Below are 57,671 nucleotides of genomic sequence, written 5' to 3' on the forward strand. Positions count from 1 at the left end.
TATATGTGAATTTTATTATGAATTCATATAAAAAAAGCCGTCCGTTTTGGACTGCTTTCTATTTAATGGTTATCCTGCTTCCACACCCGCAGATGATACTATGCTTAAGCGTTTTTATCTGGCCTTGGCACTTAGTACATAAACTCTTTTTAGGTATCACGCCTTTTCCTTCTTTCTATTGCTAAATTTTATCATCATTCATATATCTGACTTCTCTTTAAAAAGAATTGGTATTCGTCCAAAGAGAACGAATACCAAATATGATTAGTATCTAGTTAGCGCCTCCCGAGAGAGACGCATATCAAAGTGGCCAGCATCAGCTGTTAGTTGAGGTCAAAGCGATCGGCATTCATTACTTTTACCCAAGCATCTACAAAGTCATGTACAAACTTTTCTTTGTTATCATCTTGAGCATACACTTCTGCAATCGCACGCAGGACGGAGTTTGAACCCAATACGAGGTCAACTCTGGTCGCCGTCCGAACAACTTCACCTGTCTTGCGGTCACGCCCTTCATATATGCTGCCATCTACAGGCTTCCACTCTACTCCTATGTCAAGCAAGTTAACAAAGAAGTCGTTGGTAAGTGACCCTGCATTTTCAGTGAAAACACCGTGCTGGCTGCCGCCGTGGTTCGCACCAAGGACACGCATACCGCCAACAAGGACCGTCATCTGCGGTGCAGTAAGATTCAGTAATTGCGCTTTGTCTACCAGTAGTTCTTCCGGGCTTACGCTATACTGTTTCTTTTGATAGTTTCGGAAACCATCAGCCATCGGCTCCAAAGGTTCAAAGCCTTCTGCATCTGTCTGTTCTTCTGTTGCATCGCCACGTCCAGGAGTAAATGGAACACTTACATCAAAGCCTGCGTCTTGAGCTGCTTTTTCGACTGCAGCACTTCCGCCCAGCACAATCAAGTCCGCCATGCTGACGTTCTTATCCAGATGACTTTGAATTTCCTCCAGTACAGAGAGAACTTTTGAAAGTTGTTCCGGCTGATTCACTTCCCAATCCTTCTGCGGGGCAAGGCGGATACGGGATCCATTCGCACCGCCGCGATTATCCGAACCGCGGAAAGTACTCGCTGATGCCCAGGCCGTTGTCACAAGCTCGCTGATTGTAAGCTCTGAGTCCAGGATCATCACCTTGATTTTTTCTACTTCGTCGTCAGTTAATTCATAATCAACAGCCGGAATAGGATCTTGCCAAATAAGCTCTTCTTCCGGAACTTCCGGACCTAAATATCTTGAAACCGGCCCCATGTCACGGTGTAATAACTTAAACCAAGCACGGGCAAAGGCATCTGCAAACTCTTCCGGGTTCTCGTGGAAGCGGCGTGAAATCTTTTCATAGGTTGGATCCATACGCATCGCCATATCTGCCGTCGTCATCATTGTTGGAACTCGTTGTGATGAATCCTCTGCATCAGGAGCAAGATCTTCATCCTTAGGATTTACTGGAGCCCATTGATTTGCGCCGGCAGGACTCTTTGTAAGTTCCCACTCATATCCGAACAGCAAATCAAAGTACCCATTATCCCATTGTGTCGGGTTAGCCGTCCAAGCTCCTTCAATACCGCTTGTGATGGTGTCGCGGCCTTTTCCGGATCCATGAGTGCTTGCCCAGCCAAAGCCTTGTGCTTCAATAAGGCCGGCTTCCGGATCAGGACCAACATGAGCAGCATCCCCCGCACCGTGTGCCTTGCCGAAAGTATGGCCGCCAGCCGTCAGGGCAACTGTTTCTTCATCGTTCATCCCCATACGCGCAAACGTTTCGCGGATGTCGCGGGCACTTGCAAGCGGATCAGGATTGCCATTTGGTCCTTCAGGGTTAACGTAGATCAGACCCATCTGAACGGCAGCAAGCGGATTTTCCAGCTCGCGGTCACCTGTATAACGGTTATCGCCAAGCATTTCTTTTTCAGAACCCCAGTAAATGTCTTCTTCCGGGTGCCAGATATCTGCGCGTCCGCCTCCAAAACCGAAAGTCTTGCCGCCCATTGATTCAATCGCGACATTACCTGTCAGCAGCAATAAGTCTGCCCAGGAGATCTTGTTTCCGTATTTCTGCTTGATTGGCCATAACAGGCGACGGGCTTTATCAAGGTTGCCGTTATCAGCCCAGCTGTTCAGCGGAGCAAAACGCTGTGAACCGGTTCCGCCACCGCCGCGGCCGTCGGCTGTACGATACGTACCTGCAGCATGCCAGGACATACGGATGAAAAATGGTCCATAATGGCCGTAGTCAGCAGGCCACCAATCCTGGCTGTCTGTCATTAGCTCTTTAAGATCCTGCTTAAGCGCATCGTAGTCCAATTTCTTAAATTCTTCTTTATAGTCAAAGTCCTCTCCCATTGGGTTGGTCTTTTTATCATGTTGATGAAGGATGTTCAAGTTTAACTGATTCGGCCACCAGTCTTTATTTGTTGTGCCGACCGATTTATGGCTGGTCATGCTTCCGTGATGAAACGGGCATCCGCCAGTGTTTGTACCGTTATTTTTAGTGTCCATATTCGCTTCCCCTTTTCATATAAATTATAGTAGTCAAAAAGTTGACCAACTTATTCATGAGTTAATAAAAGGTAAAATTAAGTACAAATAAATGATAACACATATCAGTTAAAAATCAATACTAATTTATAATAATTATTAATAAATAAACTTTATCGATAAAATGATAGTATTAATACACCTTGAGGACGGACGTTCCGCACTTCTTTAAGAACGAAAATAATACAAGTTACCTTCACCTTATTCCATATTACTATCACTATACGGTTAATATTCGTTTTTTCAGAGTTTCCAAGAGACAAGGACACACTCCGACACACAAAAAAAGGGACAAGGTGCTGCCCTTGTCCCTTTTCCAAATCTCTGAATTTAGTATGTATTTTTCCTTCACTATAAATCCAGGCAGCCTAATAGCCGGACTTTACGGAGATACCACCTCTGATTTTCCTGTAACCCGTTCGTTTTAAAGTGAGAGCAGCATATTAGTTTTTTTAGCAGGCAATGGCTGGTGAAGTTATAATTGAAAGAAGAAGTGTAAAGAGTGGCTGCAAGCAATGTTACAGCCACTCTTTATTTTGCGTTTTTCCATTAGCCCACCTATAAGAAACATCTTTTTAACTATAAAGACTCGGAATCCAGCTTCTTCCCTGTTTAACATTTTTTATGAAAATCCTATGCTATAATTGTACTATATGAAGGAACATTAGGAGCTTACCTATATGAACATACATAACATTAAGTATCTCATGATTTTCTCTTTTATTCTGTTGGCTACACTGATTGGTACAGCACCTGCATTCGCTGAATCTGATGCTGCAGTCATACCTTCAAGTTTCGAAGAATTAGATCTATCCAATAGATTAGAAGTCATTGTAGATCAAAATCAAATGAAAGATGAGCAAATTCTGGATCAGTTTAATGAGTTTGCACCTATATCAACCGTACCTGCATCAGGTGATATATCTGATGCAACCTATTGGTTGAAAGTAAATTTGGCTAACCCACATAAAAACCCAAGGGATCTCCTGCTTGAAATTAAGAAACCTCATCTAAGTTCAGTCACTTTGTATAGTGTGGAGAATGATCAACTCATCAAAGAAGAAACGATGGGATACCAACTTCCTTTTAACACCCGAAATTACAAACACCGCAATATGGTCTTTAAGCTTCATTTGCAACCTGCAGCATCTACTATCTATTTATTAAAAATTCAAACGGATAGTTTCTTTCAGGCCCCTGTGTCTCTTTGGGACCCGGTTGCATTTTCAGAAGCTAACTATTTAAAACAATCTTTCTTCGGCATTTTTTACGGCATAATGATTGCAATGATTATTTACAATAGCTTCTTATTCATCTCTCTTAAAGAAAAAAGTTATTTATACTACATATTATTCATTTCTGGTTTTACAATCATGCAGTCCATTTGGGATGGCTTTGCGTTTCAGTGGCTATGGGGAGATTTTCCTTGGTGGGCTCTGAGGTCAAATTCCTTTTTCATCTTATGGTCTTCATTTTTTGCTTTACAGTTTGCAAAGCATTTTCTTCAACTTAGAGAAATTGCTCCTTCACTGAATAGAATAGTTACGATATTCAATATTTTTTGTGGAGCGTCTTTATTCCTTCCGTTTTTCATTAATGTTGGCATAATGACAATGTTAAGCTCGGTTATTGCTACCATCTTCCTGGCACTGATTATTACCATTGCTTTAAAAGTCAGGCTCGCTACAAGAGAAGCAAAGTATTTCATCGCAGCATGGTCACTTCTATTTATAGGAGTTCTACTTAATTTATTAGCTGCTTACCAGCTTATCCCTTTATCAAACCTTACTTTATTCGCTCCAAAGATTGGAGCTGTAGTGGAAGTGTTAGTGCTATCATTAGGATTGGCTGATAAAATCAAAAGGATTACCAAAGAGAAGGAGCAGGAAACCAGGAGGTATTATATCCATACTCTACTCCAAAATTCATTTAAACAAATGTCTGCCTTGAAAGAGGTTAAGCCATTAACAGAAAGTGGTTTAAAGTGTTTAATGGATATAACGAATCTTGAGAAGGGGTTGTACCTTATAAAAGACGGTGAAGACTGGAAGGTTCTTTCAAAGGTTGGAAACATAGAGTTAACTAGTCCTGTGACAATTGAAAAAAGATACCTGGAGAGGATTTTTCACTTTCCAAATTGCCATGAAGCTGCAAACTTATTTGATATAAGTCATTTCACAGGTACTGCTATATCCATTCCAATCTCTTGTAAATCCCATACTGGCTTGTCCATTGTTGGAAGTGATAAAAAGGTTTCGGTAGAACCCTCAGTAATTGACAGCCTCCTCCCTTCTTTCATGGAACAGTTCGCAACATTGATAGAGAACATTCACAGCTATCAGACTCTTAAACACTCGGCAATGTTCGATCATTTAACCAATGTTTTTAACCGTAAATACTTTTTGGAGAATGCGACTGCGCTATATAGAAATGCAGCCAAAATGAATCAACCAGTGTCACTTCTCTTAATTGATATAGATTATTTCAAAAGAATAAATGATACATACGGACATTCAGCAGGAGACAAGGCGATTGCCTTTGTAGCAGACCAAATAGATGGTATGTTCAAGGAAAAGGGAATTGTTGGCCGGTATGGTGGAGAAGAGTTCATTGTGTTTTTACCAAATTGTGATAGAGATCATGCACTCGAGGCTGCAAATTTATTACTAGAGACATTTCGTTTTAAAGGCTTAAAAACAGAAGACGGCAACTCACTATTTTTGACGGTTAGTATCGGACTTTGCAGTGATGAGTCTCAAAACTATCATACTATTGATGAGATGATTCAACATGCAGATAAACATCTCTATCAAGCAAAGAACAATGGCAGAGATCAAGTTTCCATTTGTGAGATCAATCCTGTTCTATAACGATAAAGTTGAATTACGAATACCCCAAAGACAGAAATAAGTATTATTAACAGCAAGTGCAAAGGACAAAGAGATGCTTTACCGTGTGTTTGTTGGTGAAAAACATAGACTTCTTTCAAGGACTTCAGAACCTGAAAAAGAAAACCATCCTGTTCCCAACACTTGGAACGGGATGGTTTTTCTTTTTATAAGTGCCCCTTTCTTGAATAAAGGGGATTAGACTGTTCTGTAAAGTCCCTTTACTATCTTACGCTGTGAATTTAGGCCTTTTTGGGAAATAAGTAAGAATCCAAAATTAAGACGAGACCAAGCGTAAACCCTGCCCAAGTAATAATATTTATCGTACTATAAGATAAATCTTGAGCTATTCCCGTTACCGATAGTAATGTTCGTGTCATGGGAGTAAGTATGACTATTACAAATGCAAACCACTGGATAATGTTACGAATCCTTTTATCTTTATATTTAATCAGAAACATCCTTGCTAGAACTCATTCAATAATCCAAAATCCGAAAGTACAAGTTTTAGTTTGTTCAATTAACGCCCCAGATGGCTGAATAGTTGAGCATCAGATCCACCGTTCACCTTTTGCATTCTTAAAAAAATGAAATCAGGTTCTCTGCTAGTTGAGATTTATAAAGGGAAAAATTCCCCTTATTTAGCAAATTGTGCTGAAAACAGCTTAAATAGCGGGAGAAATTCCTCTTATTTGAATCAAAAATTGTAAAAATAGGTACCTTTGACTGAAATAGAGGTAAAAATTCCCCTTATTTTATCAAAAACTACTTCTAATCTGCATTTAACGGGAAAATTTCCCTTTATTTAAGCTAACAGCATTTTTAGCCAACTCGTGAGTTTCTTCAAGTAACCTGCCCGTTAACTTAATACCAATTATTTCAAAATCGAGCAGCTTACTCAAGGAAAACTTTCATTAGAAAGGGCTACCACGTTTTGGTTAAGCCCCCTATACAAGAAGAAAGAGCCTCATACCCAATGAGGGGCAAGGCTCCGATAATTCAAAAATATTTACAATAGAAGTCTTGGCGCAGCTTCCCACTTAGTTGTGCATAGATCTTTGTCGTCTCACTTTTCTCATGTCCCAAAAGGCTTTGAATCACTTCCAGAGGTGCACCGTTATTAATTAGGTGAGTGGCATAGCTATGTCTTAATTGATGCGGGTGAATGCTCTTCTTTATACCTGCTCGTTTAGAAACCCGTTTTATAATGTATCGAATCATATCAATACTCATTCGGTGTTTGGGTTTCCTCTCTGTTATGAAAAGGCAAACCTCTTGATCAACCCGTTCATCCAAGTAACGTTTCAACCAAAGGGAACAGCGAGTATTAAAATACACTTCCCTCTCTTTGTCTCCTTTTCCATGCACAATAACAGAGTTAGCTGAGAAGTTTATGTCTTCTCGGTTAAGCTTTACAATTTCGCCTATCCGGCAACCTGTCGAATAAAAAAATTCAAACAAGGCATTTTCCAACGAGCTCTCGCAAGCTTCTCTTAAGTGTTCGATTTCAAGATCAGTAAGGAACTTAGGGATTCTTTTTCCTATCTTCGGTTCTTTTAACTTAGCAGCTGGGTTGTACGGAAGATGTCCCTCATCATATATCCACTTAAAAAGAGATCGGATGCATCGGACACGATGCCCCAGGCTCGCCGGTTTTAAATGGTCTCCTGAATTGATCAGGTAACTCTTCAATTCATCGGTTGTGAAGTCCTTAATGCTGATATCACCAAAGTGCTTTAACAGAAGAGTGTATTGAAAACAATAAGCTTTCAGCGTTAACGGAGAATACCCTTCAATCTTCTTATCTAACTGATACTTTCCCCAGGCTTCGGATAGTCTCATCTCGTTATCATCTCCTACAAGGCTATCAACCAAGTAAACTTTGGTTCTAGTATGCCCAATTGGAAGATGGTTTATACAAAGCTATTAAAAAGGTGCTCCTTTTTGCAGGAACACATTAATGGCCATTGATCTTACATTAGCTCCCTCGTTCAACGAAGAGTGTAACGATATTATTCGAGGTCAAAACATTTCTCACAGATAAATTCACCTTCATTATTCTAGTAAGCTTTTATCTCGGTCATTCCCTTTTTCTCTGGATACCTCATCTGTATGTAGACTAAATCATTCCCTTTTATTTCTTTCCCGCAAATAGAACACTGGGGTGTAACTCCGAACATTGTATCCCTCCTCAAATCTAATATAGTAATTAGCAATACGATTAAAGATAATAAAAAGCTTCTAAAATTAACTAAAAAGCAGTACCACTTTATGAGAGGACATACTTATTTTCTTTACCTGCCCATTAGTGGAACGATTATCCCTTCCAAAAACTATTCCCAGTAATAAGCTCAAAAAATGCCTCTGCTCCTTCGTAAATTGGAATATACGCCCTTTCCACTTCTCCATCGTTTGAGTACCTAAATACCCAGATTGATTTGTCCCTCTGATGAATTAGAACCTCGTAATTATATTCTTCTAATTTAAATCTATAATCTGGACCTAAATAATCTGTTTGAGTGTCCGGGTTTTGTTTTCTCCAAGTCTCGTTATCGATAATTGTTTTGAGTAGCTCTACATCCTGTGGGTTCTTAAGTGTGTAAACCTCTTTCGTCCCTTGTTCCACACTAATTTATTGAATTTCATTTGTGTTATCGCAACCATATAAAACAATAAAAGTTATTAAAATGGATGCTAGAGATTTTATAGTGATAATCATTCCCCCTTCAATAAACCTAGATTAAATAATCGACTATAGTTATTAGACGAATTCATAATGAATACATCACACCTTCAGAGAAATTTTTTCTTCGATTAACCTCCCTTTAATGGAATAAGAACTATAGCCGGATCAATCAACTGTTCTGCCAGCAATCAAAGGACTGGAGCTTATCCTGCGAATACTTCGGCTTAACAGAAAGTCTAAAATTTCACTTCTTTAAGCAATTCTTCTGTACCATCCGTTAATATCACTTTAATTTCTTCGTTGTCACTTTCACTTAAATGATACCAAACCCGTTCTATGCTGCCTTCCACTTCAATTATATTAGCTTCAGCATCGCCAACATAAACTTTATCATGTGCTGGCTCCGTTAAGGTTCCACACCAAATATATGGCTTATCTCCTAAATAAGCTGACCACTCATCATAACAAGCAGCGGCTTTATCCAATACCCATCCATTGTTTCCTTTGCTGAAATAACCAATAATTAGTTGTTCGTTGTTATGCTCGTCACCTTCAATGTACGTATTAAAAAGAATTACATTGTCCTTCTCCACTTTCTTAATCAAGTTGTAATCATCAACATCTTCAAGCCGGTTCATTTCTTTATAAAATGCCTCTTCCATCGTCTTAGGATCATTACACCCTATAAGCAGTGCGACTAACACAAGTATACCTACTGCTTTTAGCAAATCCTCACCCCTTACTATATTAAACCCCCAAAAAAGCGATACAAAATGCTCTGCAAATTGTACCGCAAATTACCTTGAAATTTATTGGTTTCTCCCTCTCAACCGAACGGGTTATTTTTAAGACAGCCAAGGGGGTTCTTCACTATGTATACTGCAAAGCAGTAAGCAAATTCAATTCACCTAAAAATGACGACAGTTCGTCAGCTGACTGGAACTTAAAAGAATAGCCATAAGCAATCGGAGTTTCCCCGGTATTCTTCCTTTTAGGATAGTTCTTCAATGCCGTGCTGTGGGTCAGCCCCTTTGCCATGTTTCTCAGCAAAATGGAATTCTCGACAGTCGAAGGGTTCAATGCCAAAGAAATTTCCTTATAAGGCAGCAAATACACCAATTCCTTTGTATGCGGGTTTTCAAATTCAACCGCTTTGGCCGTTTCATGTTTCACGACGAAATTATGTAGTTTAAAAACTTCAATTAACTCTTCCATGGAATCATCTCCTCAACTCTAATTTTTTTGCTTGCAGTTTTCACAACGAACCTCTTCTGCAAGCTTAGCTAAAGACACATCCAGCATCCCATATGGCATTTTACTCGATCCGGGCATTTTTAAGACAATGGCTATTTCTTCATCTTTCTCGATTGGTTTACTGCAAATAGAACACTTTAATTCCTTTTTCTTAAACAATCCAATCAACCCCTTGTTTCAGTCTCTGGTAAACCACCGCTCTTCCCATAAATAACCGTCCGTGTCCAAAACAATTGGGGACATAAATAGTATTTATGCATAGGCTATTACGCAAGCATTTTTTTAGGAGGCTAACATAATATGTTTAACCCTTTTACAACACAGAAATTTAACGGTGCCTATCAACCGTATCCAAGTTCACCTTATCACGGAGGCCAATTCTTTAATGGAAACCAAGGCAGTTTCTACCCGGGATATCCTAATTTCGAAGGACCCCTTCCCGGACCAGGCAACGGGCAGCAGTACCCGGGGTATCCTAACTTCGAAGGACCTCTGCCAGGACCGGGCAACGGACAGCAATATCCGGGGTATCCTAACTTCGAAGGACCTCTTCCGGGACCGGGCAACGGGCAGCAGTACCCGGGGTATCCCAACTTCGAAGGGCCTCTGCCTGGACCGAATAACAGAGGTTTTTATAAGTAATATTTAAAATAGAAGGATGTGGAGGTTCTAAGCATGAACCTCCTCAGTACGTCTACACGAGCCAAACACTATCTATATGTATATGATTATACCAAATAAACCCATATACCCATAAGCGAGATACTAGATACTAAAATGGCACGCTATTCAATAGCGTGCCATTCTAATCTATTAAATTACTGTACTCTCACTTCTGATCCAATTTGCAGAGTATAAGGGTCAATGCCAGGGTTCAGGTCATAAAGTTCATCAAGAGTCAGTCCTTCATGAAGATTGGCGATGCTGATCAGCGTTTCGCCAGGTTCCACTGTGTGATATTGTTCAACAGAACTGTCGTTATCTCCATTACCAGGACTTACTCTCACCTCTGAACCGATTTGCAGGCTGCGCGCGTCAATTCCAGGGTTCCAATCATACAAGTCATCGAGTGTCACATTCTCATGAAGGTTCGCAATGCTAATCAGTGTTTCACCCGGTTGAATTGTATGGAACACCTCTGTACTATTGTTATCGTCTGATCCGTCAGAAGGATTGTCAGCAGAGCCGTCAGCAGGACTCACTCGTACTTCAGACCCAATTTGCAGGCTGCGCGGATCAATGTCCGGATTCCAATTATATAAGTCATCTAATGTTACGTTCTTATGAAGGTTCGCGATTGAAATTAGCGTTTCACCCGGTTCTACTGTGTGAAATTCTTCCTCTGCCCGGTCACCCGTGTAATCGGAACTGTTGCTGACTACCAGTTCAGTGCCGATCGACAGGCTCATCGCATCAACGCCAGGGTTCCAATTCTTCAGATCTTCAACAGATACCCCTTCATGATTCTGGGCAATGCCCCACAACGTGTCACCAGCATCTACCGTTACCGTATTTCCATTAGCCGATGCACTTCCTGCTCCGAAAACCATTCCTGCAGCTAAGGCAGGTGCTAAAATTTTAGTAGATTTCTTCATAAAACTTAACTCCTCCTTTAAAAGTGCTTTCATTAGTCTGTACCATGTAATCGTTCCGGTTAAACGAAAAATATGAAAGAATCCCTAAAGAATCTCTAAAGAATATAGATCGATTTCCCTACATATCATGTCTTCCGGCTTTCCTCTGAGCGGAGAAAAAACCAGAGAAAAATGCAGCGAACGCCACGGCAATCAATGCCCACGTTAAATCATCAGTAGGAATGATCAGGCTTGCTAAAAATGTAAAAACAACGGCAATAATGACACTGATGACAGCAGCCTTGATGCCATTCGCCCAATTCATCCTAACACCTCCCTTATTACTACCATAACCTCCAGTAAATCTATTAAACGAAGAGACAGATATAAAAGGGTTTAACAGCTTTAGAAAAACAAACGGCACTTAAGAGAACAAAAAAAGCGGAGCTGAAAGCCGCTCCACTTTTTTCCTATTATTCTCTATCAAATAATGAAGCCCCAGCAATTCCCGGCTCAGTCATTTCATAAGGATTCAGAATCAAATCAAGCTCTTCTTCCGTCAGTACATCATACTTCAGGCAAAGCTCCCTGATCGGCTGGCCGTTTACAATCGCTTCCCTTGCAATTCTTGAAGCGACTTCATAGCCGATATGCGGATTGACCGCCGTGATGATTCCGACACTCTTCTCTACATATGCTTTCATTCTCTCTTCGTTTGCTTCGATCCCTTTTACACAGTACTCCGTGAAAGAATCAAAAGCATTGTTCATGATGCTGATGGATTGAAGCAGATTGAAAATCAGCACTGGCTCCATGACGTTCAAATCAAACTGCCCTGCTTCCGACGCCAGCGAGATCGTCTGGTCGTTTCCGATCACCTGGAAGGACACCTGGTTGATCAGTTCCGGCATAACAGGATTTACTTTTCCAGGCATGATGGAAGAGCCCGGTTGTCTTGCCGGAAGAGAAATCTCGCCAAGACCTGCTCTTGGACCAGAAGCCATCAAACGAAGATCATTGGCAATCTTGGACATGTTGATCATACAGATTTTCAGGCTGCTGGAAACTTCTGTGTAAGAATCCGTGTTTTGCGTAGCGTCCACAAGATGTTCTGCACCTTTGAACGGCAGGCCGCTGATTTCTGCAAGATAAGGAACGACAAGTTTGATATACTTTGGAAACGCATTAAGGCCTGTTCCTACTGCAGTTGCTCCCATGTTCAACTCATAGAGATGCTCTCTTGTCTGCTTGATACGCTTGATATCCCTTGCAATCACTCTGCTGTAAGCTTCGAATTCCTGGCCAAGCCTGATCGGCACAGCATCCTGCAGATGAGTGCGTCCCATCTTGATGACATGGCTGAATTCCTGCGCTTTCGCACTGAATGCCTCGTGCATACGCTCCATTGTGGAGATCAACTGCTCAAGCATATTTAGAATTGCAATATGCATACTTGTCGGGAACGCATCATTCGTCGATTGGGACATATTAACGTGGCTGTTCGGGCTGCAATGACTGTAAGCACCCTTCTCTTTTCCCATCATCTCAAGAGCACGGTTCGCCAGGATTTCATTGATGTTCATGTTGAACGAAGTACCAGCGCCTCCCTGGATCGGATCAACAAGGACCTGATCATGCATTTTCCCTTCAATCATTTCATCCGCCGCTTTCATGATGGCTTCCCCAATACCCTCATAAAGCCGGCCGACATCAGTATTTGCTTTGGCAGCAGCTTTTTTCACCATCGCCATCGCCTTGATCAATTCCGGATGAATTTTGTAGCCCGTGATTGGAAAGTTCTCTACCGCACGAAGCGTCTGGATTCCATAATAAGCGTTCTCAGGTACTTCCTTTGCTCCCAGGAAGTCTTTCTCAATTCGGTTGTAGTTCATTGTGACTGACATTTGCTGCATCCCCTTTGGTTGTTTTCTCTATTTTTATGAATAATTTATACTATTAATTTTTCCTACTCTATATTAGCATGAGACCGACTGCTTCTCTACCCTGAATTCGTACAATCCTTCATATAAATGGGCAGGAATGAGAAAAACTTAATTCGTCTATCTAGCGGGTCTTTTTATCGTGGCCTGCTTCGATTCCTTCATAGTCATGTTATCTCCAACAAAAAAAGGGAATTAGTATAAAGATGGATTATAACAGAGTATTAAACGAAAAGGAGTGGAATGTATGAATCAGAGTCAATTGGACCGTATGAAGAATGGCAAAGGGTTTATAGCAGCACTGGATCAAAGCGGAGGCAGTACACCTAAGGCACTGGCTGCTTATGGTGTGACGGAGGATTCCTATTCAAACGAAGATGAAATGTTTGATAAGGTCCACGAGATGCGCACAAGGATTATGACGTCTCCAGCTTTCAGTTCAGATCATATCCTTGGAGTGATCCTTTTCGAACAGACAATGGACAGTACAGTAGAAGGAAAATATACAGCGGATTATCTGGCTGACCATAATATTGTCCCGTTTCTGAAAGTGGATAAGGGACTGGCTGAACAAGAATACGGGGTACAGCTGATGAAGCCGAATCCGGATCTTGATGAAACGCTTCGCCGTGCCAAAGAACGAAATATCTTCGGTACCAAAATGCGTTCGGTCATCCATGAACCGAATGAATCAGGAATCAAGTCAGTCGTGGATCAGCAATTCGAAATCGGCAAAAGAATCATAGCGTCCGATTTCGTACCCATCATCGAAGCGGAAGTGAATATCCATAGCAAGGACAAGGAAAAATGTGAAGAAATCTTGCGTGCTGAAATCGTAGAACATCTCAATGGTTTGTCCGAGAATGAAAACGTGATGCTGAAGCTCACGATCCCGACAAAAGCTAATGCCTACAAGGAACTGGTGGAGCATCCTCGCGTCGTCCGGGTTGTTGCCCTATCAGGCGGATACTCCCGGGATGAAGCCAACGAGAGATTGAAAGAAAATGACGGAATGATTGCAAGCTTCTCCCGTGCGCTTGCCGAAGAATTGAGAGTTGATCAATCATCTGAAGAATTTGATCAATCCATGCGAGATGCCATCGAATCGATTTATGATGCTTCTGTTAATAAGAAATAGTTCGTCCACTGCTTCGGATGGAGTGTAAAAATATGAGGCGCTGCAGCTTTATAGCAGTGCCTCTATTTAATGTGTTCTTATTTTAACGGCCCCGTTAGCTTAATAAGATTTTCCTTTTTCCAGCTTATCACTTAACCGTTCAAAGTTTTTTACTGCATCAGGTAATGATAATTGCTTTGCTAATGTAGTTCCTTTCTGTATAGAATTCTTAGCCTTTTCAAATAAATTTGCCTTTATTTGAGCATCTGCAAGAGTATACCAATAGAACCACGCATCCATTTTTGATATTTTATCGTTATAAAACTTTTCAATTGCAGGATAGTAACTAGAGTATAGTTCTTTATCTAGAACTAATTTTTTTCCATTCCATTTTAGAACATCTACAAAATAGGTATCTGCAATATACCGTTGCCAAACGGCTAATCCAACTTTCTCATCACTTAATAGGTCCATCATATGATACGGAACTTCTGCTATCATCCTTAAAGAATTATTCTCCCATTTAATAATCTCTAGTTTATTTCCTGCTGAAGCACCAATTGTGACACCAAAAAGATACTCTTTAATACCATCACCTGTTATATCAGCAACACTTGAAAAATTTAATCCTACCCCCTGTGTTTGGGTCTCCCAAGTCTTTTCCCATCTATGTTTTTCTTTTCTTAATATTATTACGCCATATTGTGAGGGACTAGGTTGTTCTTTTGCCTTTATTTCAAAAGTAATAACAATCTCTTCTTGTCCATCTTCGTTAAAGTCATAAAACTGATATGGTTTAGTTGATTTAGGTTCTTCAGGACTTACCAGTACTGAGTTTGGCGGTACAAACTCAGTGATAATTTTCATTAGGTCCTTGTTTGATTTTTCTTCAGCGTATACAAAGATTGGGGAAAGGTTTGAAATGATTGTTGCCAATATGGTAAATAATAAAATCTTTTTCATCAATAATCCCCTTTATTGGGCTAATATTAGAGATTATTGTTTCCTTAATTTACTCTGAATATCAATATTCTTTGTTCAACTATCCTCCCGTTACTTGAGCAGAGCGCGGCTGCTTGTTCAGCAAACGCCACCGTCAGTTGTAGGTTTCTCCTCATCTATGACTACACTATAAGAAATGTTTAGTTTATCCCAAAGCCAAGCTTGGAAAATACTATCAATTTTCACCTTTAATTCTTTTTCATCCGTATCGGCATCAATACCCATCTCTTCAAGAGTAAATGTTTCTGTCGCCTCAGTACTTTCATAACTTGAACTGCTAAAAGAAAAAGTGACAGTCTTCCTCATGTGTTTCCTCCTAATATTAAATCTCTATTCATACATATTTTTTCTCTTTGAACAAAGGACGTCTGCTTGTTCAGCAAACGCCCCTTTCGTTAGATAAGTTAGGTTCAAAACCACTGCTATTTTATATTGTTACTTCCCTTGTGTTGGAACATAACTAAATTACACTCTTCACACCTTGATGCTGGAGTTTTTTTGACTTTTAACACGGCATCGCCTATTAATATTTCACTTCCAAAATCAGCAAAGATTGAATCAGGAGAGTCTGACCAGCAAATTCTTCGAGGAGAGAAAATGTATCCATTCTTCATCTGGTTACCACATCCAGGACACCTTACAACATCGTCCATTGTTAGCTACACCACCTTCTTCTTCATGTTTCTTATATAGTAAACTACCACTATTCTTGAATAATCCACAGGGCTACTGCTTGTTCCGTAAACGTTGCTCTTTAGTTTCAAGGAGAGTTGTTTAGCATAAAGAATGCTCAGTCCAAAATTGAACTGAGCCTGTTTTTTATCTTCACCAAATTTCAGTTCTTCTTATTCTAAGGCATTTTTAAGCTTTTCATATTGGCCCTTATGATATTGAATGCCGGTGATCACACCTTCTTCATCTGTTTGTATATTACCGTTAATTGTAACTGTGCCACTTTCATTACTTTCCTTATTCGTATAGGATACTTCGGCAGCAAAGGTATAATAATCCTCGTTTTCTTCAAGTGAGATTTCTTCTGTTGCTAAAAGATAATCGGGGTGAGCAACAGTCAAGAATTGAACAGCACCATTGGAATTGATAAAATCCTCTAGAAGACTTTCGCTCATATAAGGCTGGAAATTAGCTTGATAGTACTCATAAATTTTCTCGCTTCTTGTTTCCAAATCTTCAACTTTTCCGAAAAAAATCTCCTCATACTCCTCGCTAGGTCCAGTAAACACATTTTCTAAGAAAGCTTCAATGTTTTGTTCAGCAGGACTTTCGGCTTCGGCCTCTTCTGAGTTACCCTCTGCGGTTTCGGAGTTTGTGCAACCAGAAGCTAAAACTAGGACGCCCAATAATATAAAGGGCTGAAGGTAGTTCTTGATTTTACTCATTTAGTACCACCCTTTCAATTATCCTTATACCCTATATACGAGACAGGATTATGATAAGTTTCAAAATTCCCACAATTATGTAAATTAAATGGCTTCATCCGCCTCCATACTATTCGGTCAACTTCAAATGTACTTAAATAAATCTCTTTAAATATTCGCCAAATATTTTGTTCATCACTTTGGGGGTGTTTTCTAAATAAACATTGATTTGCTCAGTGTTCGATTCGAATCCATCGGAGTTACTTTCTTCTGTTGGAAAATCAGATATTCCTTTTATAATAATGCACTCAACCTCATTCTTCTTACAGATATACGCAATGGCACTTGCTTCTGTATCGGCTATTGTTATTTCGTTTTCTATAAGTTCTAAATAGTCCTTCCACATAACGACTGCTTTATCAGCGGTGCCGATGGTTCCGGTATGAAAATCATCCCCATATTTTGATAGATCAATATCAACAATGAAGGATTGCTTGATAAAAGGCTCAATTTCTTTTACGGTGCAATCATATTGAACGGCTTTATCGGGTACAAAAATATCCAAATTACTGAACTTATCATCTATTCCTGCACATGTTCCAGCAACGATCACTTTCGTTAAATTAAACTTGGAAATCATATACTGATTACCGCCAACACCATTTACTTTTCTTACACCGGTACTGTAAAAAATAAGCTCCGTATCATTCATTGTTCTCATGAAATACTCACCATAAGGATAACCGAAACGTTCGTTATCTTTTATGCTGAAGTATTCCAATGTCGCTTCATATTCCCACTTCGTCGCTATACTTATTCCGATCATTGGCTTATCCCCCCGCCTACTTCTTGCAAATGTAGGTTTTTCTATTTAATCGTTTCTTGAACCGTATAATATAATTCCCACTCCACCATCGTCTTGCTAAGAAGTTCTTTAATATCACGCAGACGAATATCTCCACAATCCTTTTTATTGGCAAGATCCAATAAAGCAATGATGTCCAATAATTTTGCTTTTTGCAGCCATTTTTGCGGCAAATCTCCTCCGTTATCAAGATAGCTTAGTATAAAGGGTCTTATAAAGGAAGACTCTTGTATTTTCTCATACCGAAGCATATTCCCTATATCAATCAATGGCGAATGGCTGAAAGAAAACTCCCAGTCCAAAATGCCTGTTACGTTTACACGGTTTCCCTCTTTTTGAATCAATATATTCAAAGGATTGAAATCGCTATGTACTAAAGAAGATTGGTTTCCTATATCTTCTATTAAATGCGCTTGGTCATTTGTAAACTTCGTAATACTGCGGACCATCTCCGGCCCTAGATTTTCCGTCACTGACCCTCCATTGACCATTTCATCTATAAGGCTCTTGAAGGATTCCGAACCTGATAATTCAAACTTTTGGATATTGAGGTGTTCGTCAAAGAAACCTGATGAGGTAAACTGAATGGAATGCATCTTGGCTAAATATCTGCCTGCTTCATACCCAGCGTTTGATAGTGATACTTCATCCCCAGTTAAAAACAGTTCTGATAACTGAAAACCTTCCACCCAACTCAATAGTAAAAATGGGTAGTTAAATTGAGCCAGCGAAAAGTCATGATAAAGGACTTGAGGTACTGGCAGGGTGTTTTCAACAAGATCCAGAACCTTCATTTCGACTTTCGCTTTTAATCCAGACTCATTGTATATACGCAAAACAAACGTCTCTTTATTTTCGAGGATAATCTTCAAATTCGAATTACTAAGTCCGCCGCCAAGAATCTCTATTTTCGCTATCTTTCTTCCATTTAAAAAATCTTGTAACATATGAGTTATTGTTTGATCGTCCGGACTAATAAGCGGTTTGTTTCTTTCCCATCCTGTTTTCAATGATGATCACTCCCCGTTCAATGGTTAATTCTTTATCATTGCCTTTTTAGAACATGTATTGGATCCTGCTATTTAAGAAAAAAAGCGCGATGAGTAACTAACGCGCTCCTTTCTGCCTTATCCTAGACTCTAGCCTTGCGGAATACCTCATATACATTGATTGCAGCACTTACAACAAACGCGATGATCACCCCGCTGATAATCCATGTTTCAATCTGCTTGGCAGTTGTGGAAAATAAATCACTCATATACACAAGAAAATCTTGGTTGAATAAAGAAGGATTCATCAATATGACCATAAAAACAATGGTTGAAAGAAGTTCGAAAACGGCATTAAAGACCGCCATTCGTTTCATCCATTGCCCTACGATCAATTTATAAAGAGCAAATCCCACTTCCAGAGCAATGACTGCGACTACGATCGGCCAATATCCCAGTAAAATATCCTGATTTAAAGCGGGAATCACAAATTGGAGTCCCTCTCCACCGCCTTCATATACACCAACCAGGTGATTCGCATAGAAATAAAGGGTCGCCCAAATAGCTGTCCACATGAAACTCCCAAATACATCAAACTTGCTGATTGCTTTTTTCTTAGGAATATAAGGGATGTTTTTCAAATCGTCAGGGGTCCATTTTGTCAGGCTTGCTGATAATGGCTGCTGATCCTTTTCTTTATCCATTCTTTCTAAGATGGCAAATACGAGGGTCAACCAGAAGAAGACGTGGATCCCTACTTCGATGACGTTCCAAATTCCTTTACCCATAATGGTCAGAACCACATTCATTATGGCTTCATTACCGCTATAGCCAATAAAATATTCGGCAACCATTGAAATCACGGCAATCACAGCGGCTATCGGCAAAATCATTTTTAATAAAGACACATACACATCAAAGTAGCGCGGACCAATGAGATGCATCGGCTGATCACGGTAACCATTCGCCAATGCCGCCGGGTTTCCCAGCTTTTCAAGGACCGATTTAACATCTTTCTCGTTATAATCTTCAGGCAGCGTATCCTCAATGGTCGAACGCAGCTCAAGCGCTATATCCGCTCGGCTTTTTTCCGGAAGCCTGCGGGTGACTTCCTGAATGTAAACCTCAATCAGCTTCATCTTCATCATCCCCTTTTAATAAACCATAAAGTTCTTTCGAATTTTTTATCCATTCCTTTTTCAACTGCAAAAACACTTCCAGCCCATATTCGCTTAGTACATAATATTTACGCGGCCGGCTCTCAGATTTATCCCAACTGCTCGTTACTAACTCCTGTTTCTCTAAACGGCGAAGCAATGGATATAAGGTACTTTGATCGATGGTGATACTCGATTGTTCCAATAACTGTACGAGTGAATATCCATACTGAGGCGATCTCAATTGACTCAAAACCGCCAACGTCAGCGTTCCTCTCCTTAGCTCTGTCGTCAATGAATTCATTAAATTACTCATTTATCCACCTCAACTTTATACACTATATGTCATACACTATATGGTTTATACTATGTATCATACACTATTGCGGTTACACTAACAACAGACTCTTTTGATTTAACAGGGGATGGTATTGGTTTTTCAAAACAAAAAAGCCCAATTTCCCAAGTATAAATTGAGAAATCAGGCATCATGTTAAAGTATGTATTTGACGGTTGAAATACTTCTCTCTACATATAGTATACTACGAAAAATGAATTAATTACAGACTACTCTTTCAGGAATTCCTGGCCTATACTGTTAGAAACAAATCTACAGAATACGGAGTGAATCAATTTGAATGACAACAATGTCTTGGATAAAGGGCCTTTCTTTCATGGAACAAAAGCAGTACTAAAAATCGGCGAAGAGTTGGAACCGCAGCATCTTTCAAATTACCAGGACAAGAAATCAAACTATATCTATTTCACGGCAACATTGGAGGCTGCTAAATGGGGTGCTGAATTGGCAAGGACTTCAGCAAAAGAAAGAATTTACATCGTAGAACCCACAGGTGCTTTCGAAAATGACCCGAACGTAACCGACAAAAAGTTCCCCGGAAACCCAACGCGTTCTTACAGGTCTAAATCGCCCCTTAAAATAATCGCCGAACTAGGCTCATGGGAAAGACATTCCGATGAAGAAATCAATCATATGCTCACTTCTTTAAAAACACTGCGGGAACAAGGAAAAGATGTCATTTACGATTAATCTTCAAAAAGCCTTAATCTCTTTAAGTAAGGGAGTTTAAGGCTTTCCATGTTTATATTTCACTGAATACAATAATATTTAAATATTATTTTTTCCGAACAGGAATCCAAATTTCACTATAAGCAAAATCTTTTTTATTCTCATCCATTTTAGTAAATGAAAAAGCAGGCGCTTGGATGATTTCATAATCGGAAGCAGGAAGCCATTCTGAATATGTTTTTGCCATTGTTTCCTGTAACACCAATGGAAATGGCCCTTCATTTGGAAATATCGCCCAGGTACATGCTTCAACTCGTACTTTATCTAATCGATTACTTACTTGGTTTTCAGTCGTTAAAACACCTATTAAGTGAGTTAAATCTCCTTCTTCTTTCAGGAAATTTTCATCTGCATTATAAGAAGCATTAACAATTTCATAAGGTTCTATATTTTGAAGAGCATGCATTTCTTTTCTCTGTTCTTCTGTTATGCTCTGGGCAAGCTTTACTATTTCTTGATTTACACCCTCAAATTGCATAGGGACACGTTTACTTACACCAACTAAATGAAACGTTGGCTTGTCTTCAATTCTAAACTCCATAGAAACTCCTCCTCTTACAGTAATTAAAAATGAAAGTTTGGGAAATGATTTGCTAATCCTTGTTTTCATTACATCTGAGGGTAAAAAACCACACCATTTTTTAAATGCCCTGGTAAAACCGTCAACTGACTGATAACCATATTTAAAAGCAACATCCGTTACCTTTTCTCCGCTCAATAAATCCTTATTTGCTTCAGATAATTTTCTGTTTTTTACATACTCATTTAATGTCATCCCTGAAAGATGAAAAAATACGGTCCTAAAGTGATAGTCGGAAACCCCAGCATAGTCTGATATACTCTCAAGAGACAGGTCATCGGTTAAATGAACTTCAATATATTCAATGACTTGATTCAATTCTTTTAACAACTTACCCCTCCTTTCTTGAATACATAATAGCAAAGCAAGTATAAAAATACTCGACACTTTCAACATAAAAATATCGGATTGATAAACCTTTTTGAAGGGGTGCTAATGTAGAAGAAGGAAGACAAGATACACAGGAGGTCTTAACATGGAATTTACAGAACAGGAATTGGCAGAAGCAAAACGTCAAATTGATTCAACACTGCACAAACTAAGGGAAACAGTCAAAACGTTTGAGGGTAAAGAAAATCCAGGAAGATATAAATCACAAATTACTTTAGCAAAAAGACGGATAACGGCATTCGAGATTTCGTTATCATTGATTGAAAGAGAGATCGATGAGATGGGGAAGGGTCGGGCCTGACCACTGGTACGCAGTTTAACCCTCCCCCTCTGCTCCTATTTAACTAAGGAGATACCTTTTTCCTATACTTCTTAAAAGCTCCACATTTTGATAAATCCATGGGAATAGATCGGTTTCCCTGTAATCTTTATCTTCTTTTGAACGGTTGACATCATAATCTCTTTCAATTTTAATTCTAGAAGCTTTTGATCCATCCATGGAGTCAAAAATAACATCTTCTATATTAAACAAACTTTCTATTTCATGTTGGTTTTCTCTGAGTGTATTAAAATTTTCATTATTTATCTCAAGAGAAGAGTGTTGTAGATAAAGCTCTATCCTTAACTTGGAATTCTGAGCTAGACATGCATTAACTACTACTCCCGATTTCCCAACAGAAAAAGGCAACCATGAGTCTTTGTTGGGCCTTCTATTTTTTAATGAGGTATCACCCTGTCTTTCAAAATAATCAAGGAGTTCTTTCCAGAAATCCTTTCTAAATATATGACGAGGCGCTTCTTCATTTTTCACCACTTCTTTTATATCGCGTATGAACTCACTAGGGCCAGACTCTAAATGAAACCTAACAGCCGGACGAGAGGCATCTATTCTAATAACCTCTGGTTTAAGCAAGAAAAACGAAACTTCCTCACCTGTTATGTCATTTAACCATTCAATAGCTGATCGGTGTTCTTCTCGCACAGAAGGAGTAACCCATATAATAATTGCTGCGTCCAATCCTGATGCATATGTAATTAACTGACCTAAATGCTTATGGTCACTCTCTTCCAATTGATTTTCAATTACTACAACTTTATCTGTATTTTCAACTTTACCTAAAATATCTAATTTATAATTTCCCACCCTTTTTTCAGTTTGTTCAATTTCTATTGGTATTCCAATAACTTGTGAGATGGCTTCAACGTTTTGAGCCAACCAAGGAGTAAAATCTCGCTCTTCATGTTTCCAAACTTCACGTGCATCTATAACCTGGAGGTTTCCTAAAACTGTTTCCATTTTTCTGCCTCATTTCTACTTTTCAGTTTTGTTTCAAGCAAATTTAAAGTTAGTTCTACATGCTCTCTATAATCTTTAAATCACTTTTACCTTCCAACGTTGCATACCCTTCGCTAATAAGTATTGGACCTATATATGAAGCAATAGCAACCTTAGTTACATTAGATATTAACCACTCTCCTAAACTTCCTTTTGGTGGATTAGTACGGGATGTTCCTAGAGGCACAACCGATCCTTCAAAATTATCGAGCAATCTTAACCAATCTTTAGATGAAACATTCAATCTTCTATTGTTTCCAAAGTAAATAGTAGTACCCTTTGTGACACTGCCATCATAGCGAAATGGAATTTGTTTACTCAAAGTCTTTAATTTTGTCACAACCATCCTCCCTTTCGACTTAAAAGCGCTCCAGTTTTAATACTTTATGAACATCAACGATACTTCTCAATCCACCGAATCAACTTAGGTTTACTCGGGAAATACCACTGAGAACATAACAGGTATTTCTTCCCGTGAATAGCAATGGGCTTAGCATAATACCGATTCCGCCCAGTATGATCCTTTTTTAGCTCCTCCAGATTATTCATATCCATTATCTCCCTGAGTAAGGGAAAGTTCAGGTCAAAAATGTCTTTGGAGTAACTTATGTCCTTCAAGTTCTCTATCACTGCTAAAGGAACACGTCCACTTTCCAGAAGATTTTTCAAATCCGTTTTGGCAATTTCCCCTACCTTCTTCTCACTAACAGGCTCAGCTGCCACAGTTACTGCTGCCTCTTTTTCCACAACTTTGTATTCTTCATATTTACGGGCTTTCCGACTTAACTGCTTCAGCAACCTCTTCTTTTCCTCTATCTTTTCTTCCAACTCCAACAATTCTTTCTGCCTCAGGCTGATCGTCGTCTCAAGGTTTGACAGTTCTAAGATTTTCTTAAGCATGGGGGCCTCCTCAACTCGCTCGCACGATTCCAGTTATATCTATGTTATTATGATTATACCAAATAAAACCATATATTAGGAAAGGATCCCCAACATGCTTAAACAAGGAATCTATGAAGAAATAGAAGCTTCAGGAAGAGCTTGTGGTAACAAGGTTTCTATGTTGGCTTTTTATCAAGGAGGAGAAAAGAAAAAGTATATCTGCTTATATCAGCTTTGTTACTAAGAATACCTACAAGTGAGGAAAGAGGTATCATTCCTTCGTCAAAAAAATAAAAAAGGAGACCAGAATCTGTCTCCTTAAACTATCAATTTCAAATAGGACTCATAATGCTTATGCAAAAAACGGACAAACTCATCATTTGAGAAGTCATAAGCCTCAGTATTACAAATCGAAATATTTACTGCATCATTATTTTTCTGTATTTGTATAGCGGAGCTGTAGCCATTCAATCCATATATCAAGTTTAGGTTACCTAAGTCCTCTAACGTTATGTCTCCTTCAGAATGATCCATTGCTATAGAAAGATATTCAGGATTTACATCCAATTGCATCCAACGTTTATTTCTGTTTTTATTTGGTATATATGTTGAGATTCTTACATTACCTGACTTTAAAACAAAAGTCTTTAGCCTTATAGAAGGGAATTCCTTTTTCAAAACTATAACGAAATTTTCTCTTAATTGTTCACTAGTCATCAGTTTCTCCTACTTGGATGATTTTCTTTTGGATATCCTTACTATTCATATCTCTTCCCCGGCCACCTGATAAACTCACCTTTTGGACATTGGAACAAAACCTCTTGACCATCGATATTCCAAACGATTCCATTTGATTCGAGAGCCTCTTTCACAGCTGAAGACAGATCATGCCCGTAAGAATTCTTCCAACTGGAATACCTTGGCTTTTTCCGTTTCTCTGCATATTCCTCTCGAGTCCAAAACCCAACTTTACGCGCAAGCTCATCCAACTCATCTCCTGTTGTATGACACTTCCCATTTGGATAAGGTTTGCTTGGTTCTATACACCTCTTATCTTTATAATTCCCATAAAATCCTGAAACTCCATCCTCTATGTCTGGTAAACTCATATACCTTACAGTACGGACCTGCATTTCTCCTCCGACTCCTCTCAAATTTAGAAGCTCTTATAAGCAGACACTAGCCTTATTCTAATGTCAGACTCCAGCCACTTCCGCACTTTCGATAAAAAGCTTGTCCGGGAATGAATTATGGCGTAAAGTTTTAGGAAGTTTTCCTCCAGAACCTTTTACATGCATGGATCCGCTAGCGGGTACTTCTACAATAATGTTTTGATTTTCAGTTGAGCATAAATCAATCAAGTTAGAAAACTCCTGAATATCCAAGGTGCAAATCGTTTCATGACCGCAAACCAGGCATAAGAATACACGATTAGAGGTGTCAATATCCTGTTGGATAGCCTGAAGCTCACTTAAGCTGAATTTAAAATTCCAAGGGGAAGTCTGTTTGGTCAAATACTTAACAAAAAGTCTCGTGTCATGGTTCACTAGATAATGACCGTACTGTGAATCAACTTTATTTAATGCTTTAAAAGAACTATGCTCTGTGATTTGAGTGAGTACTGCTCCGTGATAAAGATCTTGAGTTTGTATTTTCATAAGATTCTCCTCATCTATTAGATTTTTCGATAAGCCTAGTTTTTTATCTAATTATAATTATACCAGAAAAACCCATATATTCCTTAAATTACTTTTGAACATATGAGAGTTTCAGCAATACTACCAAAATCTCAACAACCACTCTGCAGCTTACTATTTTTGTACAAATACAAAAAAGAGCAACCGTTTCCTAGGGGAGTTGGTTGCTGCATGAAGAATACTATATAACGTTATAAACGATCAAATGTATGAAAAACCTTTTCCAAAATGTTATCAGCTGTAATATCAGTAAGAGGGATGCTAGTGCTGGTTATCTTATTCACTCCCCAATAGTGACGGTCGCTTGCTTCCTGATCCTGCGGAGTAATCTGATAAGTGTCCCCTTTTCGCTGAATGTCCATTAAGTCTCCCTTTCTCAAAGGATAATAAAATCTCCAATGATGAGTAGGAGAGCATCCCTTCTGCCAATCATGTAAACTTTCATACTCAAATTTTGATAAACGGACGCGTGGAAGTTCTAGCTTTTCCTCTGGTTCCAGTCCATTATTATACAACTCGATTTCCATTACGTACAAAGGACCGTCACGCCATTCATTTTCTAATTCACCATCATTTTTATGTTGAAATAGGAGAATGAAATCCTGAATAAACCACCCTGTGAAATCACTATCAGACTTATACCGTAAAAACTTATCTACCACACTTACATAATTACTTTCCTGAGAACCTACTGTCTTACAATAATCCATCAACTTTTGGATATTTTCGTATGTATGGTATACCACACTGAACGCATTCCGGATATTATCAGAACTCATAATGAAATTCCTCACTTATTAAAAGATTTAGTTGAAAGTTAAAGGCAGGATTTTGCCGCGGTTTAAACCTGAAAAAGTCGTTCTCATTGATGGGTACTGGTAATCTGACCTCCATGCTGGTGAAATCCTCAAACCCCTTTCTTTTAAGAAGAGCAATCAAATCTTGAATAATAACTTGCTGAAAAGGATTATTCAGCCTCAGTTCTGTAAGCTGTTTCAAGAATTCCTGCCAGGAAATATATCCAAATTTGACACCCTTATCAATAATGCCCCGCTTAACCACATTCACGTATACTTCTTGACAAGACTTTCGGTCTGCGATGAAAAGCAGCAGTTTATTCTTTTCTTTTCCTCTTCTTGAGACAATTCGTGATTCCCTTGCTAACTGATTAAAACTAATAGTGATCTTTTCTTCCTTGCTTTTCACCTGTTCTAACTCACTTGTGACTTCATCTTCAGATGAAAGACCGCTGAGATACTTTACTTCTATTCCCATAATTACTTTTGGAAGTACCAGCATTAAGTCAATCTCACCTTCACGGTCGTAAGGCCAAAACTCCGCTTTATCCGACCACATTCCACAATCTATAAGATGAATATCTTCGCCAATCTCTTTTGGGTATACTCCTTTAGCTAATATTTCACCCAGGCCCTCCGAAAAAGGAATATAACGCAAGGCACCGAATACATTTCCAGTCAAGTTATCTTCCAGTCTCTCTGTTAAGTTAGAACCAATTCGACTAATCTTCCCATGGGTCTCTGCCAGCACTAATACTCCTCCTTTTCAGCTACTCCGAAACACGTACCCAAAGTCCAAATAAGGCAAGCCTATATCATTAACGTTCAAATTCATAATTCCTTCCCTTGGTTCGACTAATAAAAATGAATTTATTACTATGCAATAATTATACCAAATAAACCCATATATTAGAAAAGGATCCCTATCATGCTTATACAAGGAATCTATGAAGAAATCATTACGAAGAAGCTGCAGGAAGAACTGTCCGGCTCTGACTTGGATTTTGATATCGGCAAGTCCCCTCTGGATGTGGAGGAAGCGAGGAAAGTCATTTCTTTCTATAGAAAGACGGGGTACTTTAATACGTTAGCTACTGAGCATCTCGCCCTCACTCGTATAAAATATTGTAGGCTTTAAATAAAGCCTCTTCCTAAAACAGAAAGAGGCTCAAACAATACTTTATTTACTTATCTTCCATTAAATAATGATACAACGAAGACTCAACTTCATTTTCCAGATGTAGATTCATCCGAACTACAGGAAGTATTTTACCTTTGTCATTGACCATAGTTCCTTCTTCTTCACTACCTAGTTCTGGTAAGGCTTTTCCTAGATAATAAAAATCAGTTCCCTCATCGTCATCTTTCTTAATAAAGAAATGTAAGTCAATGCCCAGCTGTTTGGCGTTAAGAATTGTCTGTACTTCATCAGAATCTAATCTTCGATTACTTCGTGTCGACCATCTGAAGATCTCCTGATTAATGAATTCTTCAGTATAGTTGACACTCGATTCAACGTCTTCATTTTTATGATAGGTAACAAAGATCGGACAAGTACCATGCTTGGTTTTATAGCCAAAGACCGTTGCACTCTCGTCATTTTGCCAGTTCAATAACTTACATGCATCCTTACGGGAATATTTCTGAAATAGAGTTAATTGTTCTGAACAATCGTAACTTAAACTTTTCACTTTTGCCGTTTGTACAATATCAATAACTAAGAGATTAAAATAGGCATTAGACTCTAGCCTGTTCTGAAGTGTCTCATTAAAAGCGTATTTGTTATTCTTAAAGAAAACTATTGGCTTTTGCCCATACTTCTTGACTGAGTTCTGCGTATAGAAAGAAAGATCCAGGACTCTCTGTACGGACTCCAATGTTTCTTCATCTGAATGACAATTGTGAGATTCCAACTCTTGAACAAATCTTTCCTTTGTAACTGCTTCGTTCTCTAATAAAAGATCCAGAAGTAAGATTTCATGCTTCCTTTTCCCATTCAAGATTTCTTGAGAAAGCATAGTTAATACATCGAATTCATAGTTCGATATTTCAGGCAGACCTTCTTCTTTGACCTTATCTAAAAATTTATAATAATTGGTATGTTCCATTACAATAACAGAAGGGTCAATGGAGTTATGCTCTATGAAATCATATAAATAAGGAACTCTGCCGATTCTGTTTTTTAACTCCGTATAAGCTTCCCGTAGTATCTTCAAGGCTGTTAACTTACTATCATTGATTGATTTGAAAATTTGCTTTTTGGCTACTTCCTCAAAATTAATGGTAGATACACCTTGAATATAGTGGGTTTCCTTCGTATGACGACGTATATTGTCCTTGTTTTGTGAACGGTCCCCTGATAAAGCTACAGGGATAAGATAATTATTTTTATAATTTCCGATAAAATCAATAACGGTAACAAAATCTTTTGAGTCATGCTTTCTTAGTCCGCGGCCCAGTTGCTGGATAAAAATAATACTCGATTGGGTCTGCCTTAACATCACAACCTGATTTACGCTTGGAATATCAACACCTTCATTAAAGATATCGACCGTAATAATATAATCCAACAGACCATTTTCAAGTTGGGTTACCCTGAGTAACCTTTCCTCAGGAGAGTGATTCCCTAGAAGAGCGACCGTGTTTAAACCATGACTATTCAATGCTTTTGATAGTTCCTCAGCTTCTTCTTTGCGACTACAGAACATTAACCCTCTTACTTTTTCTCCCGAATAACTATAGTAGTCTATTTTTTCAAGGATGTGCTTTACCCTTTCTTCTGTGACAAGCTTTGATAATGCAGCAGTCTCATCTAGTAATTGCCCATTGTATTCATAATCCGTCACACCAAAATAATGAAACGGACAAAGCATATCTTCTTCAAGTGCTTCCTGCAACCGAATCTCATATGCAATATTGTAATCAAACAATTGATAGATATTGAAGTCATCAGTACGTTCAGGTGTAGCTGTCATTCCCATTAGAAATTTCGGTTTGAAATAATCCATCACTTTCAAATAGGACTTGGCCCCAGCTTTATGTACCTCATCCACTAAAACATAGTCAAACTCTGAATGATCAAACTGATGTAAAACATTATCCTTGGAAAGCGTCTGGATTGTAGCAAAAAGATATCTGGCATCCTGCTGCTTTGAATTTCCCGATAAAATACCATAATCCCTATCTGCCCCACCTAATATCTTTTGATAATCTGATTTTGCTTTTTGTAAAATTTGCTCTCGATGGACGATGAATAGCATTCTCTTTGGAGCAAAACGTCTCACATCAAAGGCAGATAAGTAAGTCTTACCCGTTCCAGTCGCGGAAACCACAAGTGCTTTTTCTTTTCCCTGTTCCCTTACATACTGGATACTTTGAAGAGCAGCTTCCTGCATCTTATTCGGTTTAACTTTAAGCGCTTCTTCTATAGAGTTGGTCTGGTACTGACTTGGCAGTTCAACAACTTGAGAACCATATGCAGGTGGTCCTTGATACTTCTTTTCATATTCCTCAATCCACTCAGATGTTAACAGGTCAGCCTCTTTCCAGACATCTTCGAACTGTTCGACAAAATGATGGACTATCTCCCCATTTTCATGTGAATTGAGTTTGACATTCCACTCATAGTTGGCCTTCAACGCCTGAGCAGTAAGATTAGAACTACCAACAATTAATGAGTAATGAGTATCATGCTTAAAGATATATCCCTTGGCATGAAACCCTTTCAGGGAAGTAAGTCTAACTTCCAAATTCGAAATCTTCATTAACTCCTTAAAGACCTTAGGCTGGTTAAACTGCAGGAATGTAGAAGTTAAGATTCTCCCCTTGACCCCTTTCTGGTTCAAATCCCAAAGATGCGACTTGAGTGTAGCTAAACCACTTTCTGTAATAAAAGCCACCGAGAAGAAAAAGTCTTTACAATGGGTAAGTTCCTCAACTAGTGAAGCCAACACATTCTCTTTATTTTGAGTGTTGTTTATTAATAACTTAGGTTTATATTGTGTCGATTTCCCATGGGCATGATCAATAAATCCTCTATAAATTGAATCTTGTAAGTTTTTAACAAAGTCCATTTCATGATCACCATTCATTTCCAAATTTATATTAAAATTGTAATCCTCTTAACCACCCCTGTAAACAGTGATCATAAAAAAAGCCATCCAACAAGAAAGTTGGATAGCTTTTTTTACGCGTATACTTTTGCAATTTTTTCAATGGCAGGAATATCAGCTGGCGCCCATTCCAAAGTGGACAACTCTTCAGGAGCCAACCATTTGATCGCAGCGTGCTCTGTAAGAACTGGTTCTCCTTCGATTAGCTTACAATAATATGTAGTCAAATGAACAATGCCAAAATCATACTCATAAACTGTATGTTCAATCTGTTCACTAATATCTATTGTGCAACGCATCTCTTCTTTGATTTCTCTTTTAAGAGCATCCTCAGGCTTTTCTCCTTCTTCAATCTTACCACCTGGGAATTCCCATAATAGTGGTAATGACTTTTCAGTACCTCTTTGAGCGCAAAGGATTTTGCTGTCTTTAAAAATTACTGCTCCTACTACGTGGATGTTTTTTTTCATCTGTTCCTCCTATGTATGAAGGTATTTTTAAAACCAGGATATCATACCTCACATAAGTACTACAATGTAGTAGAAGGAATTACTTAGGATACTTAATCCCATTCTTCTCAAGCTTCTTATAAACCTCTTCCTCCAAATCTACATCCATCCGATCAGCCAACTGCACTAAATAAATTAGTACATCTGCCATTTCCTCTTTGATATTCTGCCTAGTATCCGCAGCAGCCTCTTCACTTGTTTTCCATTGGAAATTCTCCAGTAGTTCACTAGCTTCAAGGACAATGGATATCGCCAGGTCCTTTTCTTTGTGGTAATCCTTCCAACCTCGCTCATCTCTGAACTTTATTACTTCTTTAATTAGATTCTCCATAACTTCTCCTTACTTATATTCTTCTGTGTCTTCTGCAACTCTTGAACCAGGTTTAAAGAACTCGTTTTCTTCATATACAGTGTTGCTGTGCTCATACCGTTCCCTCAAATAAGAGGCAAGAGCAGAATCTGTACAATAAACATAGCAGCCCTTTTGTCCACGGGTCATTAAAGTTCTGTAAGTATTCCTGATAATTTCATCTGCCAGCTTTTTGGCTTTCTCAGGATCTTCCTTCAGCATTTTCTTCAAACCTCTTAAGGAGGAGTCTGTTTTGGCACGCTTAGTATGATCTGTAATGACCTGACCATTTTCATATCTCATGTCATCGCCAATAATGACTCCGACATATTCAAACTCCAGTCCCTGACAGGTATGGATACAACCTGCTTCCTTAACTGACTCAGGGTCAATCGCCCAAGTATCAGAATTCCCTAGATTCCAGCTCATTTTAAAACCGTAATCATCCAACATAATATCATGGTAATGAGGATTACTTTTCCCTTCCTTATCCCAGTTCCAACAATAGCCTGCAACCATACGAGACTTATTGTTAGTGTTCTTGCTTTCGATTACTCTCCTCAAGTCATTCGGATTATCAAAAACTTTAAAATCATACTGGCTTCCAATATAGTCAGAGTTCGCTGTTTCACGGATTTGCAGCACATCATCCAGCCAAGCTAGATAGCCATCTGATCCATTACAACGAAATTGTGATTCTAAGTTCATAATCGTTAAGTGAGCATTATTTTCTTCTGCATAACGATCAATTTCACTTATGCTGCCCGCATCTTTTAATGTTACCCTCTGCCTTTCGTCTATAAAGAAAACCGAGAACTTTGATGCCTCTATTATTTCCTTAGTCTGATTTTCACCGAGGTTTTGAAACATACCTGATTTCAAATTCAACCTGTGCGCTTCATCGACAATTAAAGCATCAAACTCATCTCTTGGAGCATTGATATAACTCCCCGACCCCTTAAACAAGTTATCAATATGCCCTTTTCTGTAGTCCCTTTTAAGCTTATTAGCATAAATATTTCGAGGTGCAGCATTCTTGGTCACATATTGGCAAACCATGCTCTGGCTTGTTAAATGAACCAACAGGTTGATAGCGAGGACTGACTTCCCGGTACCTGGCCCACCTTTTACAACCAACACCTGCTTGGTATTTGTTCTAAGAGCCTCTTTGGCCAAGTGAATCGCTTCTTCGTAAACTACCTTCTGGTCATCAATCATCACAAACTCTTCATTGCCCTTTAACATCAGGTTCAAGGAATCCTGCAATGACTTGGAAGGCCTGATACGGCCATTCTCAATTTTGTATAGAATCTCTTTATTATCACCGAACTGTATGTAACGTTTAATAAAATTCCGAAGCTTTTGAGCCTGCCCCTTCACAAAAACAGGAGCCTGTTCAATATAGTAATTATAAACCGGATCAGTTAAGGGATCCTGGTCCCCTTGGTTCAAATAATTATGTAAGTATGCACAAGGATACAAGCTCATATCCTCATTCTGAGCGTTTTCATTATAATCCTTAATCAAAGAAGCATAAGACCAGGCCTGATAAGATGGGTGAGTAGTTTCCACCAGTCCTCGGTTCATGGCCGTTTTGACGATAGCTTCTTTGCCCCGTATCACCTCAACGGACTCCCATTGCTTCAATTCAACAATAACTATTGAGTCCTTGTCAGCACTCCTGCCGGAGATAAGGAAATCCACACGCCTCGATGTATGAGGAATTTTAAATTCGATTGCTACACCAGCATCGTTAGGAATATCATTATCACTTAAAACCCGAAACATGTATTGCATCGAGTTATCCCAAGAGCGAACCTCACGCTCATTGATTTTACCGATTTTGGTATTATAGTTATTGCATATGTTGTTGACTAGTTCATCGTGGAAAACGTCTTCTAGGAATTCTAATTTTGTTGCTTCGTAGACGATCATAAATTCAATCCTTCTTTAATTATTATTAACTTTTAGATAGTCATTTATCGTGAAATACTAAACTGACTAATTATATCTGGATTAAAAACTGTTCTATCTTTAGTATAAAAATAAAATTTCTTATAGTAATTTTCTTTGGTAAAATTCCATTCAATAAAATGATAATCATTTTCTATTAAAAACTCTAAGATTACTCTTTTTGCCTGATCACCTATATCTTCACTTAATTGACCTTGTAATCTTTTAAGATTAATCACAATCTCTTTTTTTATATTTTTATTTATTCTTGGATAACTAATAAAAATGAAAACCCACCAGCTAAGTTCATCTTGAAAGAAATCATCCCAATTTATCTTTTCTACCTTCTCCTTAATTATTTGGTTAACTGACTTTACATATGGAGTTGAGTTGATAAGGCTTGTTTCATAGAATAGACATAATGCTGCGACTTGTAACGGATTTTCTTCTTTTATAATCTTCTCTGTAATCTTAAGGATGTTATCGTTTGAAAGATTTATTCTGTTACTAGAAAAAAATAAAAGTAAGTCTATCCAATCATTTGTATATCCTTTAAAGATATCATTGTCAAACCGCTCTAAATTCTTTTCAATTAATGATGGAAAGTCTTCAGGTGCTTTTTCAACTAATAGGGAAAGAATTCTAATCAATTTTTGTGATGAAGAATATGACACATCTTTAGAATATAAAAATAATATAAATACAATAAATTCGTTTAGTTCCATATTTATATTGAATATTTTGTTTTGCCCATTCTCCACTTTCTTTAATACAGCACTTAAAATATAAGAACAAATAAGGGAACTTTCATTTGTTTCGTTGATAATTTTCAATACCTTATTCCTTAAATCTATATATTTAATTTTTTTTATAGCTTTAGTAAAAGGACTCTTTTGTATTCTTTTATCATTTATCGTTTCAATTCCTGCTGCAGCTTGAATAAGCGTTTCCGTCAACTCTTCTTTTATTTCTAAACTATTCAATAGGTCAGTAATATTACTCACAAAATTACTTTGCTCAGATTTAAAAATCTTTTCAATATCTTGTATAACGGGTGAAACTTCAATAAGCCAACTACTGTTAATTTCATTCTTCTTCATCTTTGTTAACTTCATATTGTTTATTTTAAGTTGAAATTCATTTAAGATGCTGACAATCTCATCTTTGATTAGAGATTGATTGGCCTCAATATTAGTGCAAATATAATAGTCATCGACAAATCTATACACTATATAATCTCTTCCTTCGAAAAGATTGGCTTCTCTAAGATTTTCTATCACTTTTTGGTCAAGATGTGTAAATAAAAATTCTGCTAATAACCTACTCACTTCAGGTCCTACAATAATCCCATTTGTTTTAGAGCCATTTATATTTTGTAGAAAAGTATCAATATTTTTATATACCGAATTTGAATTACGAAGGTTTTTTGAGTCGTATACCTTATTTGATATCAACCATTTAAATGAGTGTGTATATATACTTGGAAAACAATCTTGTATATCTAATTTCAGCAAAAGGTCGAATTTGTCTCGTGCAAATAAATACCTCTTGCTATTAAGGAGGTTGGTAATACTTTTGAAAGGATAATGCTTAAAATATGATCCACTTGATTCAAGAGAAATCTGGAGTTGCTTTTTCGAATCAGGATCTCCAGAATAATATACAGTTTGGTTTTTATCTTTCTTATAAGTTAAACTATTGGTTCTATAGGCTTTTCTGCAAGAAAAGTCAATTTTATTGTGTAAGATATTTATTATGTCATTCTCAAATAAATTAATAAAAATTAACGATTCCAATAAACCAAGTGGGTTTATTAGTGAAATCTCCCTAAAATTTTCTTCCTTTTTTGATATTTTAAATTTTAATGGAGCATTATGCCATGTAGGGTCAAAATAAGTATTATGGCTTTTCATGTTTTTGATTAAACTACTAAGCTTTTCTTTATTTTTTTGCAAAAAATTATAAAAGAATATATGAGTATAGTGGTTACCCTTCTCATAGGGTAGCAAGTCAGTTAAAAGGAAATCAGTAAACTGTCTATTAAATTTGTAATTTGTATTCACTTATTGACACCTCTGTTTTTTATTGATAATCTATTTTTACACAATATCGAGACTTGGCACTTGCTAAGTTTCAAAAGTATAGGCGAGATGTTTTCATCTCGCCTTACTAATTCAAACTGTTAAGTAGTAAACCTGCTAGCTCACTGTATCCTTCCTCTTCTACTTTACCCTCATGTACTAACTCCAACTTAGTTTTTAATTCTTGATAGTTGAGTCCAATTTGTCTATGTAACAAAAGCGCCTTATTATTTAGAAAACATGAAATGAACTTATTATTTTGTATTTGATTATTTATTTTCGGAGGAATTGGCATTCCATTTTTGCGAAAATTGATTTCAATAGTTTTGTTAAATAATTTCTTAGTATCTTTTGTAATTTTACTGAACTCATAATCAGAATTAATAAATCGTTTTAATTCCTTATAACTATCACTTATACCTCTTACTTGCCATTTGTAATTCTTATCTCCCTTTTTGTCTCCAAAGAACACTATTCTCTTGTAGAATAGCTCTAATTTGAAGCTGAGTTTTTCAATATCCCCCGAATTTTTGTATTCTAAAACAAACTCTTCAATTTTAGAGTTATATTTTTCAAGCTTTTTTCGGGAAATACCAAACTTAAACTGATCCTGATTAGATTGTCCCTTTTGAAAAGAATATCCTAGATAGTCGATTTCGTAACCTGAACTTTGATCATTAGCATACTGGGTTTTCCGTTTGTTAAGCTCCAGTTTTTTCCCAAATGTTTTGTCGATAGCTAATGATACTAGTTCCTCTGTTTGTGTTTTGTTTATCTTTTCATCAAGAATTAAAATACAGTCATCTACGTATCTAGCATAAAACAAAAAACCTCTTTTTCTAAAAAGTTTTTTTATCTCATAATCAAACTTCTCTCCACTTATTTCAATCAAAGAATTATGAAGTCCTATTCCTGGGGTATAACTACTAACACTCTGAGTATACTTCTTCAAAAATTCTTTTTCTGTTGGGTTTAACTTAATCCTAGTATTTAACTCTTCAAAGTTCTTTCTTGTACATATATTGTAAAAAAAGTCTTTAAAATCGAATTTAAAAATCGTATAGTTTTTATAAAGATGTAAATAAGGAATTATATTCATTAGTTCAGACATGATAAAGGACCTGTTCGGAAACCTAATACCACTATGGTTTACAAGGAGTTTATAATAATCAAGAACTACCTGTTCCTCTAAAGTAACCCGATCTTTATCTATGATAGTTCTATTTTTCACTATTTTTGTGTTATATTGATTAATAACTTTTTTAGTGTAAACCAAATTTTGAACTTCCTTCTCAGTCATATCAAATTTCATAGCAATTCTTTTTATTATTTTCCCTCTCACTATATCACTCCACATTTTTTTAAAAAGCTTAGATTTTGCAAAACTACCAAGGAGACTTTATACCTATTACCATTAAAACAATAATCTACATAATTTAATATAAATATAAACAAATATTCCCAAAAGAATATTTACAGGAAAAATGAGGCCTGACTTCAGTATTTAATACTTTATAATAATGGGGGCAGGCACTGAATTTTCGTGTGTCCCTCGTTCCGTTTCTTACACTTCTAGCATTCATGGTTGTCACGTTCAGCACTTTCCGCCTAATTGTTTGATAATCACCTAAATTATAGAACTTCATCTTTTTTTATTTTCGCAATCGGACAAGCCCTCTACTACTTTCTGTTTTATAAAAAAGCCACTCATAAATGGGGGCTGGCTTTCCTATTAAAAACTATAATCAAAGTATAAGCCTTTTTCGTAATCGTATACTGTCACTGAGTGACCTGAGATTTTACACTCAAAATGATTATTGACATCGTAATCATAACCAGTTACTTTATCGCTTGCCTGCTTAATCAGCTCAATGCTGCTATTATTTCCATAATGATATAAATCATATTTCCCATTGTTCTCATTTCCACTTATATGACATCCGATACTATAGTCATAAACATTTATTCGATTCAACGTTACTTCTCCATCGATTGTTATATACCTACCTGCACTGTAGTCATATACATCACTCTTCGATAATCCTGTTGCTAATCTTAAAGCAATATAAGCTATACCTGCTCTTGTCTCATTTTTCATTGTATTTCCTCCTTTTTCGTATCTTTTCGACATTAAAGCAGTGTTTTCCTTTATTTTTCCATTTCCCCAATACCTTCTCATTGCAACACTTTGCCTGGTGTAACTATCCCCGGGAACTGTGGGACAGGACCTTGGCCACCAATATTAAATCTTTTGATGGCCTAGACACTCAGCTCCTTTCTGAAAACCTGCTAAAATAGAATCACACCACCAAACAGAAACGAGGGATATAAAATGACGTCACTTGCCTTTGATCATCTTGTTCACTTTTCATCTGACCCTACATCCGCGAGAGAAACGATGCTGCAGCATGGCATTCAGGTTATTGAGGGAGGAAAGCATGAAAACTGGGGAACTTATAACACGCTTGCTTATTTTGGGTTAGGTTATATCGAGTGGCTGGGGATTCAAGATTCATCTGTTTCCATGAAGGTTGACGATAACCCGCTGATTCAACAGCTTGTCACTGAGCTACCTTTGGGAGACCACCCGGGGAGGATCGCTCTCAGGACGAATAACATGGATCAACTTGCTGTTGAACTTAAAGAAAAAGGTCTGAAGCTCCATGGCCCTGTCAAAGGTTCGCGGTTAACTGACAGTGGTGAACTTTTGCAATGGTCCATGCTGTTTATCGCGGAGGAGCCTCCAACACTTCCCCTTCCCTTCTTCATCCAATGGGGAGAAGATGATGCTGTCAGAAGAGAGAAACTGAAGGTATACTCCAGCCATCCAGCCGGCTCTCTTCAAATAAAGGATGTGTTGTTAGCAGTTGAAGATTTGGATGATAAAATTTCCAGATGGTCTTCTCTTTTCGATCTGCAAATCGGAGAGGCGTATATCAATGAGGATTGGGGGGCAAAATGCCAGCGCATTTACCTGCCGAACGGAAACCTGTTGTTTTGTACTCCTGTCGAGGATGGTATCGTTAAAGATTTCCTCCATTCATTTGGCGAAAGACCCTTTGGTCTTCAGCTTGAAAACGGTAACCAGAACCAATCCATTCTATTACAGGGAGCACTATACGAGATTACCAAATAGTGACTTGAGAGGTTTAATCTTAGAGGGTTGTGGGTTTCTTATTCCTCTAAGACGTGGTAAGTTTTACCACAAAAAAGTTACAATAATGGTATATCAAACTAGCAAGGAGCTAATCATGCTATTATTCCTAAACTTTTTAAAGAAGAAAAAGAACGAGGATAAACCAAAACAAGCTAATGTGACCAAGCCAAAACCAAAAAAGGTGAATGAACAGGTTGCTGCTAGAAAAGGTGAAATAGGAGAATACAAGATTGATATTCAACTTGATCAGCTGCCAAAGGAATATCGATACTTAAGCGATCTCCTCGTTAAAAATCCCAAAGCAAAGTCAGGTTATTCACAAATTGACCATGTGGTTTTAACTCCATACGGTATCTTTGCGATTGAAACCAAAAACTATCAAGGAACCATCTATGGTGGGAAAGAGCGTAAAACGTGGTTGGTTAATGGAAAATTTAAAATGATGAACCCTTTTGTGCAAAACTACGGACATATAAAGGCATTAACTTCACTTATTGATACGAAGTACCATGAATTTTTCATCTCAATGGTATCATTTACAAAACGCTGCACTTTTAAAGTGGACTTAGATTACCGTAAAATAGCATCTAACGAAATTATCGTTTATGACATCGAGCTATCAGAGTTTATCCATCGGAAAGTCTCAGTATTAAAAATGCAACATAAAGAGCCTCTCCTAACTGAAAGTGATATCTTAGCGATTTTCAATACCTTTTCAAAGGCGAATATAACTGACCCGAAAGTTAGAGAAGAGCATAAGCATGCCTTAAAGACGAATGCTCCAGAAGAAAAGAAAGCTTCAGGGGCTACTTGTACAGTCTGTAATAAACCTGTTTCAGATAAAGTTAGAGCGTATTGTTTATCAAACAATACTTTCAAAGGCAATATCTTTTGTTATGAACATCAGAGGACTGTTCAAAAATAGAACCAAACTCATCATTTATGGGGGAGAAATTAAGTTCTCGATATTTCCCGTCATGGACATATTATGAAACCGTGCTTTAAAAAAGGAGTTGTTTAAAATGGAGGAAAAAAAAGATACAGAAATAAAACGCTCTTCAAAAGCAGAAAACATTCTATCTCAGATCAATAGTAAAACGAAGCTGGGAGACTTACGAAAAATCGCGAAGGGCATTAAAAAAGATCATGAACTAGCTATGGAACTTTGGGCAACTGAAGAGTATTCGCCAAGACTATTAGCAATCTTGATTATGGACAAAAAACTTCTTTCACAAGATGTTCTAAATAGGCTTGATAAGGATATGCAGACTCACTCTTTTGATGAACGGAATAACTTAATGGATTGGTTAATGGCTAATCAGCTCACCAAAGACAAGAAGAGAATTGCATTGATGGAGTCATGGGAAAAGAGTCCTTCTGCTCTTCAAAGGCGAGCTTTCTGGTATTATCAAGGGCGATTGAGATGGACCGGACAAACACCGCCTGATAATACCGCAGACTTGCTATCTGCATTAGAAACTGCTATTGCGCAGGAAGAACCCGAAGTTCAATGGGCTATGAATTTCACCGCAGGCTGGATCGGCATTTATGATGAACAGAATCGTGAACGTTGTATTAAACTTGGTGAGAAAACGGGACTTTACAAAGACGAAAAAGTATCAAAAGGATGTACTCCCAGCTATTTGCCGGAATTCATTACGATTGAAGTTAACAAACGACATAAATAATTAGTTACCTTTGAAACATTCAATTGGAGTTTAAAAACAAAAGACGTAAAGTATCAAACTGATGTTCCGAGTCATCCTTGATACTGGGAAACCGCAGCCCCCGTAATCCCTTAATTTACTTTGTTTTGTTAATCAGCTCCATATATTGTGTATCTCCATATCCTATTGTTGGAAAGACCTGAAATAACCGCTCAAGCAATTCGGATTGGGGTAAGTGTTTATTTTTAGAGATATATTTTACGACGATGTTATTTTCGGTCTGCATTTCTAAGAATAACTCGATTGCCTGATACATCACTGGAAGCAGTTCACCAGCCGGTTTCTTATGATTGACTAATACCTCTTTATAGATGGAATGATAACCACCCAAAGTAAGCTCTGTTTGGCTTACTTTACATTCATCTTCTCTGAAGCTATTTAAAAACACTTTGCCCCCGTACTGAGACTGTTCAAGATAGGCAAGGATCGTTAGAAGATTCATCTGACAAAACATGTCTTCTCCAAACCATAAAACAATATAGTTATAGTTTTTTTCAAAAAGATTGTGTAAGGGTTTTATTACCTTATTTCTGTAATTTTCGACAGAGTCATGATGTCCTGATGCTCTGGTTTGAATAAACTTATTGTCAAAAATAGTTGTTGTAGTCGGATGTACACACATTGCTTCATTAAAAGGGGCATAGTCAGAATTCCCCATTAGCTTTTCACTTTTAAATTCTTCATACATTACTTGTCCGTTTAATATGTTAAGTACATCCTGATCAAACAGTTCTCTCTTTTTATGTTTTAATTGTTCAACCTCTGTTTCTAAGTGGAGATTCATTCCACCACCTCCTTGATGAATAGTGAGCTTACCAAATTCATTTGCATCACTCTGAATAAAATTATACCTTACATCGATTTTGAGTATTAAACAAACGTTTGATTAATTCTATCCTCCTCGATTTTTCCCGCAGCATACCAGCTAAACTTAATAAAATTCAATGTCACGGTCCCACCCAGTCCATTCCGATGCATGAAAGTTAATGTATTTGTTTTTGGAACTACTATAGGTTATCATCTGTGTAGAAATCGAGGTTCCACTATGTTAGTGAGAATAAGTTATATGAAAAGAGGTCTGGAATGAAAGCTTTAGTATTTGAACATTTTGGCGGCCCGGAAGTTTTAGAGTATAGAGAGATATCGGACCCGACTATTGGGCCAAATGAAGTTCTTGTTCGAACAAAAGCAATCGGTTTAAATTTTGCAGATATTTATAGAAGAAAAGGAAATTATCATCTAACAGGACAAGCTCCGTACATATTGGGTTATGAAGGTGCTGGAATCGTTGAGGAAATCGGAAGCGAAGTATCATCTTTCAAAATTGGTGATCGAATTGGGTTTGCTGATGTTCCTTTTGCTAATGCTGAACTTGCAGCTGTACCAATAGAAAAAGCCATTCCACTTCCGGACCGTATTTCTTTCGAGACTGCTGCATCTATTCTGCTGCAGGGCTTAACGGCTCATTACCTCGTCCATGACAGCTACTCTGTTAAACCTGGAGATGTTGCCGTCATCCATGCATCAGCAGGTGGAGTTGGACAGCTATTAATTCAAATGGTCAATCTCCTTGGCGGAAAAGCAATAGGACTTACTTCTTCCAAGGATAAAGCAGAGATTGCTTTAAAAGCGGGCGCAGAAGAAGTATTCCTCTACAACGAAAAATGGTCAGACAAAATCTTGCAAGCAACTGATGGTAATGGAGCAGATGTCGTATTCGAATCAGTCGGTTCCACCTTATCAGAAAGCTTTTCTGCAACGAGAGTAGGCGGGACGGTTGTATTTTTTGGTATGGCTGGCGGCGACCCTCAACCCGTTGATCCCAGGATGTTAATGGATACTTCCAAGACCCTAACAGGCGGTGACCTTTGGAATGTGCTTACCTCAGGGACAGAAAGAATAAACCGTTCAAAGCAGCTGTTCAAGTGGATTGAGAATGAAGAATTAATCATACAGGCGCCTGTCACCTACAATTTAAAAGATGGTCAAGAGGCTCATCGATTATTAGAAAGCCGTAGGAGTACAGGCAAGATATTATTAATACCATAGAATGGGGAAAGGAGAACTTTAATTGGTTCTCCTTTTTATTTTTGACAAAGGCGGGGCCTGACCCCCGGTACGTTAATACGTTAGTGTACTGGGGTCTGGCCCTGACTCTTAAAAATCTGCATTAGAGTATTAATGCACTTTGTAATGTTTATAATAAGTTCCTGATCATACATAAGTAATGAACCAGCTCCGCTAAATGTTCAAGTTCCATTCTCATCTCATTGGCCTTGAATGTGATATAGAAGGAGCTAATTCCCAAGTGCCCCCATATTCGTTTATAATCGGTGCATATTTAACAATCCCTCTGAAATTCCCCTCTTCCAAATCATACTTTGTAAAACCATCTACTTCAGCCAGGAATTCTCCACTTTGTCCGTACCTGTCTTGAACAGCTTTGTTTTGTAGATTTGGTCTAAACCATACTTCCAGTTGAAACTGTTGACTATCCTGCGCTTTTTCAATCACTTTGGTAAATTCACCAGCTTCATCAACTTTCGCAGTGTGCTCTTCAGTAAATTTTTTTGATGCCTGACCCTTTCCCTCCAGGATTTCAGTATTGCCCACGTTCTCTGGAAAACTTTTCAGACCTATTAAGATGGTTGATCCTTCCGGTAAGTTGGTCGTACCCCGAATAATAAGTCTAGCGTTTTCTATTCGAACACTCCCTTCCAGCATCACCTCTTCACTTTTTTTGGTGCTTGTGGTTTCGGTATCTAACGTTTCATCAAATAAAACAACTCTGCAACCTGACAGAACGACAACCACAAAAATAACCGGGATTAGAAATTGAACTATTTTGACCATATTTCTCTCCTTACTTTTTCAGCTGAATAGGTTAGTTTAATCAAACATTATAAGCGCATTTTACTATACCTATTTGATTAAAGTTTCATCCATTTTTGCCCGATTTCATGAAATCCCCCCTCAAAACCTGCCTTAAATGGACTAAAACATTCTATAATATAAATATCTTTATTTTTCGCAGGGGGATTATGATGGAGAATATGATTTCCACTATTGGAGAAAGTTTAAGAGACTTAAGAATATACCAAAAGGTTTCTCAAAAAAAATTAGCCAAAAATATCTGCACTCAAGCATATATCAGTATGATTGAAAAAGGCCAAATTGTCCCTTCTGCCCATATCCTTCACGCTCTTGCTGTTAGACTAGGGGTGTCCATCAACTACTTTTTTGATTCTCCGGACAGTACAATCCACGAATATCAAAATGAGTTTATTAACCAAGTGCGTGCTGAAACCAAGAAACATAATTATGCTGAAGTCAGAAGATTAATTAACGTCCAAAAAGATAGTCCCTTATTTAAAACGCCAAAAATGAAAAACTTCATGGATTATCATATAGGAATTTGTCTATATCATCTTGACGCTGATATTTCTGAAGCAATGGAAAAACTAAAAGACACATTAAGTGATAATAATGAACATTATTTTCAAGAAGATGTAGAATCTCTTATTGCCATCGCTAATATTCTTACTGAAGAAAAACTGCTGGAAGAAGCAGAGCAATACTACTTAAAAGCTCTTAACCTGTTAGAAAGCAGACCTTCTTGTGACGAATATTCTTTACAGCTGCGTTTCTATTACAATTATCAAAGATTTTTAAAAAACCAAATGAAATACGAAGACGCTGTTGAATATGCAAACAAAGGGATTAAAATTTGTGTTCAGTATGAAACTCTGTATTTACACGGTGAATTTTATTATTATAAAGGACTTTCTCTTATCAACTTAAATCACGTGGTCGAAGGTATCGAGGCATTAAAGAAAGCTATCTCGATCTTTTCATTATCAGGGAAAGAACATTTCATTACATCTGCTCAAAGTATAATTGATGAAGCTTCCATGAATGTTTGAGCCAAATTTTCTTACTGAAATAAACTATTCATAATTCGTTTTAGGTATCATACCATTTAACTCCTTGAGCCATAGGGACATTAGTACACTGTTCCTAAAACCGCTCCAATCAGCATGCTTTCGGCTTCAAACAATGCCTGGAAACTGTCGGTTTCACCGGTCCCATACAGGCTCAAAGGACGGCTTGATTCTCTTGGATTCGTTTGCAAGACGTGCCTCCCCCTCTTTCTTCCACATTGCCATCTTGGCCAGCAAATCATTCGTTTCTTTTATCCGGCTGGCAGAAGAGCTTGGCGGCTTTTCCGCACTTTTCCTGATTTTACGCTGCAAAGCCTTCTCGTAGTATGTAAACGACTTGATTTTGTTGTTCGCATTCCGCTTTCGATAATCGGACTCGATCGTCTCCATCCAGGATAGCAGCGTGTCCACTTCGATCTCCGCCTCGCAGATTTTTTCAATGGCACACTGTTCCTTAGGCGAAATATAAAATCCTGAGTTACGCAGCTTCAGAAATTTATCCGTGACCTTCTCAACTCTATTCTGCACTTCTGATTTGAAAGACAACTCATTCCTCGCGTGCCCGTTCTCTTTTTCTCTCTCTTCTCTACCTTTCTTACATTCTTCTTGTTGTACACCCTTCGTGTCCGCTTCGTCCTTCTGGGATTCTTCCGCCGTTCTCCCGTTTTCGGGCAAAAGGAAATCATCTTCACTCTGTAGTAAAGTGAACAATGTGCCAAAGTTTGTTTCTTCAGTAGAGATGAGACCATATTTTTTCAAACGATCCACACCCAGTTTGACTGTATTCTTTGACGGAACTCTCAAATTGCCATTCTCCACGTACTGCAAATCTTCAGCCAGCCGGGAATACGACCTTAAATATTGACCTCTTCCCACCTTCACTTCTTCCACATACATGAATTCTTTCTGGACAGCTCTGCAGCTCAGCAATAATAAGAGCCTCAAGGTAAACGGGCTGCTCCAAATCGGGCTTTCAATCGTGCTTCGTTGAAATTTAATCCATCCTGTCATTATAAATTCCTCCCTATATTACGTTCTCATCGGTTATATAGAGAGCTTTATGGAAAAGAGACACCCATAAATAAAAAAATGCTGAACTCACAGACCGAGAGTCAGCACCAACGGACAGAGGGGATGTTTCTCTGCCTATTATATCTTTTCATATCCTTTTGGATTTTGTGATTGCCATTTCCAAGAATCCATACACATTTCCTCGATTACTTTTTCAGCTTTCCATCCCAGTTCTTTTTCAGCCTTTCCTGGATCCGCATAACACTCTGCAACATCACCGGGGCGACGGGGGCCAATTTTGTAAGGAACTTTTGCACCTGTCGCTTTTTCAAAAGCATGGACCATTTCAAGGACACTATATCCCTTTCCAGTGCCCAGGTTATATGCCTCCACTCCATTTGACGAAACGACCTTTTCTACTGCTTTCAAGTGTCCACTTGCAAGATCCTCAACATGGATATAGTCTCTGACACCTGTTCCATCTATGGTTGGGTAATCATTCCCAAAGATCTGAAGCTCTTTCCGCTTTCCAGCTGCTACTTGCGTGATATACGGCATAAGATTATTCGGAACTCCATTGGGTTCCTCTCCGATCAGACCACTGGAATGGGCACCGATTGGATTAAAATAACGTAAAAGCGCAATGCTCCAGTGATGATTTGAAAGGTAAACGTCATTTAAAATTTCTTCGATCATTAATTTGGTACGTCCATATGGATTGGTTGCCCTCAGTGCTGCTTTTTCAGTAATGGGAACCTGCTCGGGTACTCCGTATACCGTTGCAGAGGAGCTGAATACTAGATTCAACACATTATATTTTTCCATCAAATCTAAGAGATTTAAAGTACCCGTAATATTATTATTATAGTAATGCAGTGGAATTTCCACAGATTCTCCCACAGCCTTTAGTCCGGCAAAATGAATCACTGCTTCTATATCATTTTCATTGAAAACATCTTCTACTTTCGCTTTATCAAGCAGATCTGCATTATAAACTTTAAATCTTTTATTGGTTATTTCTTTTACTCTTTCTAATGATTCCATACGGCTGTTACAGAAGTTATCCAATACAATAATATCGTATCCTGATTTCAATAATTCAACACACGTATGGCTGCCGATGAAACCTGCTCCACCAGTCACTAAAATATTCATTTTGTTCCTCTCTTTCCTATCAAAATTAACGTCTCATTTTTGAAGTATAGTCAGTCCCGGTTCTCTTCATTTTTCCCCAGCTGTTTTTATTTCTGAAGTACATAAAAGTTCCGGCCAGTACAAAGAAGGAGTTCATAAAAGGCGTAACGATAACTTCTATAAGAGATGTCATGAACATGTTCAAATAGCCAAGGAGCGAGTACTTATACTGAAACCTGCGATTAACGATTATGGCTGCCAATGTTTGAATAACCGCAGCGATTGCAACTATTCCGGTAAACAACAAAATGCCTCTTATGGAGTCTGTCAAAAAGTAGATAGCGGGAGTAAGAAGGATTGTGGCTATAGGGGTAAAGGTCTCTATTAACAAGCATTGTATCCACACAAAAATGGTGAGCAGAAACTTGCTGCCCCTCAGAAGTCCTTTATGAAGGAAGAAGCAGTCTAAAAAACCCTTCTGCCATCTGACTCTCTGGCTGTAAAGAACCTCCAACGTTTCCGGACACTCTGTATAGCAAACTGCGCTGGGCAGAAAGAGGATTTTCTCGCCAGTCTTTTTTGTATGTGCATGGGCCCGGAATGTCAGGTCCATGTCTTCGCCAACCGTCTCCACATTGTGACCGCCCAATTGCAGTAACGTTTTCGTTCTGTAAATGCCGAATGCGCCGGATATCAGGGGCATTGTTCCAAAGAAATAGAAGAGGAATCTCGCCTGCAGAAATGAGCGTAGATAGCCCAATGTTTGTATTTTTACAAGAAACGGCAGACGGGAAGTGGCGGATGGTTCAGAGCCATTGTTGGCCATTCCTTGAAGAATCCGAACGGTACCGCCGGCTGCTATCACTTCTTTATCGTAAAAAGCTTCATTTATCATATTGAGAGAATCAGAGCGTAATACACTATCAGCATCTGTTAAAACAGTAACTTCCTTTGATGCGTACTCTATTCCGGCGTTTAATGCATCTGCACGTTTACCATTGTCCTTATCGACGACTACAAAATTGGGATATTTCAAAGATTGATAGGTTTTCTTGATAGGTGCGTGGATTAGTTTATTTGCTTTCGGAATCGTGGCCTCCTTCAAATCCAACAGTCTATGAAGCACTTCCATACTGTCATCTGTCGATCCATCGTTAGCAATCACAACTTCATAGTTAGAATAATTGATGTTATTCAATCCCCAAATACAGCTTTCGAATGTGGACGATTCATTGAAAGCAGGTATCACGATAGAGATCCCTATTTCCTTCCTTGAAGATTCAGCGCCGTCTGACTGCTTGGCCCAAATGAACGGCACCACTGTATACAAAAAAATGAATCCAAGTACAACGGACAAAAATACTATTAGTAAAATCGAAACCATAAATGATAAGCCACCTTTGATATTCGTTCTGCAAGAATAGAATATTCTCCATAAAGAACATTGGTGCGCCAAAAAGTGACTCATTTTTCGATTGATATAAAGAACGATAGACTCTTAACTATTTTCTGGGACAGGAGACACGTGGAGGGTCCCTAGTAAAATTTCCAGGGACGGAAAAGTACCTTATTCAGGTATACACAACGCAATTATTTAAGCGAGGATAAAAAGATTAACGGAGTTACCAAAATACCGAGTATGTTCATTCAGTTCAGTAGATAAAAAACAAAAAAACACCTCCTGCTTTTCACAGAAAATGTCCTTTTGTTGATGTGGTTATTTTTTTAAACCCTCTGCAAAAAAGGGGCCGTTACTCGTAATGGTTGATAGAATTCGGGCCATTTCTTCAGGTGATTCTTTCCGGCCGTTATCCAGCCATTTTTGAATGACCCCTATATGAGCCGATCCGATATAGGAAGCTAAATAATGTCCTGGCACAAGCAAATTTTCTTCCTTAATCAGTGCGTTTGGGTTATTTCCATAAAGTGTTTCCCACATGAATGTTTTTAGCCTTGTTTGAAACGACAGATCTCCTTTTGGACTTAACACGGCCTTCATAAATCCACTATTTTGATTTAAATACTCAAATAATGAAACTGATAGTTTAAATGGTGCCATAATCTGAGAGTCGCTATCCAGGGCGGCTATAACACCAGGAAAGTTTTCTCTGGCAATTCTGGATATATCAAACATGACTTCTTCTTCGCATTTTGTCATTAGGTCGAATTTGTCCTGATAGTGGGCATAAAAGGTACCTCTATTGATATTCGCCCTATTGGTGATGTCTTTAACCGTAATGGCTTCGAAGCCTTTTTCTTCTATTAATTCCACCAGTGCATTTCGAATGGACTCTTTTGTCCGGATGACTCGTAAATCCTTAGAATTTTGACTCAGGATGATCCCTCCTTCTTTTTATCCGACACAATTGAAAAAAGTGTCCCATAACCAACACTTCTTCCAATATTGATTATTGAGCAGATATGAATCTGGCTATATAATTTGAAAGGTAAATAAACAACACGGTGTTCATTATTTAGTTTACCTTAATCTCAAGGAGGATGGAATATGTTCAAAAACAAATTATTATGGTTCTCGCCACTTATTGCATTGGCCATTATTTTAATTTTTTCCCTTACCTTGATTCCTTCGGTCCAACCAACCGCAAAGAATCTGCCTATTGCAATCGTAAATGAGGATACAGGGGTGGATGTCCCCAATCAGCCTAAAATGAATATGGGTGAAACAATCGTTGAAATGATACAGAAAAATCCCAATACAGCTGCAGGTCAAGATGATTCTCCTGTAAAGTGGATTGAAGTAAAGAGTAAAGAGGAAGTTCAAAAAGGATTAGATGACCAGAAGTATTATGCTGCATTGGTCATTCCGGAAGATTTCAGTGCCAAGCAGGCTTCATTGCGGACTCCAACACCGTCTTCACCCGAGATTGAGATATTTATTAATCAAGGAATGAATACGATGGCTTCCACAATGGCAGGACAGATATTGAATGGAGTCGTTGAAAATGTCAGCAATAATGTACGGACACAATTGCTGGACGGATTTGAACAGCAGGGAGCAGCATTAACACCCATGCAAGCTGAAAGCCTGGCAAATCCTATCACGAAAAAAGTCACGAACGTAAATGAAATCGGTACAAATAGTGCAAACGGAAATGCTCCTGTTTCTTTATTCCAGCCTCTTTGGATGGCAAGTTTAGCAAGTGCGGCAGTTATCTTTATCGCAGTCAGCAAAGCAGCCATTACGAATCGAAAAGAGAGCTTTTTGGCAAAACTGGTTCAAATATTAGCAGGGGCGATCATCTCCCTTGTCGTCGGATTCGGCTTGACTCTGCTGGCAGAAGGGGTGGTTGGGCTTCATATTCCACATTTCACAGATATAGCCTTATTTTTAACCATTACTTCTTTTAGCTTTTTTCTGATGATCTCAGCAGTACTTTCACTGTTAGGGATTCGAGGTATGCCGATTTTCGTCTTAATGCTTTTCTTTGGGGCACCATTGCTTGCGATGGCACCAGAGATGATGTCCCCGTTCTATCATGACTGGGTATATTCTTGGCTGCCAATGCGGTTTATGGTAGAAGGCTTACGTGAATTATTATACTTCGGAAACGGTTTAACGTGGAATGCACCTGTTTCTTCCCTTGTTTGGATTGGAGTAGTGAGTATGCTGGTCATCATAGCTTCTGCGTTAAGAGTTACTTCATCAAAAGAGGAAACGCAAATCCAAGAAAATGTAGTATGATGACCATACAAAAGCCGCTCCTTATTGAGGTATTGAGGAGCGGCTTTTGTTCATAATGGAGATAGAACATGATTAGGGACTGTCCCCTTAATATCAAAAAAGTTTCTTCGCTGGCTTTACTCTGCGTGTGCCAGTGGGATAGCCATATAACAATCTGCAAAAATAAGGGAAGAAATTTCTGTTATTTAGGAAATTCTATGAAAAATAGAGGAGATAGAGGAAAGAATTTCCCTTATTTACTCTAAAAGCATGAAAATGCTCCCTTTGACCTTGCCTTAAGGGAAAAAATTTCCCTTATTTCCCTCAACCTAGCCCTATTCTGCAGGATAAGGGAAAAAACTTCCCTTATTTAAACAACACGCGAATGTTCTGGCCGACAAAAACATACCCGAACCCGTTAAGCTTATCCCTCCCTGTTTTTTTCAGGAGTTAAAGCACTTATCAGCCCAATGATGTTTGGCGGAATGCTGGCAATCAGAAAATACCAGTTGCCGGTGATGATTGATGTAATGGTAAATATAATCAGTGATATTGCCACGATAGAAATTCCGAATTTTACCCTGGACGGTTTCAACGGCTCTGACATATTCATATTGATCGATAAAATCATGCAGGTAAATCCCCAGCTTGCCAAGTGAACAAGAAGAATGATTCCCAGAAGCATTGCTGTACTAAGTCCAATTCCGAATATAAGTAAAGAAAAGAAAACATAGATTGAAGCAAGGGTGAAGTATCAGGAAACGGACCGGGCCATTTGCCAAATATGTTCATATAATTCATCCAAACCACCTTAAAAGCGGGGCCTGACCCCTGGTACGTTAATACTTTAGCGTATCGGGGGCCAGGCCCTGTTTATCCATCCACCATTGGTTTCAATCTTTTCAGGCTTTTAAAAATGCCTGAACCGAATCCGGTAATAATTGAAAGAACAAGCCTTCGTATTTGATATCGAGCAGGCCGGCAATCAATATAACAAGAAGGATTAATACTAAAAGAAGTTTCTTATTTTTCCCAGAAATCCACTTCACTAAGTTTCACTCCAAAATAACACAATTTTAATCCTTTATATATTAATTCATGTAACAGGTACTTATCAATGCTTACTTATGAGCAGGATTGCTCGTAGAAAGCAAAGTGCATGCTGTTTCAGATAACCTTATCCTCGCGCGGTATCGACTAAAAACCGGTCAGGGGTACTAACCTCTGACCGGTTTTCTTGTGTCATATAACGGAATCGTTAACCATTCCCTATGCCAAATCACTTTTTTTAAAAAGCGCTTTTCTTTTCACCTGTCACACATTACTATCTTGATGCTTAGGCAAATAGATTTTGATGGGACATAGGGACAGGTGAATGTCCCCCGAAAAATATTTAGGGACAAGGTACCCTTTGTCCCCGTTTTCCTTCATTAACATAACAATATATTCTAAAGTCCATACTCTTATACAATAAGCTTTTTAGTGAAGGTACAACTAATTATTCCCTTACCTTTTTACCTGTTTGATTCTTTATCATAATTATGGCTTGGATGACAAAGCATATTGCAGCTATGAGATAAAAGGCAAGGGTTAGCCATTTCATAGACTCATTTATTCCAAAGTAGTATCCTATGATTGCAAGGACAAGTCCTACAACAAGCAATAAATACTTCCTCATTTATTTCACTCCTTACATATATATGACTTTTGCACCGCAGATCTCCTAATGGTGTGTATTTGCAAGGGGAGTATCAAGTTTTGTTATTTACTTGTCTGATAAATCTACATTGTCCCCTTAAACTTTTCGGGGTTTACCACAAAGCTTTCAATAATAAATCCACAATCTGTACAAATAATATATTCTATGTTTGAACCAAAGCTAAATTTTTTATTTACTGGCGACATAACTGCATACCCGCTATGCTGACCTTTACCGAGCTCAATTCCGCCACACTTTGGACATGCAGTTATATTTTTAGAAACATCCACAACATAACCTCCCGTAATAGTTCTACCTAATGTTACCTTACTCCTCAAACGTTTTTAATTCTTCAAACATCCATACTTTATTAATTCAATATATTCATCTATTTCAGGTATCATTTGCTCACTCAGTTTCTCAAAATGGATTGATTCGTCCTTATATAAGCCTATATACTTTTTGGTAATGTTCTCAAGTGCAACCAATGTTAAGTTGACAACCTTTTCAGGTGAAGCATGATTTTTCAATAGTTTGGCATTCAACAGTTTTCCAAGATATTGGTCGCTGTAGCTATCAATATTCTTTTCCAGCAGTTGTTGGACCTCATCTTTCATTGTTACGGGTGGGTTCAACATAGCATTGGTTACCAGATTGGTTTCCTGAGAAAATTTCAACTGTACCCTCAGCTTAATTAGAATTACTTCCTTAATTCGTTCAAAGAAATCATCTGTTTTCAATCTTTCTAGTTCGTCCATTATGGTATCTCCAATAAGCTGACGGCAATGGTCAACTACATATAGGAACAGATTCTTTTTATTTTTGAAATAGTGAAACAATATACCTTTAGAAATTCCCGCTCTAGTTGTAATAGTATCTGTTGAAGTTTTCTCAAAACCAGTTTTAGCAAACTCCTCAATACAGATAGAAATGATCAGTTGCTTCTTCTCTTCGGGTAATTTCTCGAAATTAGGATACATGGTGTAACCTCCATCACTATGATGCTATGTCCTTTTTATTGTAATGAAGAAAAGTAAATGATGTTCCAAATAGGATTATTCCAATCATTATCAATAAATATAGAGGCTGGATTGCATTTTCATTTATTAGTTCAGCAGCATCAACATATTTAAATACGCTAATATATTTTAGCATATTTAATTCTTCTGAAATACCGGATGTAACACTTAGAAAGTAGGAAACAAAAACAATTCCTAATGATGCAGCTGTAATGACACGCGACTTTTTCATAACAGCGGATAACAAAAATGAGATGGCTCCGAAAGTGAAATGAATCAGCAGTGTTGCAAAAACCAAAAGCCCATAAGTTTTAAATGGTATGGAGTCATCTGTAAATTGAAAACCTAATAAACATACAGCAACAATGGCAGTATTTATTAACAAGATGTTTACAGCAACCGCCAAGCATTTTTCTGCAATAATTCTTGTTCTTGAAACTGGTTTAGACAATAAAAATTCAATCGTTTTTTCATTCTCTTCCTTGGAAATGATGTTAGAGACAAGCATCACTGTATATATGCTTCCCAATAAAGTTGTATATAAGTGGATTTGCATCCCATAGTATCCAATCAATGTCCCAATATCAAGCCGATCCATACCGAAAGCACTCTTAAATTCTTCAGGATAAGCACTCAACATTTGATTTATCGCTTCTTGGTCTTGGGAAAATTGTGGATAGATGCTTAGAGTCATCAGAATCATACCTCCGATAATAATGCTCCATATAATCAACGATTTAAAGTTCTTCTTCAGCTCACGTTTAAAAATCAACATAATTCTCAACTCTCCTATTCATAAAAGTGCATAAACACTTCTTCCAGTGAAGGTTCTTCTATCGTTATGTCTTTTAACTCCAGTTTGTTTAAGGAATGGAGCAGACTCATCACATCACCGCTATATAAAAGATTTATACCACTCCCATTTTTTTGGATATCCAAGATTCCTTCAAAATCAAGCTGTATATCCTTATTATTTTCAACCAGCATGTTTATCCTCTTTAGATTATTTTTAATGAGTGTCTCAACTCTCTCCACTTTCACGAGCCTACCTTCTTTGATAATAGCTACCCGCTCACACATTTTTTGAACTTCACTTAGGATGTGTGAGGAGAAGAAAATGGTTGTTCCTTTTTCATTCTCTTCTTTTAGAAGCTCAAAGAAAACCTGCTGCATCAAAGGGTCCAACCCACCAGTCGGCTCGTCTAAAATAAGTAGTTTCGGTTCATGCAGGATTGCTTGGATAATGCCAACTTTCTTTCGATTCCCAAAAGACAAATCTTCAATTTTCTTTTGGAGATCCAATTGCAGCCTGTCAGCTAACTCATTCATTCTTTTTGTGTTCTTATATTGATAAAACTTTGCCGAATACTGTAGGAGGTCTATTGCTCTCATATCATCATAATAATTTACTTCTGATGGAAGATAACCAACATTCTTCCTAATTTCCATGGATTCCGAAACGATGTCTTTCCCAAAAATAGAGGCACTGCCGTTTGTGGGAAGAATGAAATTAAGTAAAGTTCGAATGGTCGTACTTTTTCCTGCACCATTAGGACCAATGAATCCAAAGATCTCTCCCTTTTGAACGGAGAGTGAAACATTTTTTATTCCCCGACTCTTTTTATAGTGCTTGGTAAGACCTTTTATCTCAATAACGTTCATTATTATAACTCCTTAATTTACGTATTGACTGATCAGTCAAATTGATTGTAAATCAAAATTGACTAACAAGTCAACGGTTATTTGATACGTAACATAAAAAAACAAGAAACCACTAAGTAGCTTCCTGCTAACTATCTCCATTAATTGATTGTAGTATATAAGTTCATCATAAATTTTAAGTTTGCTGCACAAGATAGTTCCTTCTACGTAATACAATGATTAATCCATGTAGTGGTAAACCATCTGTCAATAGGTGATAAATACTATGTCAGAGATCCTGCATTCCAATGGCTGTAATCACCATACAGGTTTTGACGATAACCCGCTGATTTAACACAGCTTGTCACTGATTTGCCTTTCGGAGACCCCCAGGGATGATAGCTCTCGGGACGAATAATATGGATCATCTTGCTGTCGAACTCAAAGAAAAAGGCCTGAAACTTCATGGCCCTGTGGAAAGGTTCGAGGATAACTGACAGTGGAGAACTTTTGCAATGTCCATGCTGTTTATTGCGGAGAAAAAGCGGAGCCTGACCCCATGTACGTTAATACTTTAGCGTACATGGGGTCAGGCCCTGTTTATCAAAGTCCAAATTATAGTCGAAAGCCACGGCTATCATCCTTTTATTTGAGGTTTACCCCTGGAATCCACTTGGTATGCAAAAAGACCCACTCCAAAAGGAATTTTTATATTCATTTTGTTCATCCTAATCATAATCTGTCATTTTAAAGGAAGGGTTTCTATTGTCTCTTGCTGTATGTGTTCTTATGACTTGGCTTGTTGTCATTATCCTTACTCTGATTCCCAAAAAGTTATCTGAGATTGAAATGGTGTTTGTTTATTTTGCTAATACCGTATTTGAACTTAGTATTTTCACGGTATTGCATCTCAACTTAAAATGGATTCAAATCGACCAAAGTATTGAAAAGTCATTTGCTGATTTAGTTATGCGATTATTCATGATTCCATTAATATTTGTCATTACTGCCAACGTTTTACGCAATAGGGGGAAACCATTAGTATTTGCAGTTGTCATCTTAATCAATTTGTGTTTTCTTTTGATAAACCTCTTAATTACCAAATTAGGGATATTAACGACAACACACTGGAATCCCCTATATACGATATTACTATTTACTAGTTACACGATCTTCTCCAGTCTAATGGCTGGTTTCATTTCCAATATAAAAGGAAAAGAAGTGACTAAGGCATGATTGTTTATGATGATCACTTTAATGCGAATGAATGGTCTGTATTAATTGGATTAATGATTGGGATATTAGTTGTTCTGTTTTTCCCAAAGAGATTTTCAGATAAAGTCACTATTTTATTTATTATGTGCGGCATTTTTACAGGATTCTTTTTTGACCACACTGTCAGTGTACAGCCGGTCAGTTTTTATGACGTTAATGATAAGTCATCCTACCAATTGATCGATTTCATTTCCTATTTATCCTTTGGGCCCATCTGTTATCTATACTTGTATATCTTTGATTGTGCCCCCTTTTTTTGGAGAAAGAAGTCAATTTATATCTTGATTTGGAGCTTTATTTATATAGGGTTAGAGTATTGGGCAGTTAAAGTTGGCGTTTACCATTACAACCATGGATATAAAATTTATTACTCTTTTCCAATATATTTAATTGTTAGCAGTGCATGGCTGGTCGTTTATTATCGGTATCACAATCAATGAAATCAAGTCCCAGTGACACCCCTAAAAAAATACACTATTTACGAAATGAGTATCCTTGCTTACGAGCAGGACTGCACCTAGAAAGCAAAGTATCAGATAAACCTTATCCTCGCGCGGTAACGACTAAAAACCGGTCAGGGGTTTTAACCTCTGACCGGTTTTTTTGTGTCATATAACAGAAGCATTAACCAGTTCCTATGCCAAATCACGTTTTTTTAAAAACGCTTTTCTTTTCACCTGTCACATATTACGATCTTGATGCTTAGGCAAATAGATTTTAGCTTTAAATAAATCTCCATCTACATGAATAGTGAATCTTCCTTTTTGGATTTCAATTAAATTCCCTGCAATGGATAATCCTAACCCGCTGCCTTGGCTCGTTCTGGATTCATCTCCTCTTTTAAAACGCTCCATTAATTCGTCTGCTGAGATATTCAACTCAGTTGCTGAGATGTTTTTGAAAGTGATAAGCACTTCATTGCCCCAATCCTCAATATCTATATAGACTCTTGATCCCTCGAGAGCATAATTAAATATATTCGATAATAAGTTTTCTACGGATCTCCACAATAACTTACCATCAGCTGCAACATAGATTTTTTCCTTGGGATGATGGATCTTAAAATCTAAATTTCTGGCTGCTACTTTGTCATTGACTTCCCCCAGTCCCTGAGTAATCAAGGATACAATATCAATTTTCTCTAAAGTAACGGGGATATTTCCGCTGGAGGCCTTCGCTGCTTCAAATAAGTCATCTGTTAATACTTTCAGCCTTTTAGATTTTTGATCTAATACTTCAATATAACCTTCTGTTTTTGATGGGTCCTTTTCAGTCTTTAACAGATCAACATACGTGATGATAGAAGTTAAAGGAGTTCGTATATCATGAGACACATTCGTGATGAGCTCCGTTTTTAACCGCTCACTTTTGAGTTCACTATCAACTGCTTTTTTCAAGCCATCCGTTATGCTGTTAATATCGGAAGCCAGTCTGCTGAACTCTCCTTTGCCCGTCACTTCGATCCGGTGATGTATATTGCCATCCTTTATTGCCTCTACACCGTCCTGTAACGCTTTAAAGGATTTGATTTTTTTGTGGGCAAACCACGCTGCTGCACCAATGGTTATCGGGAACATGAAGAACGATAGAGCAATCAAAATCGGATAGCCGATGACGATTAGTACCGTCTTCACACCGACACTTCCGCTTCTATATACTTCCCGCACAAATTGAATGACCTTATAGATCATACTTAAGATCAGTGTATGCTTGAAAAGCGTCTTATTTTTGAAATGTTTCACTAATGAAAGGACCAATAGCAGTCCAACCGCAACAATGGGAACCGTTATGGGCAAGAATAATAAATCAATGTTAGTAGACACTTCATCGGCCCATGCACCCCAAAGCGAGATAAGAACTATCCCCATCACAATCTTAATGTCATTATATAATTTGTCTGCTGCATGAAAGTGTACCTTTTGATCCTTAAATGACTCTCTTCCTGTCACGAATACAAGATAGGCAAATGAAAGGATAAAACCGAACAAATACCATGCTATTGTATATAGGTTCTTGATAGCTATTGCTTTACTGCTTTCCCACTCTTTTATTTGAGCATCTAAGAAATCTTCCGTAAAAGCAACATAAATAATCATATTTTCGTGATCTACGTTTTCCAGCTTACTTGTTATCCAGTATAAGTGTTCATTTTCTTTCACTTCATTTGGGAAGAATTCTCGTTTATACTCTTCAAACATCATATAAGAAGGGTAGC

General features: G+C 38.0%; 59 protein-coding genes and 1 pseudogene (1 of these 60 only partly in view). 14 read left to right on the plus strand and 46 right to left on the minus strand.

The features are described from left to right. Positions 1-323: 323 nt before the first annotated feature. On the minus strand, positions 324-2,510 hold the full coding sequence (gene katG, locus M1E09_RS19040; RefSeq protein WP_456272394.1) for a catalase/peroxidase HPI: 2,187 nt from the start codon (positions 2,508-2,510) through the stop codon (positions 324-326). Between the two features lie 719 nt (positions 2,511-3,229). Between katG and M1E09_RS19045 the strand changes: the two genes are divergently transcribed. Then, the gene (locus M1E09_RS19045) at positions 3,230-5,419 is read left to right on the plus strand and encodes a diguanylate cyclase (RefSeq protein ID WP_456272395.1); all 2,190 of its coding nucleotides are present in this window, start codon (positions 3,230-3,232) and stop codon (positions 5,417-5,419) included. 1,017 nt (positions 5,420-6,436) lie between these two features. Here M1E09_RS19045 and M1E09_RS19050 read toward each other — a convergent pair. From M1E09_RS19050 to M1E09_RS19070, 5 genes are all read right to left on the minus strand, one after another. Beyond that, positions 6,437-7,279, minus strand: coding sequence for a tyrosine-type recombinase/integrase (locus tag M1E09_RS19050; protein WP_456272396.1), 843 nt, complete (start codon positions 7,277-7,279; stop codon positions 6,437-6,439). Positions 7,280-7,497: 218 nt separating this feature from the next. Then, the gene (locus M1E09_RS19055) at positions 7,498-7,617 is read right to left on the minus strand and encodes a Fe3+ hydroxamate ABC transporter substrate-binding protein (protein ID WP_456272397.1); all 120 of its coding nucleotides are present in this window, start codon (positions 7,615-7,617) and stop codon (positions 7,498-7,500) included. 742 nt (positions 7,618-8,359) lie between these two features. Then, the gene (locus M1E09_RS19060; protein ID WP_456272398.1) at positions 8,360-8,851 is read right to left on the minus strand and encodes a hypothetical protein; all 492 of its coding nucleotides are present in this window, start codon (positions 8,849-8,851) and stop codon (positions 8,360-8,362) included. 142 nt (positions 8,852-8,993) lie between these two features. Beyond that, complete coding sequence (locus M1E09_RS19065; protein ID WP_456272399.1) at positions 8,994-9,338, minus strand: hypothetical protein; 345 nt, start codon at positions 9,336-9,338, stop codon at positions 8,994-8,996. A gap of 18 nt (positions 9,339-9,356) precedes the next feature. After that, positions 9,357-9,536 carry a hypothetical protein gene (locus tag M1E09_RS19070; protein WP_456272400.1) on the minus strand — a complete coding sequence of 60 codons (180 nt, stop codon included), beginning with the start codon at positions 9,534-9,536 and terminating at the stop codon, positions 9,357-9,359. A 141-nt stretch (positions 9,537-9,677) separates the two neighbouring features. On the opposite strand from M1E09_RS19070, the gene M1E09_RS19075 reads away from it, so the two are divergent. Continuing rightward, complete coding sequence (locus M1E09_RS19075; RefSeq protein WP_456272401.1) at positions 9,678-10,019, plus strand: hypothetical protein; 342 nt, start codon at positions 9,678-9,680, stop codon at positions 10,017-10,019. A 176-nt stretch (positions 10,020-10,195) separates the two neighbouring features. Here the strand turns inward: M1E09_RS19075 and M1E09_RS19080 are convergent, their stop codons facing one another. The 3 genes from M1E09_RS19080 to aspA all read right to left on the minus strand — a co-directional run bounded on the left by M1E09_RS19080 (position 10,196) and on the right by aspA (position 12,855). Beyond that, the gene (locus M1E09_RS19080) at positions 10,196-10,972 is read right to left on the minus strand and encodes a LysM peptidoglycan-binding domain-containing protein (protein WP_456272402.1); all 777 of its coding nucleotides are present in this window, start codon (positions 10,970-10,972) and stop codon (positions 10,196-10,198) included. 118 nt (positions 10,973-11,090) lie between these two features. After that, the gene (locus M1E09_RS19085) at positions 11,091-11,276 is read right to left on the minus strand and encodes a hypothetical protein (RefSeq protein ID WP_456272403.1); all 186 of its coding nucleotides are present in this window, start codon (positions 11,274-11,276) and stop codon (positions 11,091-11,093) included. A gap of 148 nt (positions 11,277-11,424) precedes the next feature. After that, positions 11,425-12,855: an aspartate ammonia-lyase gene (aspA, locus tag M1E09_RS19090; protein WP_456272404.1), complete on the minus strand. Its 1,431-nt coding sequence runs from the start codon at positions 12,853-12,855 to the stop codon at positions 11,425-11,427. Between the two features lie 283 nt (positions 12,856-13,138). Between aspA and M1E09_RS19095 the strand changes: the two genes are divergently transcribed. Then, positions 13,139-14,029: a fructose bisphosphate aldolase gene (locus tag M1E09_RS19095; protein ID WP_456272405.1), complete on the plus strand. Its 891-nt coding sequence runs from the start codon at positions 13,139-13,141 to the stop codon at positions 14,027-14,029. Between the two features lie 99 nt (positions 14,030-14,128). Here M1E09_RS19095 and M1E09_RS19100 read toward each other — a convergent pair whose 3' ends face one another. From M1E09_RS19100 to M1E09_RS19135, 8 genes are all read right to left on the minus strand, one after another. Continuing rightward, the gene (locus tag M1E09_RS19100; RefSeq protein ID WP_456272406.1) at positions 14,129-14,971 is read right to left on the minus strand and encodes a hypothetical protein; all 843 of its coding nucleotides are present in this window, start codon (positions 14,969-14,971) and stop codon (positions 14,129-14,131) included. A 117-nt stretch (positions 14,972-15,088) separates the two neighbouring features. Beyond that, complete coding sequence (locus M1E09_RS19105; RefSeq protein ID WP_456272407.1) at positions 15,089-15,316, minus strand: hypothetical protein; 228 nt, start codon at positions 15,314-15,316, stop codon at positions 15,089-15,091. Positions 15,317-15,432: 116 nt separating this feature from the next. Then, positions 15,433-15,663: a PF20097 family protein gene (locus tag M1E09_RS19110; RefSeq protein ID WP_456272408.1), complete on the minus strand. Its 231-nt coding sequence runs from the start codon at positions 15,661-15,663 to the stop codon at positions 15,433-15,435. Between the two features lie 192 nt (positions 15,664-15,855). Continuing rightward, positions 15,856-16,407 carry a hypothetical protein gene (locus M1E09_RS19115; protein ID WP_456272409.1) on the minus strand — a complete coding sequence of 184 codons (552 nt, stop codon included), beginning with the start codon at positions 16,405-16,407 and terminating at the stop codon, positions 15,856-15,858. A 133-nt stretch (positions 16,408-16,540) separates the two neighbouring features. After that, positions 16,541-17,212 (minus strand): 5'-methylthioadenosine/S-adenosylhomocysteine nucleosidase family protein, encoded by a 672-nt coding sequence (locus M1E09_RS19120; protein WP_456272410.1) that lies wholly within the window; start codon positions 17,210-17,212, stop codon positions 16,541-16,543. A 41-nt stretch (positions 17,213-17,253) separates the two neighbouring features. Continuing rightward, on the minus strand, positions 17,254-18,261 hold the full coding sequence (locus tag M1E09_RS19125) for a phosphotransferase family protein (RefSeq protein WP_456272411.1): 1,008 nt from the start codon (positions 18,259-18,261) through the stop codon (positions 17,254-17,256). A 122-nt stretch (positions 18,262-18,383) separates the two neighbouring features. Beyond that, positions 18,384-19,379, minus strand: coding sequence for an HAAS signaling domain-containing protein (locus M1E09_RS19130; RefSeq protein ID WP_456272412.1), 996 nt, complete (start codon positions 19,377-19,379; stop codon positions 18,384-18,386). Continuing rightward, on the minus strand, positions 19,366-19,713 hold the full coding sequence (locus tag M1E09_RS19135) for a PadR family transcriptional regulator (protein ID WP_456272413.1): 348 nt from the start codon (positions 19,711-19,713) through the stop codon (positions 19,366-19,368). Before M1E09_RS19135 ends, M1E09_RS19130 begins: the two co-directional genes overlap by 14 nt. A 318-nt stretch (positions 19,714-20,031) precedes the next feature. Here M1E09_RS19135 and arr point away from each other — a divergent pair, with 318 nt between their 5' ends. Next, positions 20,032-20,445 (plus strand): NAD(+)--rifampin ADP-ribosyltransferase, encoded by a 414-nt coding sequence (gene arr / locus M1E09_RS19140; protein ID WP_456272414.1) that lies wholly within the window; start codon positions 20,032-20,034, stop codon positions 20,443-20,445. Positions 20,446-20,530: 85 nt separating this feature from the next. Here the strand turns inward: arr and M1E09_RS19145 are convergent, their stop codons facing one another. After that, a complete protein-coding gene (locus tag M1E09_RS19145) occupies positions 20,531-21,394 on the minus strand; it encodes an AraC family transcriptional regulator (RefSeq protein ID WP_456272415.1) in 864 nt (287 codons plus the stop codon). A 145-nt stretch (positions 21,395-21,539) separates the two neighbouring features. Between M1E09_RS19145 and M1E09_RS19150 the strand changes: the two genes are divergently transcribed. Next, a complete protein-coding gene (locus M1E09_RS19150; RefSeq protein WP_456272416.1) occupies positions 21,540-21,755 on the plus strand; it encodes a hypothetical protein in 216 nt (71 codons plus the stop codon). Positions 21,756-21,794: 39 nt separating this feature from the next. On the opposite strand, the gene M1E09_RS19155 is transcribed toward M1E09_RS19150, so the two are convergent. The 3 genes from M1E09_RS19155 to M1E09_RS19165 are packed head-to-tail and all read right to left on the minus strand — an operon-like array spanning position 21,795 to position 23,690. Beyond that, the gene (locus M1E09_RS19155) at positions 21,795-22,751 is read right to left on the minus strand and encodes a DUF4268 domain-containing protein (protein ID WP_456272417.1); all 957 of its coding nucleotides are present in this window, start codon (positions 22,749-22,751) and stop codon (positions 21,795-21,797) included. A 55-nt stretch (positions 22,752-22,806) separates the two neighbouring features. After that, positions 22,807-23,130, minus strand: coding sequence for a hypothetical protein (locus M1E09_RS19160; protein WP_456272418.1), 324 nt, complete (start codon positions 23,128-23,130; stop codon positions 22,807-22,809). A 53-nt stretch (positions 23,131-23,183) separates the two neighbouring features. Next, positions 23,184-23,690, minus strand: a complete 507-nt coding sequence (locus M1E09_RS19165; protein ID WP_456272419.1) for a hypothetical protein — start codon at positions 23,688-23,690, stop codon at positions 23,184-23,186. A gap of 94 nt (positions 23,691-23,784) precedes the next feature. Between M1E09_RS19165 and M1E09_RS19170 the strand changes: the two genes are divergently transcribed. Continuing rightward, positions 23,785-23,916 (plus strand): hypothetical protein, encoded by a 132-nt coding sequence (locus M1E09_RS19170; protein ID WP_456272420.1) that lies wholly within the window; start codon positions 23,785-23,787, stop codon positions 23,914-23,916. 74 nt (positions 23,917-23,990) lie between these two features. Here the strand turns inward: M1E09_RS19170 and M1E09_RS19175 are convergent, their stop codons facing one another. The 5 genes from M1E09_RS19175 to M1E09_RS19195 form a co-directional block, all read right to left on the minus strand. Then, a complete protein-coding gene (locus M1E09_RS19175) occupies positions 23,991-24,389 on the minus strand; it encodes a hypothetical protein (protein WP_456272421.1) in 399 nt (132 codons plus the stop codon). 41 nt (positions 24,390-24,430) lie between these two features. Further along, positions 24,431-24,805: a hypothetical protein gene (locus M1E09_RS19180; protein WP_456272422.1), complete on the minus strand. Its 375-nt coding sequence runs from the start codon at positions 24,803-24,805 to the stop codon at positions 24,431-24,433. Between the two features lie 63 nt (positions 24,806-24,868). Then, positions 24,869-25,330, minus strand: coding sequence for a hypothetical protein (locus M1E09_RS19185; protein ID WP_456272423.1), 462 nt, complete (start codon positions 25,328-25,330; stop codon positions 24,869-24,871). Between the two features lie 230 nt (positions 25,331-25,560). After that, positions 25,561-26,148 carry a hypothetical protein gene (locus M1E09_RS19190; protein WP_456272424.1) on the minus strand — a complete coding sequence of 196 codons (588 nt, stop codon included), beginning with the start codon at positions 26,146-26,148 and terminating at the stop codon, positions 25,561-25,563. Then, positions 26,138-26,917: a hypothetical protein gene (locus tag M1E09_RS19195; protein WP_456272425.1), complete on the minus strand. Its 780-nt coding sequence runs from the start codon at positions 26,915-26,917 to the stop codon at positions 26,138-26,140. The genes M1E09_RS19190 and M1E09_RS19195 overlap by 11 nt, the downstream gene beginning before the upstream one ends. Before the next feature lie 177 nt (positions 26,918-27,094). On the opposite strand from M1E09_RS19195, the gene M1E09_RS19200 reads away from it, so the two are divergent. Next, the gene (locus M1E09_RS19200) at positions 27,095-27,304 is read left to right on the plus strand and encodes a hypothetical protein (RefSeq protein WP_456275060.1); all 210 of its coding nucleotides are present in this window, start codon (positions 27,095-27,097) and stop codon (positions 27,302-27,304) included. 46 nt (positions 27,305-27,350) lie between these two features. Here M1E09_RS19200 and M1E09_RS19205 read toward each other — a convergent pair whose 3' ends face one another. From M1E09_RS19205 to M1E09_RS19235, 7 genes are all read right to left on the minus strand, one after another. Then, on the minus strand, positions 27,351-30,239 hold the full coding sequence (locus tag M1E09_RS19205) for a DUF3427 domain-containing protein (RefSeq protein WP_456272426.1): 2,889 nt from the start codon (positions 30,237-30,239) through the stop codon (positions 27,351-27,353). A gap of 113 nt (positions 30,240-30,352) precedes the next feature. Then, complete coding sequence (locus M1E09_RS19210) at positions 30,353-30,748, minus strand: (deoxy)nucleoside triphosphate pyrophosphohydrolase (RefSeq protein WP_456272427.1); 396 nt, start codon at positions 30,746-30,748, stop codon at positions 30,353-30,355. A gap of 79 nt (positions 30,749-30,827) precedes the next feature. Continuing rightward, on the minus strand, positions 30,828-31,118 hold the full coding sequence (locus tag M1E09_RS19215) for a nucleotide pyrophosphohydrolase (RefSeq protein ID WP_456272428.1): 291 nt from the start codon (positions 31,116-31,118) through the stop codon (positions 30,828-30,830). A 9-nt stretch (positions 31,119-31,127) separates the two neighbouring features. Next, on the minus strand, positions 31,128-33,071 hold the full coding sequence (locus tag M1E09_RS19220) for a DNA/RNA helicase domain-containing protein (RefSeq protein WP_456272429.1): 1,944 nt from the start codon (positions 33,069-33,071) through the stop codon (positions 31,128-31,130). Between the two features lie 44 nt (positions 33,072-33,115). After that, entirely contained in the window at positions 33,116-35,152 is a 2,037-nt protein-coding gene (locus tag M1E09_RS19225; protein ID WP_456272430.1) for an RNA-directed DNA polymerase, read from the minus strand. A 106-nt stretch (positions 35,153-35,258) separates the two neighbouring features. Next, positions 35,259-36,512: a hypothetical protein gene (locus tag M1E09_RS19230; protein ID WP_456272431.1), complete on the minus strand. Its 1,254-nt coding sequence runs from the start codon at positions 36,510-36,512 to the stop codon at positions 35,259-35,261. 390 nt (positions 36,513-36,902) lie between these two features. Continuing rightward, positions 36,903-37,268: a hypothetical protein gene (locus M1E09_RS19235; RefSeq protein WP_456272432.1), complete on the minus strand. Its 366-nt coding sequence runs from the start codon at positions 37,266-37,268 to the stop codon at positions 36,903-36,905. Positions 37,269-37,502: 234 nt separating this feature from the next. Between M1E09_RS19235 and M1E09_RS19240 the strand changes: the two genes are divergently transcribed. The 3 genes from M1E09_RS19240 (at position 37,503) to M1E09_RS19250 (ending at position 40,015) form a co-directional block, all read left to right on the plus strand. Continuing rightward, on the plus strand, positions 37,503-38,306 hold the full coding sequence (locus tag M1E09_RS19240; protein ID WP_456272433.1) for a VOC family protein: 804 nt from the start codon (positions 37,503-37,505) through the stop codon (positions 38,304-38,306). Positions 38,307-38,421: 115 nt separating this feature from the next. Beyond that, complete coding sequence (locus tag M1E09_RS19245; RefSeq protein ID WP_456272434.1) at positions 38,422-39,252, plus strand: nuclease-related domain-containing protein; 831 nt, start codon at positions 38,422-38,424, stop codon at positions 39,250-39,252. 97 nt (positions 39,253-39,349) lie between these two features. Continuing rightward, complete coding sequence (locus M1E09_RS19250) at positions 39,350-40,015, plus strand: DNA alkylation repair protein (protein ID WP_456272435.1); 666 nt, start codon at positions 39,350-39,352, stop codon at positions 40,013-40,015. Between the two features lie 115 nt (positions 40,016-40,130). Here the strand turns inward: M1E09_RS19250 and M1E09_RS19255 are convergent. Next, a pseudogene (locus tag M1E09_RS19255) lies at positions 40,131-40,874 on the minus strand (AraC family transcriptional regulator); the annotation flags it as partial. A 263-nt stretch (positions 40,875-41,137) separates the two neighbouring features. Here M1E09_RS19255 and M1E09_RS19260 point away from each other — a divergent pair. After that, complete coding sequence (locus M1E09_RS19260) at positions 41,138-42,103, plus strand: quinone oxidoreductase family protein (protein WP_456272436.1); 966 nt, start codon at positions 41,138-41,140, stop codon at positions 42,101-42,103. 213 nt (positions 42,104-42,316) lie between these two features. On the opposite strand, the gene M1E09_RS19265 is transcribed toward M1E09_RS19260, so the two are convergent. Beyond that, complete coding sequence (locus M1E09_RS19265; protein ID WP_456272437.1) at positions 42,317-42,907, minus strand: hypothetical protein; 591 nt, start codon at positions 42,905-42,907, stop codon at positions 42,317-42,319. 188 nt (positions 42,908-43,095) lie between these two features. Here M1E09_RS19265 and M1E09_RS19270 point away from each other — a divergent pair, with 188 nt between their 5' ends. Continuing rightward, positions 43,096-43,977, plus strand: coding sequence for a helix-turn-helix domain-containing protein (locus M1E09_RS19270; RefSeq protein ID WP_456272438.1), 882 nt, complete (start codon positions 43,096-43,098; stop codon positions 43,975-43,977). Positions 43,978-44,130: 153 nt separating this feature from the next. On the opposite strand, the gene M1E09_RS19275 is transcribed toward M1E09_RS19270, so the two are convergent. The 4 genes from M1E09_RS19275 to M1E09_RS19290 all read right to left on the minus strand — a co-directional run bounded on the left by M1E09_RS19275 (position 44,131) and on the right by M1E09_RS19290 (position 48,475). Continuing rightward, positions 44,131-45,006, minus strand: a complete 876-nt coding sequence (locus M1E09_RS19275) for a DNA helicase (RefSeq protein ID WP_456272439.1) — start codon at positions 45,004-45,006, stop codon at positions 44,131-44,133. A 138-nt stretch (positions 45,007-45,144) separates the two neighbouring features. After that, positions 45,145-46,161: a UDP-glucose 4-epimerase GalE gene (gene galE, locus M1E09_RS19280; protein WP_456272440.1), complete on the minus strand. Its 1,017-nt coding sequence runs from the start codon at positions 46,159-46,161 to the stop codon at positions 45,145-45,147. A gap of 25 nt (positions 46,162-46,186) precedes the next feature. After that, a complete protein-coding gene (locus M1E09_RS19285; RefSeq protein ID WP_456272441.1) occupies positions 46,187-47,524 on the minus strand; it encodes a glycosyltransferase family 2 protein in 1,338 nt (445 codons plus the stop codon). A 333-nt stretch (positions 47,525-47,857) separates the two neighbouring features. Next, positions 47,858-48,475, minus strand: coding sequence for a TetR/AcrR family transcriptional regulator (locus M1E09_RS19290; RefSeq protein ID WP_456275036.1), 618 nt, complete (start codon positions 48,473-48,475; stop codon positions 47,858-47,860). Positions 48,476-48,646: 171 nt separating this feature from the next. On the opposite strand from M1E09_RS19290, the gene M1E09_RS19295 reads away from it, so the two are divergent. Continuing rightward, positions 48,647-49,843, plus strand: coding sequence for a YhgE/Pip domain-containing protein (locus M1E09_RS19295; RefSeq protein WP_456272442.1), 1,197 nt, complete (start codon positions 48,647-48,649; stop codon positions 49,841-49,843). A gap of 464 nt (positions 49,844-50,307) precedes the next feature. Continuing rightward, positions 50,308-50,481: a hypothetical protein gene (locus M1E09_RS19300; protein WP_456272443.1), complete on the plus strand. Its 174-nt coding sequence runs from the start codon at positions 50,308-50,310 to the stop codon at positions 50,479-50,481. A 243-nt stretch (positions 50,482-50,724) separates the two neighbouring features. Here the strand turns inward: M1E09_RS19300 and M1E09_RS19305 are convergent, their stop codons facing one another. From M1E09_RS19305 to M1E09_RS19335, 7 genes are all read right to left on the minus strand, one after another. Next, positions 50,725-50,871 (minus strand): hypothetical protein, encoded by a 147-nt coding sequence (locus M1E09_RS19305; RefSeq protein WP_456272444.1) that lies wholly within the window; start codon positions 50,869-50,871, stop codon positions 50,725-50,727. Positions 50,872-51,320: 449 nt separating this feature from the next. Further along, on the minus strand, positions 51,321-51,500 hold the full coding sequence (locus tag M1E09_RS19310) for a hypothetical protein (RefSeq protein WP_456272445.1): 180 nt from the start codon (positions 51,498-51,500) through the stop codon (positions 51,321-51,323). A gap of 104 nt (positions 51,501-51,604) precedes the next feature. Then, complete coding sequence (locus M1E09_RS19315) at positions 51,605-51,811, minus strand: transcription initiation factor TFIIIB (protein ID WP_456272446.1); 207 nt, start codon at positions 51,809-51,811, stop codon at positions 51,605-51,607. A 54-nt stretch (positions 51,812-51,865) separates the two neighbouring features. Continuing rightward, a complete protein-coding gene (locus tag M1E09_RS19320) occupies positions 51,866-52,501 on the minus strand; it encodes a TetR/AcrR family transcriptional regulator (RefSeq protein ID WP_456272447.1) in 636 nt (211 codons plus the stop codon). Positions 52,502-52,517: 16 nt separating this feature from the next. Next, positions 52,518-53,315 carry an ABC transporter permease subunit gene (locus M1E09_RS19325; protein ID WP_456272448.1) on the minus strand — a complete coding sequence of 266 codons (798 nt, stop codon included), beginning with the start codon at positions 53,313-53,315 and terminating at the stop codon, positions 52,518-52,520. A 14-nt stretch (positions 53,316-53,329) separates the two neighbouring features. Beyond that, positions 53,330-54,202, minus strand: coding sequence for an ATP-binding cassette domain-containing protein (locus M1E09_RS19330; RefSeq protein ID WP_456272449.1), 873 nt, complete (start codon positions 54,200-54,202; stop codon positions 53,330-53,332). 1,934 nt (positions 54,203-56,136) lie between these two features. Continuing rightward, positions 56,137-57,671, minus strand: partial view of a histidine kinase dimerization/phospho-acceptor domain-containing protein gene (locus tag M1E09_RS19335; protein ID WP_456272450.1) — the 3' portion only. 445 nt of this gene lie beyond the right edge of the window; the window shows 1,535 of its 1,980 coding nt (coding positions 446-1,980); its start codon lies off the right edge, out of view; it ends in the stop codon at positions 56,137-56,139.

The sequence above is a fragment of the Bacillus sp. AK031 genome (assembly GCF_053903065.1).

Excerpts from the sequence above, each read along its gene's own strand:
- katG (WP_456272394.1), bottom strand. The coding sequence starts at position 2,510 with ATGGACACTAAAAATAACGGTACAAACACTGGCGGATGCCCGTTTCAT.
- M1E09_RS19045 (WP_456272395.1), top strand. The coding sequence starts at position 3,230 with ATGAACATACATAACATTAAGTATCTCATGATTTTCTCTTTTATTCTG.
- M1E09_RS19050 (WP_456272396.1), bottom strand. The coding sequence starts at position 7,279 with ATGAGACTATCCGAAGCCTGGGGAAAGTATCAGTTAGATAAGAAGATT.
- M1E09_RS19055 (WP_456272397.1), bottom strand. The coding sequence starts at position 7,617 with ATGTTCGGAGTTACACCCCAGTGTTCTATTTGCGGGAAAGAAATAAAA.
- M1E09_RS19065 (WP_456272399.1), bottom strand. The coding sequence starts at position 9,338 with ATGGAAGAGTTAATTGAAGTTTTTAAACTACATAATTTCGTCGTGAAA.
- M1E09_RS19075 (WP_456272401.1), top strand. The coding sequence starts at position 9,678 with ATGTTTAACCCTTTTACAACACAGAAATTTAACGGTGCCTATCAACCG.
- M1E09_RS19080 (WP_456272402.1), bottom strand. The coding sequence starts at position 10,972 with ATGAAGAAATCTACTAAAATTTTAGCACCTGCCTTAGCTGCAGGAATG.
- M1E09_RS19085 (WP_456272403.1), bottom strand. The coding sequence starts at position 11,276 with ATGAATTGGGCGAATGGCATCAAGGCTGCTGTCATCAGTGTCATTATT.
- aspA (WP_456272404.1), bottom strand. The coding sequence starts at position 12,855 with ATGTCAGTCACAATGAACTACAACCGAATTGAGAAAGACTTCCTGGGA.
- M1E09_RS19095 (WP_456272405.1), top strand. The coding sequence starts at position 13,139 with ATGAATCAGAGTCAATTGGACCGTATGAAGAATGGCAAAGGGTTTATA.
- M1E09_RS19100 (WP_456272406.1), bottom strand. The coding sequence starts at position 14,971 with ATGAAAAAGATTTTATTATTTACCATATTGGCAACAATCATTTCAAAC.
- M1E09_RS19105 (WP_456272407.1), bottom strand. The coding sequence starts at position 15,316 with ATGAGGAAGACTGTCACTTTTTCTTTTAGCAGTTCAAGTTATGAAAGT.
- M1E09_RS19110 (WP_456272408.1), bottom strand. The coding sequence starts at position 15,663 with ATGGACGATGTTGTAAGGTGTCCTGGATGTGGTAACCAGATGAAGAAT.
- M1E09_RS19115 (WP_456272409.1), bottom strand. The coding sequence starts at position 16,407 with ATGAGTAAAATCAAGAACTACCTTCAGCCCTTTATATTATTGGGCGTC.
- M1E09_RS19120 (WP_456272410.1), bottom strand. The coding sequence starts at position 17,212 with ATGATCGGAATAAGTATAGCGACGAAGTGGGAATATGAAGCGACATTG.
- M1E09_RS19130 (WP_456272412.1), bottom strand. The coding sequence starts at position 19,379 with ATGAAGCTGATTGAGGTTTACATTCAGGAAGTCACCCGCAGGCTTCCG.
- M1E09_RS19135 (WP_456272413.1), bottom strand. The coding sequence starts at position 19,713 with ATGAGTAATTTAATGAATTCATTGACGACAGAGCTAAGGAGAGGAACG.
- M1E09_RS19150 (WP_456272416.1), top strand. The coding sequence starts at position 21,540 with ATGGAATTTACAGAACAGGAATTGGCAGAAGCAAAACGTCAAATTGAT.
- M1E09_RS19155 (WP_456272417.1), bottom strand. The coding sequence starts at position 22,751 with ATGGAAACAGTTTTAGGAAACCTCCAGGTTATAGATGCACGTGAAGTT.
- M1E09_RS19165 (WP_456272419.1), bottom strand. The coding sequence starts at position 23,690 with ATGCTTAAGAAAATCTTAGAACTGTCAAACCTTGAGACGACGATCAGC.
- M1E09_RS19170 (WP_456272420.1), top strand. The coding sequence starts at position 23,785 with ATGCTTAAACAAGGAATCTATGAAGAAATAGAAGCTTCAGGAAGAGCT.
- M1E09_RS19175 (WP_456272421.1), bottom strand. The coding sequence starts at position 24,389 with ATGACTAGTGAACAATTAAGAGAAAATTTCGTTATAGTTTTGAAAAAG.
- M1E09_RS19180 (WP_456272422.1), bottom strand. The coding sequence starts at position 24,805 with ATGCAGGTCCGTACTGTAAGGTATATGAGTTTACCAGACATAGAGGAT.
- M1E09_RS19185 (WP_456272423.1), bottom strand. The coding sequence starts at position 25,330 with ATGAAAATACAAACTCAAGATCTTTATCACGGAGCAGTACTCACTCAA.
- M1E09_RS19190 (WP_456272424.1), bottom strand. The coding sequence starts at position 26,148 with ATGAGTTCTGATAATATCCGGAATGCGTTCAGTGTGGTATACCATACA.
- M1E09_RS19200 (WP_456275060.1), top strand. The coding sequence starts at position 27,095 with ATGCTTATACAAGGAATCTATGAAGAAATCATTACGAAGAAGCTGCAG.
- M1E09_RS19205 (WP_456272426.1), bottom strand. The coding sequence starts at position 30,239 with ATGGACTTTGTTAAAAACTTACAAGATTCAATTTATAGAGGATTTATT.
- M1E09_RS19210 (WP_456272427.1), bottom strand. The coding sequence starts at position 30,748 with ATGAAAAAAAACATCCACGTAGTAGGAGCAGTAATTTTTAAAGACAGC.
- M1E09_RS19215 (WP_456272428.1), bottom strand. The coding sequence starts at position 31,118 with ATGGAGAATCTAATTAAAGAAGTAATAAAGTTCAGAGATGAGCGAGGT.
- M1E09_RS19220 (WP_456272429.1), bottom strand. The coding sequence starts at position 33,071 with ATGATCGTCTACGAAGCAACAAAATTAGAATTCCTAGAAGACGTTTTC.
- M1E09_RS19235 (WP_456272432.1), bottom strand. The coding sequence starts at position 37,268 with ATGAAAAATGAGACAAGAGCAGGTATAGCTTATATTGCTTTAAGATTA.
- M1E09_RS19240 (WP_456272433.1), top strand. The coding sequence starts at position 37,503 with ATGACGTCACTTGCCTTTGATCATCTTGTTCACTTTTCATCTGACCCT.
- M1E09_RS19245 (WP_456272434.1), top strand. The coding sequence starts at position 38,422 with ATGCTATTATTCCTAAACTTTTTAAAGAAGAAAAAGAACGAGGATAAA.
- M1E09_RS19250 (WP_456272435.1), top strand. The coding sequence starts at position 39,350 with ATGGAGGAAAAAAAAGATACAGAAATAAAACGCTCTTCAAAAGCAGAA.
- M1E09_RS19260 (WP_456272436.1), top strand. The coding sequence starts at position 41,138 with ATGAAAGCTTTAGTATTTGAACATTTTGGCGGCCCGGAAGTTTTAGAG.
- M1E09_RS19265 (WP_456272437.1), bottom strand. The coding sequence starts at position 42,907 with ATGGTCAAAATAGTTCAATTTCTAATCCCGGTTATTTTTGTGGTTGTC.
- M1E09_RS19270 (WP_456272438.1), top strand. The coding sequence starts at position 43,096 with ATGATGGAGAATATGATTTCCACTATTGGAGAAAGTTTAAGAGACTTA.
- M1E09_RS19275 (WP_456272439.1), bottom strand. The coding sequence starts at position 45,006 with ATGACAGGATGGATTAAATTTCAACGAAGCACGATTGAAAGCCCGATT.
- galE (WP_456272440.1), bottom strand. The coding sequence starts at position 46,161 with ATGAATATTTTAGTGACTGGTGGAGCAGGTTTCATCGGCAGCCATACG.
- M1E09_RS19285 (WP_456272441.1), bottom strand. The coding sequence starts at position 47,524 with ATGGTTTCGATTTTACTAATAGTATTTTTGTCCGTTGTACTTGGATTC.
- M1E09_RS19295 (WP_456272442.1), top strand. The coding sequence starts at position 48,647 with ATGTTCAAAAACAAATTATTATGGTTCTCGCCACTTATTGCATTGGCC.
- M1E09_RS19300 (WP_456272443.1), top strand. The coding sequence starts at position 50,308 with ATGCTGGCAATCAGAAAATACCAGTTGCCGGTGATGATTGATGTAATG.
- M1E09_RS19310 (WP_456272445.1), bottom strand. The coding sequence starts at position 51,500 with ATGAGGAAGTATTTATTGCTTGTTGTAGGACTTGTCCTTGCAATCATA.
- M1E09_RS19320 (WP_456272447.1), bottom strand. The coding sequence starts at position 52,501 with ATGTATCCTAATTTCGAGAAATTACCCGAAGAGAAGAAGCAACTGATC.
- M1E09_RS19325 (WP_456272448.1), bottom strand. The coding sequence starts at position 53,315 with ATGTTGATTTTTAAACGTGAGCTGAAGAAGAACTTTAAATCGTTGATT.
- M1E09_RS19330 (WP_456272449.1), bottom strand. The coding sequence starts at position 54,202 with ATGAACGTTATTGAGATAAAAGGTCTTACCAAGCACTATAAAAAGAGT.